Raw genomic sequence first — 57,671 nt, forward strand, 5'->3', positions numbered from 1 at the left:
GGCTGGTGCGAGGAAACCGGCGAACCGATCGGCATTCCGCGCCTGCTCGCGCGCCCGACGGCCACGCTGTCGCTCGAGGCGCAAGAGCGCCGCGAGCTGCGCCAGAAGCTGTTCGGCGACTGATCGAGCGGCGTTCCGCTCTGACACGCTGCTTCCCGGAAGCGCGCGGCCTGCCGCGCGCTTTTTGTTTTTCCGGCGCCGGTTCCCGGCCGGCCGATTTGCCCCTCCTCCTCTTGATATCCCGGCGCCCGCCCTAAAATGAATCGGACGCGCGCCGGGCCGCTCCCCGGCGCACTGCGATTCACGCGGCGGCGCCTCGCGCCGCCCGACTCTTCCCCGTTTTTCTCAAGGAACGCAGATGGAGCAATTTCACGGCACGACCATCGTTTCGGTCCGGCGCGGCGACAAGGTCGCGCTCGGCGGCGACGGCCAGGTAACCCTCGGCAACATCGTCATGAAGGGTGGCGCGCGGAAAGTGCGGCGGATCTACAACAACCAGGTTCTGGTCGGATTCGCGGGCGGCACCGCCGATGCGTTCTCGCTGCTCGATCGCTTCGAGGCGAAGCTCGAGAAGCACCAGGGCAACCTGACCCGCGCGGCGGTCGAGCTCGCGAAGGACTGGCGCACCGACCGGATGCTGCGCCGCCTCGAGGCGATGCTGATCACGGCCGATGCAACCACCACGCTCGTGATCACCGGCAACGGCGACGTGCTCGACCCCGAAGGCGGGATCTGCGCGATCGGCTCGGGCGGTGCCTATGCGCAGGCCGCGGCTCGCGCGCTCGTCGAGAACACCGAGCTGTCGCCGCGCGAGATCGTCGAGAAATCGCTCGGGATCGCCGGCGATATGTGCATCTACACGAACCACAACCGCATCATCGAAACGATCGAGTAAGGACCGCACCATGAGCACCATGACCCCTGCCGAGATCGTCTCGGAACTCGACAAGCACATCATCGGTCAGGCCAAGGCGAAGAAGGCCGTCGCGGTCGCATTGCGCAACCGCTGGCGCCGCCAGCAGGTCGGCGAGCCGCTGCGCCAGGAAATCACGCCGAAGAACATCCTGATGATCGGGCCGACGGGCGTCGGCAAGACCGAAATCGCGCGCCGCCTCGCGAAGCTCGCCGATGCGCCGTTCGTCAAGATCGAAGCAACCAAGTTCACCGAAGTCGGCTACGTCGGCCGTGACGTCGACAGCATCGTGCGCGACCTGATCGAGATCTCGATCAAGCAGACGCGTGAATCCGAGATGCGCAAGGTGCGCAGCAAGGCGACCGACCAGGCGGAAGACCGCATCCTCGACGTCCTGCTGCCGCAACCGCGCGCGGTCGGCTTCGGCGGCAACGCCGATCATGCGAACGACGACAACAACGCGACGCGCCAGACCTTCCGCAAGCGCCTGCGCGAAGGCCAGCTCGACGACAAGGAAGTCGAGCTCGACCTCGAGCAGCCGTCGGCCGGCATGGACATCATGGCGCCGCCGGGGATGGAAGAGATGACCGAGCAGATCCGCTCGATGTTCTCGAACCTCGGCAGCGGCAAGAAGCAGCGTCGCAAGGTAAAGATCAAGGAAGCGCTGAAGCTGCTGACCGACGAGGAAGCAGCGAAGATGCTCAACGACGAGGAAGTGAAGACGAAGGCCGTGCAGAACGTCGAGCAGAACGGCATCGTGTTCCTCGACGAGATCGACAAGATCACGTCGCGCAACAACGAAGGCAGCGGCGGCGAAGTGTCGCGCCAGGGCGTGCAGCGCGACCTGCTGCCGCTCGTCGAGGGCACGACCGTCAACACGAAGTACGGGATGGTGAAGACCGATCACATCCTGTTCATCGCGAGCGGCGCGTTCCACCTCGCGAAGCCGAGCGACCTGATTCCCGAACTGCAGGGGCGCTTTCCGATCCGCGTCGAGCTCGACTCGCTGTCGGTGGAGGATTTCGAGGCAATCCTCGACGCGACCGACGCGAGCCTCGTCAAGCAGTACCAGGCGCTGCTCGCCACGGAAGACGTGCACCTCGAGTTCGCCGCGGACGGCATCCGCCGCCTCGCCGAGATCGCATATGCGGTCAACGAGAAGACCGAGAACATCGGTGCGCGCCGGCTGTACACGGTGATCGAGAAGCTGCTCGAGGAAGTGTCGTTCTCGGCCGGCAACCACGCCGGCGAGCGCGTGACGATCGACGCGAAATATGTCGAGCGTGCGCTCGGCGAAGTGTCGCAGGACGAAGACCTGTCGCGCTACGTGCTGTAACGCGCGCGGCGTCGAATGCGAAACGGGCGGCCCGGCGGGCCGCCCGTTTTCGTTGGTGCCGTTGGTGCCGTTGGTGCCGTTGGTGCCGTTGGTGCCGTTGGTGCCGTTGGTGCCGTTGGTGCCGTTGGTGCCGTTGGTGCCGTGTTGCGACAGGCCGACGGCGCGGCGCCGCTTACTGGCGCACCGGCTTCTTCGCGAGCTTGCGCTGCAGCGTGCGGCGGTGCATGTTCAGCGCGCGCGCGGTGGCCGAGATGTTGTTGTTGTTCTCCGCGAGCACGCGCTGGATGTGCTCCCATTCGAGCCGGTCGACCGACAGCACGACCGGATTCTCGAGCGCCTCGTCGGCCTGCACTTCGCTGGCGTTGGTCTGCAGCGCGGCCAGGATCGACTCGATGTTCGCCGGCTTCGCGAGATAGTTGTCGGCGCCTTCCTTCACGGCCTGCACGGCGGTCGCGATGCTCGCATAGCCGGTCAGCACGAGGATCCGCGCGTCGGGCTGCAGGTCGCACAGCGGCGCGATCAGGCTCAGGCCCGAATCCTCGCCGAGATGCAGGTCGACGGTGATGAACTGGAACTTGCCGCCGGCCGCGAGCCGCAGCGCCGCCTCCTTGTCGTGCGCCTGCTGGACCGCATAGCCGCGGCGCTCGAGGCCGCGCGCGAGCGTGCCCGCGAACACCTCGTTGTCGTCGATCACCAGGAAATTGTTCTCGCTCATGTGGTTTCTCCGTCTACGTGTTGGTTGAGGCGGCCGGCGCCGCGATGCGCGCCACCGGCAGGCGCAGCACCGCGCGCGTGCCGCGGCCCGGCGAGCCGGCCGGGCGGCTGTCCGGCGTGGCTGCCGCTCGTTCGGTCGTGCGCTGGCCCGACGCAGCAGCGGCGTGACCATTCGCGCCCCCAGCGGCGCGCCCGTTACCGCCCGCCGCGCGCGGCATGACATCGGACAGCTCGATCTCGCCGCCCAGGCGCACGGCTGCGCTGAACGCGAGGTACAGGCCGACTCCGTGTCCGCCCTGCGTGCTGTCGACCGGCATCGCGCCGAGCGATTCGCGCAACGCGGCCGGAATGCCCGGGCCGTCGTCGCATACTTCGAATTCGATCTGGTCGGCCGCCCGCTCGTTGTGCGAGAGCTTCGCGGCCAGTGTCACGCGATGCGGACTCGCCCGCGCGGCATTGTCGAGCAGGATCGTCAGGATCTGGCCGGCCGCGACCGTGTCGTCGAGCGCGACGCCCGACGGGCGCGCGCCGAGCAATTCGAACTGCACATGCGGATGCCGCAGGCGCCAGTGCTCGACGAAGGTATCGAGCCAGTCGTCCACCGGCTGGCGGCTCGCCGGCGCGCTCGCGCGGCTGCGCAGGCGCGCGAGCGCCGACGTGCAGAGCGTCATCTGCTCTTCCAGCACCTTCAGGTCGGCCTCGTAGCGCGCCAGCCCCGGATCGGCGCGCGCCGCGTCGCGCAGCTCCTCCGCGAGCATCGCGATCGTCGACAGCGGCGTGCCCATCTCGTGTGCGACGGTGGCGGCCTGCACGCCGAGCGCGACCGCCCGCTCGTCGCGCAGCAGGTGCGCCTGCGCTTCGCCGAGCGCCGAATCGCGCTGGCGCAGCGCGTTCGACATGCGCGCGACGAACCACGCGATCAGCCCGACGCTGACCATGAAGTTCACCCACATCCCGGTGCGGTAGTAGTCGAACAGGTTCGCCGGGTTATCCATGTTGAGGGGCACCGAATCGAAGCCGAGCGCCGCGTAGCACGCGACCGCAAACGCCGCGAGCCAGATCATCAGGTGCCACGGCAGCACGGCCGCCGCGATCGCGAGCGACGGCAGGTACAGCGACACGAACGGGTTGGTCGTGCCGCCCGACAGGAACAGCAGCGCCGACAGCGCACCGAGGTCGACCCACAGCTGGCCGAGCAGCTCGAAATCGGTCTCGGGCCGCGCGCGCAGCACGCGCACCCAGGTCAGCGCGTTGAAAACGATTTCGAGCGCGATGACCATCAGCATTGCCGGCAACGGCAGGTGCACGCCGAAATAGGTCTGCACGACGCCGATCGTCACGAGCTGGCCGATGATCGCGAGATTGCGCAGCCAGAACAGGTGACTGAGGTTGACGCGCCCGGTGGTGGTGATTCGTTGCATCCGAGCAGTTTACCCGTTTAGCGCACGGCGCCTCTACCGGGGGCCGGATCGTGGCGGACGAACGCATGCACGAACGCACGAAGGGACGGCCGGACAAGCCGGCGTCCCGGCCGGTTGCACGAGCCTGCGCCGTCAGCCGGCCGCACCGGCCATGCGCTGGGCGATCTCGTCGGCGAGGCACTCGGGGCACCGGCAGCGCGTGCCGGCCGCCGGCGGCGCGCCGCCGGGCACGACCGGCATCGACGCGCACCAGCAGTCGAACGGCTGGGTACGGGCGCCGCAATCGAAGCCGCGCCCGCAGTGCGGGCAGCGGGCGCGGCGCGGGGTCGAGCGGGCGTCGACGGCGGAATCGGTCATGGCGAAGGCGCGGTAACGGGCATGAACGTCACCCTACGCGACAAGCATAGCGCGGCGGACGGATTTTGCACGTCGGCCGGTCGGCCGATGCGTCCCGCAAACACGTCCGGGCACACGCGCCGCCCGCCCGAACCGCGTCGCCGTCGCGTGGCCCCGCGCCATGGCCGGCGGGCCGCCGCGTATGGCCCACGGCCCGCACCACCCACCGTCCGGCCAGCCCAAAAACCCGATGCTGCGCTGCGCCACTCCTGTACAATTCGCCCTGTTTCAACGTTCCCAGCCAGAGCTGCCGCCATGTCCGAGCCCATCGACCTCTCGCAGATCGCCCCCACGCTGAAAGCAGGAATCCTCGCGGAAGCGCTGCCGTACATCCGCCGCTACCACGGCAAGACCGTAGTCATCAAATACGGCGGCAATGCGATGACGGAAGAGCGGCTCAAGCAAGGCTTCGCCCGCGACGTGATCCTGCTGAAACTGGTCGGCATCAATCCGGTGATCGTCCACGGCGGCGGTCCGCAGATCGATCAGGCACTGAAGAAGATCGGCAAGGCCGGCACCTTCATCCAGGGCATGCGCGTCACCGACGAAGAGACGATGGAAGTCGTCGAATGGGTGCTGGGCGGCGAAGTGCAGCAGGACATCGTGACGCTGATCAACCACTTCGGCGGCCATGCGGTGGGCCTGACGGGCAAGGACGGCGGCCTGATCCACGCGCGCAAGCTGCTGATGCCGGACCGCGACAACCCGGGCCAGTACATCGACATCGGCCAGGTCGGCGAAGTCGAGGCGATCAATCCGGCCGTCGTGAAGGCGCTGCAGGACGACGCGTTCATCCCGGTGATCTCGCCGATCGGCTTCGGTGAGGACGGTCTCTCGTACAACATCAATGCCGACCTCGTCGCCGGCAAGCTCGCGACCGTGCTGAACGCCGAGAAGCTGCTGATGATGACCAACATCCCCGGCGTGATGGACAAGGACGGCAACCTGCTGACCGACCTGTCGGCACGCGAGATCGACGCGCTGTTCGAGGACGGCACGATCTCGGGCGGCATGCTGCCGAAGATCTCGTCGGCGCTCGACGCCGCGAAGAGCGGCGTGAAGTCGGTGCACATCGTCGACGGACGGATCGAGCACTCGGTGCTGCTGGAAATCCTGACCGAGCAGCCGTTCGGCACGATGATCCGCTCGCATTGAGCACACGCCGCCTGCCCAAGCGTCCCGACCTGCCGGCGTCGCTGCGACGCCGGCGCATCTCCCGCAGCCGGCCGCGGGCCGGCGCGCCCGTCTGGCTGTTCGATCTCGACAACACGCTGCACCACGCATCGCACGCGATCTTTCCGGAGATCAACCGCGCGATGACGCAGTACATCATCGACACGCTCCACGTCGGGCGTGCCGAGGCCGACCGGCTGCGCACCGGCTACACGCAGCGCTACGGCGCCGCGCTCCTCGGCCTCACGCGCCATCATCCGATCGATCCGAACGACTTCCTGCGGGTCGTCCACACGTTTGCCGACCTGCCCGCGATGCTGCGCGCCGAGCGCGGCCTCGCGCGCATCATCGCCGCGCTGCCGGGCCGCAAGTTCGTGCTGACCAACGCGCCGGAGAACTACGCGCGTGCGGTACTGCGCGAGCTGCGCATCGAGCGGCTGTTCGAGCGCGTGATCGCGATCGAGCACATGCGCGACCGGCGCACCTGGCGCGCGAAGCCCGACCACACGATGCTGCGCCGGACCTTGCGTGCCGCGCATGCGCGGCTGGCCGACGCGATCCTCGTCGAAGATACCCGCAGCCATCTGAAACGCTACAAGCGGCTCGGCATCGGTACCGTATGGATCACCGGCCACCTGCCGGGCCATCTGCCGAGCATCGGCCGTCCACATTATGTCGACCAGCGCATTCGTTCGTTAAAATCGCTCCGACTGGGCACACGATCGGGGCGACAGAAATGCAGCCGACTTACCCGCAGGACCAAGCCGTAAAGGAAGACCAGGCCACGCCGTCCCGCCCGCGCCCGAAGCCGGGCGAGCGGCGCGTGATGATCCTGCAGACGCTCGCCGCGATGCTCGAGGCACCCAAGGCCGAAAAAATCACGACCGCCGCGCTCGCGGCCCGGCTCGACGTGTCGGAAGCGGCGCTCTACCGGCATTTCGCCAGCAAGGCGAAGATGTACGAAGGGTTGATCGAATTCATCGAGCAGACGCTGTTCGGCCTCGTCAACCAGATCGTCGCGAAGGAGCCGAACGGCGTGCTGCAAGCACGCACGATCGCGCTGACGATGCTCAATTTCGCCGCGAAGAATCCGGGCATGACGCGCGTGCTGACCGGTGAGGCACTCGTCGGAGAGGACGAGCGCCTCACCGAACGCGTGAACCAGCTGCTCGACCGGATCGAGGCGACCGTCAAGCAATGCCTGCGCGTTGCGCGCACGGAGGCGGATGCGCCCGACGGTGCGACGCCGTTCGAACTGCCGGCCGACTACGATCCCGCCGCGCGCGCGAGCCTGCTCGTCAGCTACGTGATCGGCCGGTGGCACCGCTTCGCGAAGGGCGGGTTCCAGAAGCCGCCCGCCGAGCAGGCCGATGCGCATTTGCGACTAATTCTGCGATAAAGCGCGAGGCGACGACGGAAGCGCCGCGGGGCGCTTTCATCCAGCGGAATCGCGTGATGACATCACCGACGTGCTAGCGCCCATTCCATGGTCATCGGGACGCCCAGTGCAACCTTGCCTGCCCCGCAGCCAGCTATATTGACAGCCTGACTCGGGACCCGGTGTCGTATCCGACGCGCGGCCCATATTAATTCGACATCCTGAATATACCGTCGCCTGAATGCAATCGCGATGGTCGAGTCGACTCGGGAAATTGGCGATGCGGTTGCCACCGAGCGACGCTATTACGTCTCCAGCTTGCCGCCAGACGCTGCACGTATCGCACATGCCGTGCGTTCGCACTGGGCCATGACAATTCTTAAAAGAAATTTAGTACCTGACGCCGCTTATAAGTTATCGACTTAGAACTCGTCCCATTCTTTCGATCGCCTTACTTTGGAAAAATAGCGCCTGTTTCCTGCCACTGCTGCTGCCCCGTGGCAGCGACGCGCGACAGCGCGATGGAAACGTCCGTGCGTCGTCTTTCGACGCGAGGCCCTTACTAACAGGTACTTAAATGTCCAAAAAAGCACTTCCCATTCTGATGGCGACAGCAGGTCTCCTCGCCGCGGCCTCGTCGGCTCAGGCAGCCGACGGCACGATCACGATCACCGGCGAAATCACCGCCCAGACCTGCAACATCTCGGGTGACGGCGGCGGCAAGGATTTCACCGTCACGCTGCCCAATGTGTCGACGTCGGCACTCTCCGTGGCGGGTTCGACCGCCGGCCGCAAGCCGTTCCGCATCAACCTGTCGAACTGCTCGCCGAATTCCGGCAACGCATCGGTGTACTTCGAGCCGGGCACGACGGTCAACGCGCAGACGGGCCAGTTGTTCAACGCGACGGGTGACGCGAAGAACGTCGAGGTCGGCCTGCTGAACAAGGACGGTTCGAACATCAAGCTCGGCGCAGCGCAAGCGCAGCAGAACTCGCAGACCGTGGCGATCGCTGGCGGCTCGGCAGAGCTCAACTACTACGCGCAATACGTTGCAACCGGCGGTGCGGCCACGGCAGGCAAGGTCGGTACGTCGGTCATGTACTCGGTCTCGTACCAATAACCCGGTTTTCCGACCGGCGGCCCGCGCGCGCAAAGCAGAAGCGGCGCGCGGGCCGACCGACAGCGAGTTGATCATCTACAGGGAGAAATCGGCGATGAGGATGCCAATGAACTGGCGCTCGAGCGTGGGCGCCGCAGCGCTGGTCGCCTCGCTTTCCGGCATGGGTACCGCGGACGCAAGCGTCGTGATCGGCGGAACGCGTGTGGTCTATCCGGAAAAGGAACGCGAGGTAACGGTCAAGCTGACCAACGAGGGCGACAGGCCGTCGCTGGTGCAGGCGTGGATCGACGACGGTCATGCAAACGCGCTACCCGACGAGTCGAAGGTACCGTTCATGCTGACGCCGCCGCTGTTCCGCCTCGATCCGAAGAAAGGCCAGAGCCTGCGCCTGATCTATACGCAGGAACCGCTCGCCCAGGACAAGGAAACGCTGTACTGGCTCAACGTGCTCGACGTCCCGCCTCAAGCAGCCGACGATTCAAACGCGCCGAACCTGCTGCAGCTCGCGTTCCGCACGCGCATCAAGCTGTTCTTCCGGCCAGCCGCGCTACAGGGTGACGCCGACGAATCCGCGGAAAAAGTCACCTGGAACTTCGCACCGAAGGCCGGCGGCGGTTATGCGCTGCAAGCGAAAAACCCGACGCCCTATCACGTGACGTTCACCAAGCTGACCGTCAAGTCAGGCGACGCCACATGGACCAACGACAAGGGCGGCATGGTCAAGCCGGGGGCCACCGAACAATTCGACGTCGGCAACGTGCAGTCGGCGCCCGGCGCGCCCATCGAGGTCGATTACACATTCCTCAACGACTACGGGGCGGGCATCGAAGGCCGCTACGCACCGAAGAAATCGCACTGACGCCGCGATCGTTCCCGACTTAACCCGTCGCTGATCGACGGTACGGCAATCGTACCGGCGCTGGCAGACCGTCGCTCGCAATATGACGATGCGGCATCAATACATTGAATTCATGCGAGCGAATCATTTTATTCTCACCCCAGAGGCCCCCGCGCGTTTCGCGCTTAAACCGGGCTATCTGTTCGTCATGGCAGCGCTGGGCAGTTGGGCTGCCGGCGCGTGCGCCGACGAAACGCCGGCTGCATCGGCGGAAGGCTTCCAGGTCGCGCAGGTTCAGTTCAACGATACGCTGATGATGAAGCCGCGCGGCCAGCGGCTCGACCTCGATCGCTTCGCGAAAGGCAATCCGGTCCCGGCGGGCGATTATCTCGTCGACCTCTACGTGAACGAAACCTGGACCGGCCGCTCGACGGTGCGCTTCAACGCAGTGGCAGGCGCGGTCAACGCGACGCCGTGCTTCGATCGCGCGCTCGTGAGCCGGCTCGGCCTCGACGACCAGACGCTGACCGACTCGGCGCGCGCCGAGCTGATCCGCGTGCAGGCCGGCGAGTGCACGGACATCGACAAACTGGTGGCCGACGCGACGGTCGAATTCGACATGTCGGATCTGCGTTTGAACGTGAGCATTCCGCAGGCATCGCTGCTGCGCAATCCGCGGGGTTACGTGAGCCCGGAACTGTGGGACAGCGGCGTGCCGAGTGCAACGCTCAAGTACAACGCCAACGTGTTCCGCAACACGTCGTCGGGATACGAAAGCACGCAGGGCTACCTCGGGCTGAATGCCGGCGTCAACGTCGGGAACTGGCATTTGCGGCACAACGGCACGTATAGCGCGCAAACACGTGGGGACAGCCGTTATCAAAGTCTCAACACGTACGTTCAGCGCGACCTGCCGGCGTGGCGCAGCCAGTTGAAGATCGGCGAAACGTATACTGACGGCACGCTGTTCGACAGCGTGGGCATGCGCGGCGCCACCCTCGAGACGGACGACCGGATGCTGCCCGATTCGATGCGCGGCTATGCCCCCGTGATTCGCGGCGTCGCGACGAGCAACGCGCACGTCTCCGTATCGCAGAACGGCGCCGTGCTGTACGAAACCAACGTGGCGCCGGGGCCGTTCGAGATCGACGACCTGTACGCGACCGGCTACGGCGGCAACCTGCTCGTCACGGTCACCGAAGCCGACGGCAGGAAACACAGCTTCACGGTACCGTATGCGGCGGTGGTGCAATCGCTGCGCCCCGGCATCTCGCGGTTCGGCATCGCGCTCGGGCAGTTGCGCGAGCCGCAACTCAACCGTCATCCGAATTTCGCTCAGGCGACCTACCAGCGCGGCATCAGCAACCTGTTGACAGGTTATGTCGGCGCAATCGTCGCCGAAAACTATCTGGCCGGGCTGGTCGGCGCCGCGTTCAACACATCGCTCGGCGCGCTCGCCGTCGACGTCACGCACGCCAGTGCTCGCATCCCGGGCGTGTCGGCAACGAACGGGCAAAGTGTGCGCGTGAGCTACAGCAAGTCTGTCGACGCGACGGGCACGAACATCGCGGTCGCCGCGTATCGCTACTCGTCGCGCGGCTACTGGGCCATGCGCGACGCGATGTATGCGCGCGATCTGTCAGCCGCCGGCATGGATCCGAACAACGTTTACCGGCAGCGGAACCAGGTCCAGCTGACGCTGAACCAGTCGCTCGGCGAAAAACGCGGCAGTCTGTTCGCGGTGGGTTCGTCGGTCAACTACTGGAACCGCCAGGGGACGACGACGCAGTTCCAGCTCGGCTACAACAACAGCCTGCGGCTCCTCGGCGTCAACCTGAGCTACAACCTGTCGGTCTCGCGGCAGCGGGACGGCTATTCGGGCCGCCTGAACAACCAGGTGTACGCGAACCTGACGGTTCCGCTCGGCCGACGGTCATACGCGCCGACGCTGAGCACGGGCATCGCGCACGACAGCCAGGGCGGCACGACCGAGCAGATGGCGCTGACCGGTACCGTCGGCAAGTCCGGCGCACTCTCGTATGGCGTGAACGTCAATTCACGCAGCAGTGCGACTTCCGGCGGCGGCAATGTGCAATATCGGAGCCCCTGGGCAACGTTCTCCGGCAGCGCGAGCGGTGGCAGTGGCTACTCGAGCGTATCCGGCGGCGTATCGGGCGCGCTCGTCGGTCACGCGGGCGGCGTCACGCTCGCCAACGAGCTCGGCGACACGGTCGCGATCGTCGAAGCGAAGGATGCCGTCGGAGCAAGCCTCACCAACGGCACGGACGTCCGGATCGATCGTCGCGGCTTCGCGGTGATCCCGTATCTGACGCCGTATCAGATGAACACGATCGAACTCGATCCGAAAGGCATTCCAATCGACGTCGAAATGCAGTCGACCAGCCAGCAGGTCGCGCCGCGAGCGAATTCGGTCGTCAAGGTCAAGTTCGGGACGACAACGGGCCGCGCCGTGCTGCTCACGATTCGCCAGCCGGACGGCACGCCCGTACCGTTCGGCAGCACCGTGGCCGATGCCGACGGCAACGCGGTCGGTTGGTCCGGACAGGGCGGCACGCTGTTCACCCGTGACTTGAAGGACTCGGGCGTGTTGACAGCGAAGTGGGGTAACCGCACTGCCGACGCCTGTACGTTCTCCTACAGTTTGCCGATCGAGCGAAGCAAGCATGCGGTATACGAGCGCATCGAATCGAAATGCGACTATTCGCCGAACAAGGGCCGCCCATAGGCCGCCCGACGCAGGACATCGCCCTTCGGATATTCAATTCACCGGTGAGACATCATGAAATTCCCCTCTCGAAGATTCGCGCTTTACTTTTTTGGACTATTAATCACCTGGCTATCGCCATTATTACTGGGCGGAGGAATGGCTCACGCACAGACGTGCGCGCATGTTCCCGACCGCGGAGCGAACTATCAGTTCTATTGGGCATTCAGCACTCAGAACATCATCGTTCCTCCCCGGGCGCCCAATGGAACCGTACTCGCCACCGGGATATTCGAGTATGAATACAAATGCCAGGCCAACACCATCGGCATCGGCGGGTGGAGAATGGAATTTTCGACAAATTATTGGCCGACGGATATCCCGGGAGTGTTCAGACCCAGACCAGCTATTTCCAATATATGGGGAACCATTGGATTCAGGGTCACCAATGCAGACACCGGCCAGGTAATGATGGGAAATGGCCAGGAGTGGAGCCCTCCGATCACCGAGACCTTTCCCGTTCAAGGCGTATTGAGGGTCAAGATTGAATTGATCAAGGTAAGCGATGCAATTTACAACTTCCCCAATGCACCTCTCGGTGTAAACGAGCATAACTTTCTCATTTACATATTCAACCGATCTAACGGAGCAAAGTCTCTGACATGGGCATTTGCGTGGATCCAGAACGGCAAATATCTGCCGATGGTGCAGAGTTGCACCGTGTTGACGCCGTCGGTCAACGTCCCCTTGCAACCGATCAGCGCGAACAAATTGAGCGCGATCGGCGCAACCGCCAGCGACAGGGACTTCAATATCGCGCTGTCTTGCAAGGCCGGCTCGAATGTATACGTGACGCTAACTGACTTAACCGACAACGGAAACCTGACCAACCAATTGACACTCACCCAAGATTCATCTGCGAAAGGCGTGAAGCTGCGAATTCTGCGGAACGGCAATCCCGTCAACTACGGACCGGATTCGGCTGCAACAACCACTCCGAATCAGTGGTATGTCGGCCCGTCGGCCACGACCACCAGTATTCCGCTCAGCGCCCAATACATCGCAACCGGCCAGGTTTCCCCCGGGACGGTCAAAGGCGTCGCGACGTTCACGATGAGCTATCAGTAGGAACGGCGCGTTAGCCGGCACAGCAATTCGGTAGTACCGGTCGCCGGATCACACAGAGCGACCGGTACGCACTGACGGCCATCTTCCGATCGATGGCTGAATGGCCTTTCACTTTGCAGTCCTATCAGACTGTCTTGAAAGGTCGATTTTCGGACGAAGTCGAATGTTGCCCGGACGACCTGTCATGACAGCCGGGCGACCTGACGCTGAAGTCCTTTTTTTCCCAACCAGTACCAGAGGAATTGATATGAAGTTCGCACTCTCCAGCATCGCAGCACTCACCGTCGTTGCCGCAGCAACCCTGCCGGCCGTGTCGCACGCCGCCGACGGCACGATCACCATCAACGGCAATATCGGTACGCAAACCTGCACGATCGACGGCAACGGCACGGGCGGCAAGGACTTCACGGTCGCGCTGCCGAAGGTGTCGACGTCGTCGCTCGCCACCGGCGGTTCGACGGCCGGCCGCACGCCGTTCAAGATCGGCCTGAAGAACTGCTCGCCGGCAAGCGGGAACGTCTACACGCACTTCGAACCGGGCACCACGGTCAACGCAACGACCGGCCAGTTGCTCAACGCATCGGGCACCGCGAAGAACGTCGAAGTCGGCCTGCTCAACAGCGATATGAGCAACATCGGCGTCGGCAAGGCCGATGAAAATTCGAAGGCGGTCGCACTGTCGAACGGTGCTGCGGACCTGCCGTACTACGCCCAATATGTCGCAACGGGCGGCGCCGCAGGCCAAGGTACGGTGAATACGTCCGTCATGTACTCGATCATGTATCAGTAAAAGACGGCGAACCGGCGCGCGCTCCGCGTGCGTCGGTTGGTTGCCCGGGCGCACGGAGGGACGCGTGCCCCGGCTTTCCCGACGGGCGCCGTACCCGCTCCGCCCCACCCCCAACACCTATCCGTATCGGACCGACCGGGCGCCCGCTCGATCGTCATCGCCCGCCAGTCGGCTTGAAACAGACCCGCTCGACCGCGCGCCTCCGCCCACTGCGCCATTCGGTCTCGTCGCACATTCCGCGAGCAGTCCCGACCGGGCAAATCACGCGCGTCCAATGATCTCCACGTTTCGCACGTGCGCCATGCCGGTCGCCAGACACCGCAAAAAATTCGAACTCGTCCAATTTCAAAATCGCTTGAACAGGCTCATCTTCGTGTACTCAGAATAAATCAAGGTGATCAAGTGAACCGCGGTCATTTTCCCTTTTCCCAGACGCGCATCGGCCGGCGAGTCTTGCGTTCCGCGCTGCTCGCCGGTGCGGCCATTCCGTGGACGTCAATGGCACAAGTCAGCGGCGGCCCGCAACTCGCGGACGGTATCACGCTCGAAGTCGCCCCCGGAGACTATTCGACGACCGTCTCCGGCAAGGCCGTGCTTTCCGCGGTCAACGGCGGCGTGCTGACGACCGTCGGCAAGACCCGCGTCTTCTCGACCGGCAACGTGTCGGCGGGCGCTGCCGCGTGGGGCACCGGCTCGCGTGTCGCACTGCGCGATACGGAAATCCGGACGCGCGGCGGCTCGAGCGCAGGCATCGATCTTCGCCACGGCGGCAGCGCATCCGCAGAAAGCATCTCCATCGATACCGACGGCGACTACGCGCACGGCGTATCCATCGACGGCACCAACGGCCATCTGTCGCTCTCCGGCAGCGTGATCGTGACGCGCGGCAAGGAAGCGTCCGGCATCGCGACGGTTCTGGTCCCGGGCGGCACCATCGACGTGGCCGATACGCTGATCCGGACCAGCGGCCTGTTCGGCACCGGCCTGTCCATCAGCTACGGCGGCGTCCGGGCCACGTTGAAGCGCACCGACATCCGCACCGACGGCGACTATGCATCGGTCCTGTACATGCCGAGCGCGTCCACGGTTGCATTCAGCGACTCGCATCTCGAAACCAGCGGATACGCGGCGCTCGGCGTGGACACTCGCGAGGGCAGCGTCGAACTCGCCCGCACGCGCGTCGTCACGCATGGCGTCAGTTCACACGGGCTATATGCATCGAAGGAGTACACCGACACACCCGTCGTCGATGCAACCGATACCTACGTGACCACCACCGGCAAGGGCGCGATCGGCGTGGTCGCGCGGCTTGGCGGCAAGGTCGCGATGACGCGCGGCGGCATCCTGACGAGCGGCGAGCGCGCGCGCGGGGTGCTGTCGGCCGGCGCGGAATCCATTGCCGCCCTCACCGATACGACCGTCGAAACCCACGGCGCCGAAGCCACCGCACTTTATGCGAGCGCCGGCGGCGCCGTCGACCTGCTGCGCAGCGACGCACGCACGACCGGCACCGGCGCCTATGCCGCAGCCGTCTATGGCGGCACGCTGACGATCGACGACGGTTCGCTGGTCAGCGAACGCCACGGCGCGATCGACGCGTCCGACGCGAACATCGCGCTGAAGAACGGCACGCGCGCCATCGGCGGCAACGGCAAGCTGCTGACCGTGCATGCCGAGTCGGGCGCGCCGGTACGCCTGACGCTCGACTCCCGCTCTCATGCCGACGGCGACATCGTCAACCACCCGACCGACGACGGCAGCCCGACGCATGCGGTGACGGACGTCTCGCTCGCCAACGCGTCTACGTGGACCGGCGCGACCGACGCGGTCCGCGCGCTGTCGCTGGACACGAACAGCCTCTGGACCGTCACCGCCGATTCGACGGTCGGTTCCGTCGCGCTGAACGATTCGACGATCGCATTCGACGCGCCCGCAGCCGGCGTGCCGCCGACGCCGCGCACGCTCGTCGTGACCGGCGACTATGCGGCGCGCCACGGCAAGCTCATCCTCCATACGACGCTGCAGGACGACGCATCGCCCACCGATCGCCTCGTGATCGACGGCGGCCACGCGTCGGGCGACACCGGCATCGTCATCAAGCGTTCGGGCGGCGACGGCGCGCCAACGACCATCGGCATCCCGATCGTCGAAACCCGCAATGGCGGCACGACCGACGCGTCGGCCTTCACGCTCGATGTGGCATCGGACGGCTACCGGCAAGGCTTCGGCACGTTGTCTGCCGGCGGCTACGACTACATGCTCAAGCGCAGCGGCCAGGGCGGCCGGGAGGACGACTGGTATCTCGTCTCCGCGGCAAAACCCGTACCGCCGCAGCCGCCGCAGCCCCCCGGCCCCGTCGATCCCGATCCGTCGATCCGCCCGGAAATCGATCCGCCCCCCCGCACTGCCGCCCCGGAGCCGGATGCGTATCTGGCGAACGCCGATGCAGCGGCGACGATGGCAATCCACACGCTTCATCAGCGCGACGATCGCTCGCTGCGCACCGAAGCAGCTGGCGCGCTCGACGGTGCGGTCTGGCTGCGTGCCGAAGGCCAGATGACGTCGATGTCGGGCGGCCGCAGCGTGTCGGGCAACGGCCGCCTGATCCACGCGGGCGCCGACCTGCTCCGCTTCGACGACGGTCACGGCGGCAGCTTGCGGGTCGGCGCGATGGGCATGTACGGCAGCCAGACGAACTGGTCGACGCGCCCCCTGTGGAACGCGATCGAGCACCGCGTGATGAACGCCACCGCGCGCGGCAGCGTCTCCGGCTACAACGTCGGGCTGTATGGCACGTGGTACGGCAACCGCGACATCCTGACCGGCCCCTATGTCGACGCATGGTTCATGTACGGTGCGTATGCGAACAGCGTCGGCGGCAGCCTCGCGGCCGATTCGTACCGGTCACGCACCGTCACGGGCTCGCTCGAAACCGGCTATTCGTTCGGCTTCTATGAACGCGGCGACACACGATTCTTCGTCGAGCCCGAAGCGCAGCTCGTCGTATCCGACTATCGCGCGGATGCACACGGCACGGCCGGCGGCCGCATCGACGGCCAGGGCTCCACCGACGTGCTCACCCGCCTGGGTGTGCGCGTGCATGGCATAACCGCAATGCCACATGGACGCGAACTTCGGCCGTTCATCGAGGCAAACTGGTGGCACGGCCCCGGCTCGCGCTCGCTGACGCTCGATCGCAATGCGTTCTCGTTCAGCGTGCCGCGCGACCGCGCTGCCGTCCGGATCGGCGCGACCGGGCAGTTGAGCCGGCAATTCTCGATTTCGGCCAGCGTCGGCGTGGAAGGCAATCTGTCCGACTACTCGGTCGTCCGGGGGCAACTCTCGGCAAAATATCGCTGGTAAGCCGCGCAGACCGCCGGCGGGGCGTGAAATCCGCGCCCCACGGAATTCCGCTATACTCCTTCGACTGCCGCCTCCTTGGCGGCAGGTCGGAAGCGCGCCGATTTGCTGACTCGATTGCGGGCGCGCGAACCGGCTGGGGCCTTGATGCGTCTTTGTCCCCGGCAGGTTCACTACAAATGCGGCTAAAGAGGTCGTCAGCCGCGCATCTCCGACTCCGCGCATCGCCGACACCATTTAGCTGCCCAGTCATAAGGCGGAACGAATGGAATCGATCGGCATCGTCGCTCCACAGACCATGCACTTCGCCGAACCACTGCGCTTGCAAAGCGGCAGCGTGATCGGCAACTATCAGCTCGTCGTCGAGACGTACGGCGAGCTCAACGCCGCGCGTTCGAACGCGGTGCTCGTCTGCCACGCGCTCAACGCGTCGCATCACGTCGCCGGCGTCTACGCGGACGATCCGCGCAGCACCGGCTGGTGGGACAACATGGTCGGCCCGGGCAAGCCGCTCGACACCAACCGCTTCTTTGTGATCGGCGTGAACAATCTCGGCTCGTGCTTCGGCTCGACCGGCCCGATGAGCATCGACCCGTCGAGCGGCAAGCCGTATGGCGCGCGCTTTCCGGTCGTCACCGTCGAGGACTGGGTGCACGCGCAGGCGCGTGTCGCGGATGCCTTCGGCATCGAGCGCTTCGCCGCGGTAATGGGCGGCAGCCTCGGCGGGATGCAGGCGCTCGCGTGGAGCCTGATGTATCCGGAGCGCGTCGCACACTGCATCGACATCGCGTCGACGCCGAAGCTGTCCGCGCAGAACATCGCGTTCAACGAGGTCGCGCGCTCGGCGATCCTGTCCGATCCCGACTTCCACGGCGGCGACTACTACGCGCACGGCGTGAAGCCCAAGCGCGGCCTGCGCGTCGCGCGGATGATCGGCCACATCACGTACCTGTCCGACGACGACATGGCCGAGAAATTCGGCCGCGCGCTGCGCCGCGCCGACGGCGCGCTCGACGCGTACAACTTCAGCTTCGACGTCGAATTCGAGGTCGAGTCGTACCTGCGCTACCAGGGCGACAAGTTCGCCGACTACTTCGACGCGAACACCTACCTGCTGATCACGCGCGCGCTCGACTACTTCGACCCGGCGAAGGCGTTCGATGGCAACCTGACGGCCGCACTCGCGCATACGCAGGCGAAATACCTGATCGCGAGCTTCTCGACCGACTGGCGTTTCGCGCCGGCCCGCTCGCGCGAGATCGTGAAGGCGCTGCTCGACAACAAGCGCACGGTCAGCTACGCGGAAATCGATGCGCCGCACGGCCACGACGCGTTCCTGCTCGACGACGCGCGCTATCACAACCTGATCCGCGCGTATTACGAACGAATCGCCAACGAGGTGGGCGCATGAACCAGCAAGCGCTGAATTCCCTGTCCGCGCGCGCGGACTTCCGCACGATCGCGCGCTGGGTCGAACCGCGCTCGACGGTGCTCGACCTCGGCTGCGGCGACGGCTCGCTGCTCGCGCTGCTGATGGAAGAACTAGACGTGACCGGCTACGGGATCGAGCTGAACGACGCGGGCGTGCTCGCGAGCGCGAAGAATCGCATCAACGTGATCCAGCAGAACCTCGAGGACGGCCTGCGCCTGTTCGAGGATCACAGCTTCGACATCGCGATCCTGTCGCAGACGCTGCAGACGATTCACCAGACGGCCGCGATCCTGCGCGAAACCGCGCGGGTCGGACGCGAATGCATCGTGTCGTTCCCGAACTTCGGCTACTGGGCGCACCGGCTGTCGGTGCTGAACGGCCGGATGCCGGTGTCGAAGTCACTGCCTTACCAGTGGCACAACACACCGAACGTCCGGGTGCTGACGATCGAGGATTTCGAGGCGCTCGCGCCCGAAGTCGGCGTCACGATCCTCGACCGCGTCGTGCTGCACGAAGGCCAGCCGATTCGATGGGGAGCGAACTGGCGTGGTAGTCTTGCTGTCTATCGCGTCAAGCGCAGCTGAGCCGGGGAGCCGTTGACGGACGCCGACGGCCCGCACGCACGTGCGGCCGCGCCGCTGCGCTACCCGCGCCGCCGCCTGCGCTGCCGCCGCAATCAGTCAACGCTACCCAGTTCCATTCCATGTCCAAAACGCCACACGAGGCGCCCGCGCTCACCGCTCACGAGGATCACCCCGGCTGGCGTGCCTATCTGAACACGCACATGCTGATCTGCGTGTTCCTCGGATTCACGTCCGGTCTGCCCCTGTTCACGCTCGTCTACCTCGTGCAGGCATGGCTGCGCTCCGAAGGCGTGAACCTGAAGGAAATCGGCCTGTTCGCGCTGATCCAGTTCCCGTATACGTGGAAGTTCCTGTGGGCGCCGCTGATGGACCGCTACATCCCGCGCCTGCCCGGCTGGCGGCCGGGCCGCCGGCGCGGCTGGCTGCTCCTCACGCAGCTGCTGGTCGCGGGCGCGATCGCCACGCTCGGCTTCGTGTCGCCGCGCGACTCGATCTGGACGGTCGCCGCGCTCACCACGCTCGTCGCGTTCTTCGGCGCGAGCGCCGACATCGTGATCGACGCGTACCGCCGCGAACTGCTGCGCGACACCGAGCAGGGCCTCGGCAACGCGGTGCACGTGAACGCCTACAAGCTCGCCGCGCTGATTCCCGGCTCGCTGGCGCTGATCCTGTCCGACCACATGCCGTGGGACGCCGTGTTCGCGATCACCGGCGCATTCATGCTGCCGGGCATCCTGATGACGCTCGTCGTGCGCGAACCCGAAGTGGTCGGCACGCCGCCGCGCAACCTGCGCGACGCGATCGTGCTGCCGTTCCGCGAATTCATCCAGCGCGACGGCTGGACCGGCGCGCTGCTGGTCATCGCGTTCATCTTCCTGTTCAAGATCGGCGACACGATGGCGACCACGCTGTCGACGTCGTTCTTCCTCGACATCGGCTTCACGCGCACCGAGATCGGCATCGTCGCCAAAACCACCGCGCTCGTCGCGAGCGTCGCCGGCGGCATCATCGGCGGCGTGTGGCTCGTGAAGATCGGGATCGGCCGCGGGCTGTGGATCTTCGGCGCGCTGCAGATGGTGTCGACCCTCGGCTTCGCGTGGCTCGCGCAGCTCGGCCCCGGCTCGCCCGTGCTGGCCATGCTGTACGACTTCACGGTATCGACGAGCCATGCGATCGCGTCGGCGCTGTCGGTGTTCGGCATCGTCGTCACGCCGCAGTTCAGCCCGATGACGGTCGCGCTCGCGATCGTCTACGGCGTCGAAACTTTCACCACCGGCCTGACGATGGCCGCGTTCGTCGCGTACATCGCAAGCACGACCGACCCGCGCTACACGGCCACGCAGTTCGCGCTGTTCACGAGCCTCGCGTCCGTGCCGCGCACGCTCGCCTCGGCCGCGAGCGGCTTCATCGTCGCGAAGATCGGCTGGTTCGACTACTTCATCGTGTGCACCGCGCTCGCGATCCCCGGCATGCTGCTGCTGTTCAAGATCGCGCCGTGGAACGGTGTCGCGCGCAACGGCGAGGCGAGCCGTGCGCAATGATCGCCTGCTTCGCGCCGCACGCGTCGCCGCCGCACTGAGCGCCGGCGTCGCGGCGCTCGGTGCGGCGGCAAGCGTGCATGCGACCGACGCCGGTGCAGCCGCGGCCGGCTCCGCGCCCGCCACCGCGGCGGCTGCGCCGTCCACGCCGGCGGCCATTGGTGCGCCGTCTGCCGCCGAAGCCGCGCAGCCGAGCGGCGCGGCCGTGCCGACGAAAGCCTATACGCCGACGTCGCAGCAGGTCCGCTACGGCAATGCGATCGCGTTCCGCACGCTGATCCCGTCGCCGCTGCTCGAACAGGTGACCGCGAGCGAATACGCGCAGATCGTGCAAGCGGCCGCCGACAGCGACCGCCTGCTGCCCGCGAACCAGCCGCGCGTGAAACGCCTGCGCGCGATCGTACTGAAGCTGGCGCCGTATTCGGTGAAGTGGAACGATCGCGTGAAGAACTGGGCGTGGGACGTCAACGTGATCCGCTCGCGTGACATCCGCATCGCGTGCCTGCCGGGCGGCAAGGTGCTCGTGTACGGCGGGATGCTCGATCGCGTCCGCCTGAACGACGACGAACTCGGCGTGCTGATCGCGCACGGCATCGCCCATGCGCTGCGCGAACACGCGCGCAGCAATCTCAGCACGGCGTCGCAAACGTCACTGCGCGCGGCCTCGCTGCCGCCACTGTTCGGCGTCGGCGATCCACTGCCGCAGGCGCTGAACCTCGGCGCACGTCTGCAGACGCTGCGCTACGACCCGACCGACGAGACCGAAGCCGACGTGATCGGCGGCGACATCGCCGCCCGCGCGGGCTTCGATCCGCGCGCGGCGATCACGCTGTGGGACAAGCTCGCGGCGGCGACGCGCGCGAACAAGACGTCGGGTTTCATCTACATGCACCCGTACGGCGCGACGCGGCGGCAGGATCTGCTGAACCGCCTGCAGGACCTGATGCCGCTGTATGCGAAGGCGACGGGCAAGCGCGTCGACACGCTGCCCGACTATGCGGGCATCAGCGCGCAGCGGCGCAAGATCGTGCGGCGCTGAGCGTCGCAGGCCGCGGCTTTCCCTCGGGCATTGCCGGCGCGTGACGCGACGCTACGCGCCGACGTCCGATTCGACCGGCCGGCTGCCGCTCTCGCGCATCCAGCGCACTTCGTCACCGGGGCTGCGGCCGAACAGCCGCTTGAACTCGCGGCTGAACTGCGACGCGCTCGCATAGCCGACCCGCGCGGCGGCGGCACCCGCGCCGACGCCGTCCTGCACCATCATCAAGCGCGCCTGGTGCAGGCGCGCGGCCTTCACATACTGCATCGGCGACGTCGCCGTCACGTGCTTGAACTGCGCGTGGAACACCGCGAGGCTCATCCCGGCCTCGCGCGCGAGCGTTTCGACATCGAGATCGGCCTTCAGGTCCGCATGGATGCGCCGCAGCGCCTTCGCGACGCGGCCGAAATGATGCTGCTGGGCGAGCGCCGCGCGAATCGCGTCGCCCTGTGCACCGGTCAGCACGCGGTACGCGATCTCGCGCATGATCGCCGGCCCGAGCACGCACGTGTCGTGCGGCGACGCGAGCGCTTCGAGGAGCCGCACCACCGCGTCGGCGAGCGGCGCATCGAGCGGCGTCGAATAGACGCCGTGCGGCTCGCTGACCGCCGCACCGAGCGTCTCGTCGAGCAGGATCGCGAGTTCGGCGATCACCGCGAGATCGACGCGGATCGAGATCGCGAGAAACGGCTCGTCCATGCTCGCGAAGGTTTCGCATTCGAACGGCAGCGGCACCGACAGCACGAGATACTGCTGCGCGTCGTAGACGAACGAGCGGTCGCCGAGATAGCCGAGCTTGCGGCCCTGGCACACGACGATGATGCTCGGCTCGTACAGCACCGGCATGCGCGGCACGGGACGGCTCACGCGGATGAAGCGCACGCCGTCGAGCGCCGCCAGCGTATCGCCCTCGTTCGGCGCCAGGCTCGAATGCAGCTCGATCATGCGGCGCCGCACACGGTCGCCCATATCGTCGAAAAGGGGCTGGAAGCTCATCGGCGTCGTCCTGTCCGGCAAGAGAATCTGGCTTGCAATGTAGCACTTTGAAAGCATTTTGACGGCCGTTCGCGCGAAATTCGAGAGGAATGGGCAAATCTTCGAGACCTTCGTGTATTTCGCCGCGGCGGCTCGCTCCGTACGATGGGCACCTGTCTCGCCGCGTCGCCACATGGTGCGGCGGCAGTCTGTTTCGCCGGATGTTTTCCCGGACAAGGAGCCCCCTGCATGAGCACAACCTACGCTTACGCGGCGACCGATGCGCAATCGCCGCTCGCCCCGTTCGAATTCCAGCGCCGCGCGCTGCGCGACCTCGACGTCCAGATCGAGGTGCTGTACTGCGGCGTCTGCCACTCGGACCTGCACCAGGCCCGCAACGAATGGCGCAACACGATCTACCCGGTCGTGCCGGGCCATGAAATCGTCGGCCGCGTGACCGCGACCGGCCCGCAGGTGTCGCGCTTCAAGGTCGGCGAGCTGGTCGGCGTCGGCTGTCTCGTCGATTCGTGCCGCACCTGCCCGAGCTGCGCGGAAGGCCTCGAACAGTATTGCGAGAACGGTTTCGTCGGCACCTACAACGGCCAGGACCGCGTGACGGGCGACATCACGTACGGCGGCTATTCGACCCAGCTCGTCGTCGACGAGGCGTTCGTGCTGCGCGTGCCCGAGACGCTGGACCCGGCCGGCGCCGCGCCGCTGCTGTGCGCGGGGATCACGACCTACTCGCCGCTGCGCCAGTGGAATGTCGGGCCCGGCAAGAAAGTCGGGATCGTCGGCCTCGGCGGGCTCGGCCACATGGGCGTGAAGCTCGCGCGCGCGATGGGTGCGCATGTCGTGCTGTTCACGACCTCGCCGTCGAAGATCGAGGACGGCAAGCGGCTCGGCGCGCACGAAGTGGTGATCTCGAAGGACGAAGCGCAGATGAACGCGCACCTGAACAGCTTCGACTTCATCCTGAACACGGTGGCCGCGCAGCACGACCTGAACCCGTTCCTGCACCTGCTGAAGCGCGACGGCACGATGACGCTCGTCGGCGCGCCGGAGCACGACCACCCGTCGCCGCAGGTGTTCAACCTGATCTTCAAGCGCCGCCGCCTCGCGGGCTCGCTGATCGGCGGGATCGCGGAAACGCAGGAAATGCTCGACTTCTGCGCGGAGCACGGCATCACGTCGGACATCGAAACGATTCCGATGCAGCAGATCAATGCCGCTTACGAGCGGATGCTCAAGAGCGACGTGAAGTATCGGTTCGTGGTGGACATGGCGTCGCTCAAGCAGTAAGGCAGTAAGCGACGCCCCCAAGCGAAACGGGCCGCATGTTCGACATGCGGCCCGTTTTGCATCCTGCAACCGGTTGGCCGGGCCGCTACGCGCATCGCGTAGCGCCGACGATCACTTCTTGTAGTCGTAATCGACCGTCAGCGGCGCGTGATCGCTGAACTTGATGTCCTTGAAGATCGACGTGCGCTTCGCGGTGCCGGCCACGCCCGGCGTCGCGATCTGGTAATCGATCCGCCACCCGACGTTCTTCGCGTACGCCTGGCCGCGGTTGCTCCACCACGTGTACTGCTCGGGGCGCGGGTCGAGCGTGCGGAATACGTCGACATAGCCGACATCGTCGAACAGCTGCGTGAGCCACGCGCGCTCTTCCGGCAGGCAGCCCGAGTTCTTCTGGTTGCTCTTCCAGTTCTTGATGTCGATTTCCTTGTGGACGATGTTCACGTCGCCGCACAGGATCACCTCGCGCTTGCTCTTCAGCTCGGCGAGATGCGGCATGAACTCGTCCATGAAGCGGTACTTCGCCTGCTGACGCTCTTCGCCGCTCGAGCCGGACGGCACGTACACCGACACGACCGACAGCTTGCCGTAGCGCGCCTCGACATAGCGCCCCTCGGCATCGAATTCGCTGCTGCCGAAGCCGATGATCACGTCATCGGGCTCGTGGCGGCTGTACACGCCCGCGCCGCTGTAGCCCTTCTTCTCGGCGTGGTGGAAATAGCTCCTGAAGCCATGCGGCTCGACGAAGTCGGCCGGCAGGTCGTCGGCCGATACCTTGATTTCCTGCACGCACACGCAGTCGGCGTTCTGTTCGCCGAGCCATTCGAAAAAGCCCTTCTTCGCGGCGGAGCGGATGCCGTTCAGGTTGGCGGTAATCACTCGCATCATGTCGGGTTCCGTTGTTCAGTTCAGTTCGATGTGTTTGACAGGATCGCAGCCTAGCGGATCTTCACGCCTTCGAGCTCCGGCTTCGGCGGCGGGAATTCGAGCTTCATGTCGGTCATCGCGCGCAGCAGCAGCTCGGCGATCATCACGTTGCGATGGGTTTTCGAGTTCGCCGGGATCACGTACCACGGCGCATGCTCGGCCGACGTCGCGGCGAGCGCGTCGCGGTACGCCGACTGGTATGCATCCCAGTGCTTGCGCGCGTCGAGATCGGAGATGTCGAATTTCCAGTGCTTGGTCGGATCGTCGATGCGCGCCTGCAGCCGCTCGCGCTGCTCGTCCTTCGAGATGTGCAGGAAGCACTTGACGATCGTCGTGCCGTTCTCCGCGAGCATCATCTCGAAATCGCGGATCTGCCGGTAGCGGCGCTCGCATTCCTTGTCGCTGATGAGCTCGAGCACGCGCGGCACGAGTACGTCCTCGTAGTGGCTGCGGTTGAAGATCGCGAGTTCGCCCGCGGCCGGCACCTGCGCGTGCACGCGCCACAGGAAATCGTGCGCGGCCTCGATCGGCGTCGGCGCCTTGAACGGCACGATGCGCAGGCCGAGCGGATCGACGTCGCGAAACACCGCGCGCACGGTACCGTCCTTGCCGCTGGTGTCCATCCCCTGCAGCACGAGCAGCACGCGCTTCTTCTGCTGCGTGTGCAGGCGCTCCTGCTGCACGTCGAGCTCCGTCGACACGGCGGTGAGCCGTTCGCGGTCGGCATCCTTCGACCCCGCCGAGAACGGCTTCGCAGCCGGATCGAACGCATCGAGCTTGAATGCGGCAGCTTCCTTGTCACGCGTGCTGTACGGCACGCGGAAATCGTCGAGCGACGGTTGTTTCGCCATTCGTTCCTCCGTTGGACGGTGCGATGCACACGCGCACACGATAACGCATGCACCAAAGCGACGGGCCGCCCCGAACAGGTTCGGCGGCGGCCCGTCGTCAGGCGCGGTTCAGACGCGCGACCATGTTCAGCCGAGCTTCTTCTTCAGCAGTTCGTTGACCTGCTGCGGATTGGCCTTGCCCTTGGTCGCCTTCATCGCCTGGCCGATCAGCGCGTTGAACGCCTTTTCCTTGCCCGCGCGGAATTCCTCGACCGACTTCGCGTTCGCCGCGAGCACCTCGTCGATGATCGCTTCCAGCGCGCCGGTGTCGGAGATCTGCTTCAGGCCCTTCGCGTCGATGATGCGGTCGGCCGCGGCTTCGTCGGTCGCCTTCTCGTCCCAGATCGCCGAGAAGATTTCCTTCGCGATCTTGTTCGAGATCGTGCCGTCGGCGATGCGTTGCAGCACCAGCGCGAGCTGCGCTGCCGAGACCGGAATCGCGTCGATCTCGATGCCGTCGCGGTTCAACTGCGACGACACGTCGCCCATCAGCCAGTTCGCGGCGATCTTCGCGTTCGCCGCGCCGGCCTTCGCGACCACGGCCTCGAAGTACGCGGCCATCGCCTTGCTCGACGTCAGCACGCCGGCGTCGTACGCGGACACGCCATATTGCTCGACGAAGCGCTGCTGCATCGCGGCCGGCAGTTCGGGCATCCCGGCCTGCACGCGCTCGATCCAGTCCTGGCCGATCACGAGCGGCATCAGGTCGGGGTCGGGGAAGTAGCGGTAGTCGTGCGCGTCCTCCTTGCTGCGCATCGAACGCGTCTCGCGCTTGTCCGGATCGTAGAGGCGCGTTTCCTGCACGACTTCGCCGCCGTCCTCGATCAGCTCGATCTGGCGACGCACTTCGTAGTTGATCGCTTCTTCAAGGAACCGGAACGAGTTCAGGTTCTTGATTTCCGCGCGCGTGCCGAACTTTTCCTGGCCGACCGGTCGCACCGACACGTTCGCGTCGCAGCGGAACGAGCCTTCCTGCATGTTGCCGTCGCAGATGCCGAGCCACACGACGAGCGCGTGCAGCGACTTCGCATACGCGACCGCCTCGGCCGCGCTGCGCATTTCCGGCTCGGTGACGATCTCGAGCAGCGGCGTGCCCGCGCGGTTCAGGTCGATCCCGGTCATGCCGGCGAAGTCTTCATGCAGCGACTTGCCCGCATCTTCCTCGAGGTGCGCGCGGGTCAGGTTGACCGTCTTCTCGTACGCTTGCTTGCCGGCCTTTTCGTTGGCCGGCACCTGGATCGTGATCTGGCCGCCCTGCACGACCGGAATCTCGTACTGGCTGATCTGATAGCCCTTCGGCAGATCGGGGTAGAAATAATTCTTGCGCGCGAAGATGCTGCGCGGCGCGATGGTCGAGCCGATCGCGAGGCCGAAGCGGATCGCGCGCTCGACCGCGCCGCGGTTCAGCACCGGCAGCACGCCCGGCAGCGCCAGATCGACCGGGCACGCCTGCGTGTTCGGCTCGGCGCCGAATTGCGTCGGCGCGCCGGAGAAAATCTTCGAGACGGTCGACAGTTGCGCGTGCGTCTCGAGACCGATGACGACTTCCCATTGAGTCATATGCTTACACCCCCGCCGGAACTTGCTTGTGCCAGTCGGTCGCGCGCTGGAACGCGTCGGCGACCTGCAGCATCCGGGCTTCGTTGAAATAGTTGCCGATGATCTGCAGACCGACCGGGCGCTTCGCGTTCGCGCCCGCGCCGAAGCCGCACGGCACGCTCATGCCGGGCAGGCCGGCGAGGCTCACCGACAGCGTGTAGATATCCGCGAGATACATCTGCACCGGATCGTCGCCCTTCGAGCCGAGATCCCATGCGACCGTCGGCGAGGCCGGGCCCATGATCACGTCACAGGACTTGAACGCTTCCTGGAAATCCTGCGCGATGATGCGGCGGATCTTCTGCGCCTGCAGGTAGTACGCGTCGTAGTAGCCGTGCGACAGCACGTAAGCGCCGACGAGAATCCGGCGCTTCACCTCGGGGCCGAAGCCTTCGGCGCGCGACTTCTTGTACATGTCGAGCAGGTCGCCATACTGCGCGGCGCGGTGGCCGAAGCGCACGCCGTCGAAACGCGACAGGTTCGACGACGCCTCGGCCGGCGCGATCACGTAGTACACGGGGATCGACAATTCGGTTTTCGGCAGCGACACGGGCACGAGCGTCGCGCCGAGCGCCTCGTACTGCTTGAGCGCCGCGTCGATCGACGCACGCACGTCGTCGGCGAGGCCGTCGCCGAAATACTCGTTCGGCAGACCGATGCGCAGCCCGGCAAGCGGCTTACCCGCATCGTTGCCGGCCGCCCACGGCTGGCCGAGGTGGCGCGTGAAATCCTCGTCTTCACGCTCGAGGCTCGTCGAGTCGCGCTCGTCGAAGCCGGACATCGCGTTCAGCAGCAGCGCGCAGTCGGACGCGCTCTGCGCCATCGGGCCGCCCTGGTCGAGCGACGACGCGAACGCGATCATCCCGTAGCGCGACACGCGGCCGTAGGTCGGCTTGATGCCCGTCACGCCCGCGAACGACGCGGGCTGGCGGATCGAGCCGCCGGTGTCGGTGCCGGTCGCGGCCGGCGCGAGGCGCGCGGCGACGGCGGCCGAGCTGCCGCCCGAGCTGCCGCCCGGCACCGCGTTGGTATCCCACGGGTTCTTCACCGCGCCGAACGCGGAGTTCTCGTTCGACGAGCCCATCGCGAACTCGTCCATGTTGGTCTTGCCGAGCGTGACCATGCCGGCCGCCTGCAGGCGGGCGACGACGGTCGCGTCGAACGGGCTCTCGTAGTTCGCGAGCATCTTCGAGCCGGCGGTCGAGCGCCAGCCGCGCGTGACGAACACGTCCTTGTGCGCGATCGGCAGGCCGGTCAGCGCGCCGCCCGCGCCGCGCGCGAGTTCGGCGTCGGCGGCCTTCGCCTGCGCAAGGGTGAGGTCGGCGTCGACGTGGACAAACGCGTTCAGGTCGCGTGCCGCGTCGATCCGTTTCAGGTAGAGCTGCGCGAGCTCGACGGCCGAGCATTCCTTGGCGGCGAGCGCGGCGCGCAGTTCGGTCAGGCTTTTTGCGTGCATTGAGTGGTTTTCCTGGGAATTCTGGGTGGCGCGCGGCGCGGCGCCGGCGCGCTTGTCATCGAATGCTTACTCGATCACCTTCGGCACCAGATAGAGGCCGTCCTGGACGGCCGGCGCCGGACGCTGGTTGTCGTCGCGATTGACGACTTCCGTCACGGCGTCGTCGCGCAGGCGCTGCGCGACTTCCTGGATCTGTTCGATCGGGTGGGCGAGCGGCGCGATGCCGGCGGTGTCGACCGCCTGCATCTGTTCGACGAGGCCGAAGAATTCATTGAGCTGGCCGAGCATGTGCTCGGCGTCGGCGTCGGCCATTTCGAGTCGCGCCAGGTGCGCGATGCGTTTCACATCGGTCAGGGTCAGGGCCATGCGATCACCGGAAAAACAAGGCTGCGCGGCGCATCAAAAGCAGCGCCGCGGCGGGGGGTTGGAGGGTGCGATCCCACCCTCAAAAATCGGGGCCGAAGCGGCAAAAATACCGCCCGTTTCGATTCAAATACCGTGAAATTATAAGGTATCATTACGCGTTCGACCCAAACCCGGCAGCCTTTTCCCGCACCGTTTCGCCTCGTTTCGGCAAGCCGTGCGTGCTTCGTGCGATCCCCGGTAGACATCACTCGCAGCTTCGTGCGCCGCGGCGGCCGCTTCCGCCACGCTTCCCGAGGCTGTTATTTTTTCCGCTGCCGCCCTCAGCGCTCGCTATGCAGGGCCGGCCCAGAGCGAAACAGGATTCTGAATGTTCGGTTTTTTGCGCAGCTACTTCTCCAACGATCTCGCGATCGACCTCGGCACCGCAAACACCCTGATCTACATGCGCGGCAAGGGCATCGTGCTCGATGAGCCCTCCGTCGTGTCGATTCGCCAGGAAGGCGGCCCCAACGGCAAGAAAACGATCCAGGCGGTCGGCAAGGAAGCCAAGCAGATGCTCGGCAAGGTGCCGGGCAACATCGAGGCGATCCGCCCGATGAAGGACGGCGTGATCGCCGACTTCACCGTCACCGAGCAGATGATCAAGCAGTTCATCAAGACGGCGCACGAGTCGCGCATGTTCTCGCCTTCGCCGCGCATCATCATCTGCGTGCCGTGCGGCTCGACCCAGGTCGAGCGCCGCGCGATCAAGGAAGCGGCGCACGGCGCCGGCGCATCGCAGGTCTACCTGATCGAGGAGCCGATGGCGGCCGCGATCGGCGCGGGCCTGCCGGTGTCGGAAGCCACCGGCTCGATGGTCGTCGACATCGGCGGCGGCACGACCGAAGTCGGCGTGATCTCGCTCGGCGGCATCGTGTACAAGGGCTCGGTGCGCGTCGGCGGCGACAAGTTCGACGAAGCGATCGTCAACTACATCCGCCGCAATTACGGGATGCTGATCGGCGAGCAAACCGCCGAGGCGATCAAGAAGGAAATCGGCTCCGCGTTCCCGGGCTCCGAAGTCAAGGAAATGGAAGTGAAGGGCCGCAACCTGTCGGAAGGCATTCCGCGCAGCTTCACGATCTCGAGCAACGAAATCCTCGAAGCACTGACCGATCCGCTGAACCAGATCGTGTCGTCGGTGAAGATCGCCCTCGAGCAGACGCCGCCGGAACTCGGCGCCGACATCGCCGAGCGCGGGATGATGCTGACGGGCGGCGGCGCGCTGCTGCGCGATCTCGATCGCCTGCTCGCGGAAGAAACCGGCCTGCCGGTGCTCGTCGCCGAAGACCCGCTCACCTGCGTCGTGCGCGGCTCGGGCATGGCGCTCGAGCGCATGGACAAGCTGGGCAGCATCTTCTCGTACGAGTGATCGCCGAGTGATCGCCTAAGCAGTCCCGTTTGATATGACGCACTCGCGGCGTGGCCGGATCGCTCGTTCAGAACGAACCGCCACGCCGTTTGCGCGTCTGAGCATTATTTAACCGATCACCACGCGCCCGGCGCCGACCATGGAATACAGTCCGCCGCCCCTCTTCAAGCAAGGTCCGCCCGCGCTCGCGCGGCTCATCTTCTTCGTCGCCCTCGCCATCGCGCTCCTCGTGTCGGACGCGCGCTTCAGCACGCTCGAAATCGTCCGCGGCGTGCTCGGCACCGTGCTGTACCCGCTGCAGCGCGCGGCGCTCGTGCCGCGCGACCTCTTCATGGGCGCGGCCGACATCGCCGTCACGGGCGCGTCGCTGCGCCACGACAACGACGCGCTGCGCAAGCGCAACCTGCAACTGTCCACGCAAGCCAATCAAGCCGCCGTGCTCGCGCAGGAAAACATGCATCTGCGCGCGGTGCTCGAGCTGCGCCAGCACATCGCGACGCAGTCGACCCCGGTCGAGATCCAGTACGACACGAGCGACCCGTTCACGCAGAAGATCGTGATCGGCCAGGGTTCGCAGCAAGGCATCCAGAACGGCTCGCCGGTCGTCAGCGAGGACGGCGTGGTCGGTCAGGTCACGCGCGTGTTCCCGCTGCAGGCCGAAGTCACGCTGATCACCGACCGCGATCTCGCGATTCCCGTGCAGGTGCTGCGCACCGGCCTGCGCAGCGTGATCTATGGCACGCCGAAGGGCGATTCGCTCGATCTGCGCTTCGTGCCGACGAGTTCGGACCTCGTCGCGGGCGACGAGCTCGTCACGAGCGGCCTCGACGGCGTCTATCCGCCGGGCCTGCCGGTCGCGAAGGTCGTGCGCGTCGACAAGCTCGCCGATACCGCGTTCGCCCGCGTGACCTGCGCACCGGTCGCTGCCGTGCGCGGCGCGCGCCAGATGCTCGTGCTGCATTACCAGAACGACGTCCCGCCGCGTCCGGCCGAGCTCGAGCCGGCCGCCGACAAGAACGCGAAGGGCAAGAAGGGCGCGAAGGCCGCCGCGAAGGGCGAGAAAGCCGAGAAAGCCGAGAAAGCCGAGAAGGCCGACGCGAACGCGAAGCCGGCCGCCGCGGCCGCACCCGGCGCGAAACCCGCGCCGGCGGCCCCCGCCGCTCCGGCCCAGCCCGCTGCTGCGCCCGCGAAGCCCGCGGCCGGGCAACCAGGAGCCCAGCGATGAACCGTCCGCAATACATCCTGCAGCCGGTCAACCCGTACTTCATCGTCTTCAGCCTCGCCGCCGCGTTCCTGCTGAACCTGATGCCGTGGGGCCGCCTGCCCGGCGTGCCCGATTTCGTCGCGCTCGTGCTGCTGTTCTGGAACATCCACCAGCCGCGCAAGGTCGGGATGGGCGTCGCGTTCGTGCTCGGCATCCTGATGGACGTGCACGACGCAGGGCTGCTCGGCGAGCACGCGCTCGCCTATACGCTGCTGTCGTACGGCGCGATCACGATCCACCGCCGCGTGCTGTGGATGCCGATCGGCGTGCAGGTACTGTATGTCACGCCGCTGCTCGTCGTCGCGCAGCTGGTGCCGTTTGTGATCCGCCTCGTGATGGGCGCCGCGTTTCCCGGCTGGCGCTATCTGGTGGACGGCTTCGTCGAGGCCGCGCTGTGGCCGATCGCGAGCCACCTGCTGCTGATGCCGCAACGCCGCCCGGTCGACCCGGACGATACGCGCCCCATCTGAGCCGCACCGGGACCGACCTTGAACACCCACCGCCCCCACACCCGCCGCGCACCGCGCTCCGGGGCGGCCCCTCGCCCGCGCGCGCTCGCCGCGCGTGGGCCGGATCAAACGTAACCGCATGACCGAATTCAACGACACCCAACAGCAGCTCTCGAAGTTCCGCCTGCGCGTCGCGGCGGCGGGCGTGTTCGTGTTCGTCTGCTTCGGGCTGCTCGCGAGCCGCTTCTTCTACCTGCAGCTGATGCAGCATGGCAAATACGCGCTGCAGGCCGAGGAAAACCGCATCTCGGTCGCGCCGATCGTGCCGAACCGCGGGATCATCACCGATCGCAACGGCGTGGTCCTCGCGAAGAACTATTCGGCGTACACGCTCGAGATCACGCCGTCGAAGCTCGACGACACGCTCGACAACACGATCGACAAGCTGTCCGAGATCATCCCGATCGACGCACGCGACCGCCGCCGCTTCAAGAAGCTGCAGGAAGACTCGAAGAACTTCGAGAGCCTGCCGATCCGCACGCGCCTCACCGACGCGGAAGTCGCGCGCTTCACCGCGCAGCGCTTCCGCTTCCCCGGCGTCGACGTGCGCGCGCGACTGTTCCGCCAGTACCCGCTCGGCATGACGGCCGCGCACGTGATCGGCTACATCGGCCGGATCTCGAAGCGCGACCAGGATCGCATCGATGCGATGAGCGACGACAACGACAGCGATCAGGAACATTACGATCCGCGTCGCGACGCGAACAACTACAAGGGCACCGACTACATCGGCAAGATCGGCGTCGAGCAGAGCTACGAAGCCGAGCTGCATGGCCTCACGGGCTTCGAGGAAGTCGAGGTGACGGCCGGCGGCCGGCCCGTGCGCACGCTGTCGCGCACGCAGGCGACGCCCGGCAACAACCTGGTGCTGTCGCTCGACATCGGGCTGCAGCAGGTCGCCGAGCAGGCGTTCGCCGGCAAGCGCGGCGCGCTCGTCGCGATCGAGCCGAAGACGGGCGACGTGCTCGCGTTCGTGTCGTCGCCGAGCTTCGACCCGAACTCGTTCGTCGACGGCATCGACCAGCAGACCTGGGACGAGCTGAACAACTCGTCCGACAAACCGCTGCTGAACCGGCCGCTGCACGGCACCTACCCGCCCGGCTCGACGTACAAGCCGTTCATGGCGCTGGCCGGCCTGACGCTCGGCAAGCGCACGCCGGGCTGGGGCTTCCAGGATCCCGGCTACTTCACGTTCGGCGGCCACACGTTCCGCAACGACGTGCGCTCGGGCCAGGGCTGGGTCGACATGAACAAGGCGATCATGGTGTCGAACGACACCTACTTCTACATGCTCGCGCGCGACCTTGGCGTGAACGCGATCGCGAACTTCATGAAGCCGTTCGGTTTCGGCCAGATCACCGGCATCGACATCCAGGGCGAGGCGCGCGGGATCCTGCCGTCGACCGACTGGAAGAAGAAGGCGTTCAAGAAGGCCGCGCAGCAGAAGTGGTTCGACGGCGAGACGATCAGTCTCGGGATCGGCCAGGGCTACAACTCGTACACGATCCTGCAGCTCGCGCATGCCACCGCGACGCTCGCGAACAACGGCGTCGTGATGAAGCCCCACCTCGTGAAGGAAGTCGAGGATCCGATCTCGCGGGCACGCCACCTGACCGTGCCGAAGGAAAGCGAAGTGATCCCGCTGAAGCAGGGCGACATCGACGTCGTGAAGCGCGGGATGGAAAACGTGATCGAGAATCCGTCCGGCACCGCGTACAAGGTGTTCCGCGGCGCCTCGTACCTCGCGGCCGGCAAGACCGGTACCGCGCAGGTGTTCTCGCTGCAGGGCTCGAACTACAAGGGCCACCTGCTCGCCGAGCACCTGCGCGACCACGCGCTGTTCATCGCGTACGCGCCGGTCGACCATCCGCAGATCGCCGTCGCGCTGGTCGTCGAGAACGGCGGCTGGGGCGCGCAAGCCGCGGGCCCGATCGCGCGCCGTGTGCTCGACTACTACCTCGTCGAACGTCAGAACCCGAAGAACGAGGCCGCGGCCGTGGCCGCCGCCGCGTCGGCGACCGAACCGGTGAGCGCGCCCGTGGTCGGCGACGCATCGAAGCCCGCCGCCGTCGCGGCCGGCTTCACCGCGCTGCCGCAGCCGGTCGTGCCGACCGCGGCGAGTGCGGCGAGTGCGGCGAGTGCGGCGGACGCCGCGTCGGCGCCCGATGCATCGAGCGCGGCGCAGCCGTCCGACGCGAGCGCCGCGGCGCCGATGGCCGCCAGCCTGCCGCCGATCCGGCGCCCGCACCGGCCGCACCGGCCCGCGAGCGGCGCACAGCCGGTCGCCACCGCGCCGCGCGACGACAACTTCCGTGCCTCGGCCACCGCGAAAGCGGTGAACGCCGGCACCGCTCATTAACGGAGAAAGGCATGCAATTCGACAAGCGCGCCTGGCTCGACAAGATCAAGCAGATGTTCGCGGGTTTCGACCGCCCGCTCGCCCTCATCGTGTTCCTGCTGCTGTGCGTCGGCATCGTCACGCTGTACAGCGCGGCGATCGACATGCCGGGCCGCGTCGAGGACCAGCTACGCAACATCCTGCTGACGTTCGTGCTGATGTGGGTGATCGCCAACATCCCGCCGACGACGCTGATGCGCTTCGCGGTCCCGCTCTATACGTTCGGGGTCGCGCTGCTGGTCGCGGTCGCGCTGTTCGGGATGACCAAGAAGGGCGCGAAGCGCTGGCTGAACGTCGGCGTCGTGATCCAGCCGTCCGAAATCCTCAAGATCGCGACACCGCTGATGCTCGCGTGGTACTACCAGCGCCGCGAAGGCGGGCTGCGCTGGTACGACTTCGTCGTCGCGTTCGGGATCCTGCTCGTGCCGGTCGGCCTGATCGCGAAGCAGCCCGACCTCGGCACCGGCCTGCTCGTGTTCGCTGCCGGCCTCTTCGTGATCTACCTCGCCGGCCTGTCGTTCAAGCTGATCGTGCCGGTGCTCGTCGCGGGCGTGATCGCGGTCGGCTCGATCGCCGTGTTCGAGGAGCGCATCTGCCAGCCCGAAGTGCAGTGGCCGCTGATGCACGACTACCAGAAGCACCGCGTGTGCACGCTGCTCGACCCGACCTCCGACCCGCTCGGCAAGGGCTTCCACACGATCCAGGCCGTGATCGCGATCGGCTCGGGTGGCGTGCTCGGCAAGGGCTACCTGAAGGGCACGCAGGCCCACCTCGAATTCATTCCGGAGAAGCACACCGACTTCATCTTCGCGGTGTTCTCCGAAGAATGGGGGCTCGTCGGCGGCCTCGTGCTGCTGACGCTGTACATGGCGCTGATCGCGCGCGGGCTCTACATCGCCGCGCAGGGCGCGACGCTGTTCGGCCGGCTGCTCGCGGGCTCGCTCACGCTCGCGTTCTTCGTCTACGCGTTCGTCAACATCGGGATGGTGAGCGGCGTGCTGCCCGTCGTCGGCGTACCGTTGCCGTTCATGAGCTATGGCGGCACCGCGCTCACGACGCTCGGCATCGCGATCGGGATGATCATGAGCGTCGGGCGACAGCGGCGGCTGATGAAGAGCTGACGCTGCGGCATGGCACGCAGCTGCAAGCAGTCGTAGCAAAGGAAAACGGCGCCGTGAGCGCCGTTTTTCGTTGGGCAGGCCGAATGCGGCGGATACCGCCGTCACTGCGGCGTCGCGCGTGGGCTCACGTGGTCCGCACCGGCGCCCGATGCCGGCTCCGGCGTCTTCAATCGCGCGCTCAGCTCCTTGAATTTCAGCTCGGCCGTCTCGTCGCCCTGCGCGGCCGCGGCCGCATAGTACGCGCGCGCGATGTTCAGGTTCTGCGTGACGCCGTCGCCGCCGCGCTCGTAGAACGACGCGGTCACGTACTGCGCGGTCGGCTCGCCCGCGTCGGCCGCCTGCTTGTACCACGCGAACGCCTGCCGGTTGTCGCGCGGTGTGCCGCGCCCGTCGAGGAACTGGTTCGCCAGCGACAGCGCGGCCTGCACGTGCCCCTGCTTCGCCGCGCGCAGGAACCAGCGGTGCGCTTCGGCCGGATTGCGCGCGACGAATTCGCCGTCGTCGAACATCCGTCCGTACACGTACTGCGCATGCGACATGTTCGCGTCGGCCGCCCGCTTCAGCCAGCGCAGCCCTTCGTCGACGTTCGCGGTCACGCCGACGCCGGTGAGCAGCATCATCGCGTAGTTGAACTGCGCGAGCCGATCGCCGCGTTCGGCTGCGTCGTGGAACTGCACCAGCGCCGCGCGATAGTCGCCGGCGTTGTAGGCGGCCACCGCCGCTTGCGTCTCGTGTGCCGGGTCCGGTTTCGCGTGCGGCGCATTCTGCGCCGACGCCGCGACGCACACGACCCACAGCCCGAGCATCGCACCGAGCCGCCCACATACACCGGTCGTGCGCCGCGCGCGTCCCGTCCCCGCGCCGTCGCCGCCGTTCATGACCGCACCTCCTGCAGCGCCTGCCGCGTCGCGCGCAGCAGCCAGGTCACGTCGGCCGACAGCGTGATCATCCGGTAGCCGGCCTCGCGATACTGGCGTGCGATCGCTGTATCGCTCGCGAAGATGCCGACCGCGACGCCAGCCTGCTTGCCGGCCGCGAGCACGCGCGCCATCGCGGTCTCGACATCCGGGTGGCGGCTGTCGCCGAGATGCCCGAGGCTCGCCGCCAGATCGGCCGGGCCGACAAACAGGCAGTCGACACCCGGCGTCGCGGCGATCCGCTCGACTTCGTCGATGCCGCGCGCCGATTCGATCTGCACGATCACCGCAATCTGGGCGTTCGCCGTCTGCAGGTAATCGCGGCGCATGCCGAACGCCGCCGCGCGCACCATGCCGGCCACGCCGCGCAGCCCGTCCGGGGAATCCGGCGACGGGAAGCGCGTGAGCCGCACCGCGTGCGCGGCCTCGTCGGCCGTCTCGATGCACGGGAACATCAGCGTGCGCGCGCCGGCGTCGAGCGCGCGCTTCACGAGCCACGGCTCGCGCCCCGGCACCCGCACGACGGGCTCGCTCGGCAGGTGCGCGGCGGCCAGCGCGCGCAGTTGCGACGCGACGTCCCGACTGTCGTTCGGCGCGTGCTCCATGTCGATGCAGAGCCAGTCGTAGCCGGCGTGCGCGAGCGCTTCCGCGGCCGAATCGCAGCCGAGCGACAGCCACAGGCCGTATAGCGGCTCGTCGCCGTCATGCAGACGTTGTTTGAGGGAATTGGTGAGCGTGCTCATCGATACGGCCTCCTGGCGGACAGGCAATCGAACGGAACAGGCAATGGGGGACGGCCGGACGGCAGCAGCCCGATCGCGGGCGCGCAGGCTGCGCCACGCAACGATCATAGCGCGCCGTCAGGCGAAATGTGGGGAGACAGGCGAAGCGGGCCCGATCGGGCACCGCATGGCGGGTGACCGGCGGCGGGCGACCGGCGGCGGGCGACCGGCAGCGGGCGACCGGCGGCCGGCCGCCGAGCGCATGCTCGGGCCGGCAATGCCGCGTCAGCGGGCGGGATCGCGCTCGACGTCGGCCCAGCAGTTCGGCGTTTCGTACAGGCGCACGCGCTCCAGCCGCAGGTTCACGCCGTAGTGCGCGTCGTACACGTTCGCGAGGATGTCGAACGCGATCGCCGCGAGGTTCTCGACCGTCGGGATCCGGTCGAGCACGACTGTCTTGTGGTCGGCCATCTGCTCGAGGAACGAGCGCACGACTTCGTCGCGCGCGTAGACCAGGAACGCGTGGTCCCACTTGTTGACGAGGTGCTCGACCGCGAGCGCCTTCACGTCGGCGAAATCCATCACCATGCCGCGGTCCGGCGCCCCCTCGGTATCGACGAGATCGCCGCGCAGCGTGACTTCGAGCACGTAGCGATGGCCGTGCAGGTTCCGGCACTGGCTGCGGTGATCGGGAATGCGGTGGCCCGCGTCGAATTCGAGTTTTCGGGTAATCAGCACGATGTCAAAGGCCGTGGCTCAGGGAATGTTCAGGTATTTATGGGTTTGCATCGACAGCCGCCACTGCGGATGCCGCTTGCACCAGTCGATCGCGAGCTTCGTGTTGAGATCGCGCGACGGGCCGTCCATCGGCTGCACGAGAAAATACTCGAAATCGAGCTTCGCGTAGTCGGCAAGCCGCTGGTTGTCCTGCGGGATCACGACCTTCAGTTCGTTGCCCTTCGTGACGACGAGCGGCGCGTCGGCCTTCGGGCTTACGCAGATCCAGTCGATCGTCTCGAGCACCGGCAGCGAGCCGTTGGTCTCGATCGCGATTTCGAAGCCCGCCGCGTGCAGCGCGTCGACGAGCGGCTGGTCGAGCTGCAGCATCGGCTCGCCGCCCGTGCAGACGACGAAGCGATGCGCTTCGCCGTCCGGCCACAGGCCGGCGATCGTCGCGACGAGCGCTTCGGCGTCCTTGAACTTGCCGCCGTTCTCGCCGTCGGTGCCGACGAAGTCCGTATCGCAGAAGCGGCACACGGCCTCCGCACGATCCTCTTCGCGGCCCGACCACAGATTGCAGCCGGCGAACCGGCAGAACACGGCCGGACGGCCCGCGTTCGCGCCCTCGCCCTGCAACGTGTAGAAAATTTCCTTGACCGCGTAAGTCATCGTGCTTCGTCCGGCTCGCGCCGCTCGTTGTCGATCAGAATCCGTTATTCATCAAGCGCTGCCGGCGCACCCGCGTCACAGCGGCGCTTCGGTCACCCGCTCGCCCTTCAGGTAGGCCTCGTAGCCGCGCTTGCGCAGCTTGCAGGCCGGGCATTCGCCGCAGCCGAAGCCCCAGTCGTGCAGTTCCGCGCGCTCGCCCACGTAGCACGTGTGCGTCTCGACGCGGATCAGCTCGACGAGCGCGTCGCCGCCGAGTTGTTCGGCGAGCTGCCAGGTCTGCGCCTTGTCGAGCCACATCAGCGGCGTCTCGAGCACGATGCGCGTGTCCATCCCGAGGTTCAGCGCGACCTGCAGCGCCTTCATCGTGTCGTCGCGGCAGTCGGGGTAGCCCGAGAAATCGGTCTCGCACATCCCGCCGACCAGCACGCGCAGCCCGCGGCGATAGGCGATCGCGGCCGCGATCGTCATGAACAGCAGGTTGCGGCCCGGCACGAACGTGTTCGGCAAGCCATTCGCCGTGGTCTCGATCTCGATCGTGCGCGTCATCGCGGTATCGCTGATCGCGCCGAGCACCGACAGGTCGATCATGTGATCGTCGCCGAGGCGGCCGGCCCAGGCGGGAAACTGATGCTTCAGCGCGTCGCGCACGCCTTCGCGACATTCGAGTTCGACGCGGTGGCGCTGGCCGTAATCGAAGCCGAGCGTCTCGACCGTCTGGTAGCGTTCCAGGGCCCAGGCCACGCACGTGGCCGAGTCCTGCCCGCCGGAAAACAGCACGAGCGCGCCGTCTTTAGCGTCTGTCCGAATCACCGTGATACTCCGTGAATGTATAGGCTCGCGTCGCGCTGCGCCCCGGGGCCGGCTGCCGCCGGGCGGCCCGACACGTGCCGGCCTGCGCCGGCTCGACCAGTATAGGCAGCGCGGTCGTCCGCGAACGCGGCGGAGCGCTTATACCGCCCATCGCGCGGCATCGGTGCCGCGCGTCACGGCGGCGCCTGCGGGCAGCCCTGCCGTGCGCATGAAGCGATGCGCTAAGTCATTGAGCGGGCACGGATTTTATCACGCTCCGGCGAATGCTGCCGGCCGCACGCCGATGCCGCGCAAACCCACCACAAACGAAAAACCCCAAGAACCTTCCGATTCTTGGGGTTGGAACTGCTGGTGGCCTGGGACGGAATCGAACCATCGACACGCGGATTTTCAATCCGCTGCTCTACCAACTGAGCTACCGGGCCAACGAAGAAGAGAAAGTATATCCAGCCCTCTTACTTTGCGCAAGTAGTTTTCGCAAAATATTTTACGCAGCGCCTTCCGACGGCTTCTTGCCGAGCTCGACGCCCAGCTGCTTGAGCTTGCGATACAGGTGCGTGCGCTCGAGGCCCGTCTTCTCCGCGACGCGCGTCATGCTGCCGTTCTCGCGCGCGAGGTGATATTCGAAGTACGCGCGCTCGAACGCATCGCGCGCTTCGCGCAACGGGATGTCGAACGGAATCGCGGCCGTCTGGCCCGCGAGGCCGAGCGCCGCGGCCATGTCGTCGCCGAGCGTCGGCAACGCGGCCGCGGACGCGACCGCCGCCGGGCCCGAAGCCTGGCCGGCGCCGGCCTTCGCCGCCGAGTTGACGGACACCGGTGCCGCGCCGCGCACGAGACCGTGCTCGACCGACTTCAGCAGCTTCTGCAGCGCGATCGGCTTCTCGAGGAAATCGAGTGCGCCGATCTTCGTTGCCTCGACGGCCGTGTCGATCGTCGCGTGCCCGGACATCATGATCACGGGCATCGTCAACAGGCCCTGCGCCGCCCATTCCTTGAGCAGCGTGACGCCGTCGGTATCGGGCATCCAGATATCGAGCAGCACGAGATCGGGCGCCTGATTCAGACGGTATTCCCGCGCGGCCTGCGCGTTCTCCGCCGCCTCGACGACATGTCCTTCATCGCTGAGGATTTCCGAGAGCAATTCCCGGATGCCCATTTCATCATCTACCACCAGGATGGTTGCCATTTACGCTGCCTTTGTCTGCACACTTGCTTTTGTCTTAGCGGGGGCCGTCCCGACCTGCGCGCCGGGTTCGGCGCCTGGCGTATCGCTCGCCATCTGCAGGAACAGGATCGACACCTGCGCACCCTCGACGGTCTCGCCGTGCATGCGATTGCGCAGATCGATCCGCGCGCCGTGCTCATCGACGATTTTCTTGACCATGGCCAATCCGAGCCCCGTGCCCTTCGCCTTTGTCGTCACGTAAGGCTCGAACGCACGGGTCAGGATGCGTGCCGGAAAACCGGGCCCGTTGTCGGACACGGTAAGACGTACCGCGACGCGCGTTTTGCCCTCGGCGTCGGGATCGCCATATTCTACTGTCTTGGTTTCGATCAACACACGCGGATGCGCGACTTCCGCAACCGAATCCTGCGCATTCTGCAGCAGGTTGTGGATCACCTGGCGCAGTTGCGTCGCGTCGCCGCGAATCACCGGCAGCGACGGCGCGAGTTCGGCGACGATCGCGCTCTTGCCCTCACCGACACCATACAGCCCGAGCACCTCGCTCGCCAGTTCGTTCAACTGCAGGTTGCCAAGCACCGCCGGCGGCGTGCGCGCATATTCGCGGAAGTCGTCGACCATCCGCTTCATCGCGGCCACCTGGTTGACGATCATCGTCGCGCCGCGCTTGAGCACGTCCGCATCGGGCGGCGCGAGCTTGTCGGACAGCTTCATCTGCAGCCGCTCGGCCGACAGCTGGATCGGCGTCAGCGGGTTCTTGATCTCGTGCGCGAGCCGCCGCGCGACCTCGCCCCATGCGACCGAACGCTGCGCGGAAATCACGTCGGAGATGTCGTCGAACACGACGACATAGCCGGACGTCTGCGGATCGTCGGCCTCTCCCTCGACCGTCGACACGAGGCGCGTGCCGCGCACGAGCAAGGTCAGCGGATCGGCTTCGCCCGGCACTTCGACCGCGAACTGCTGCTGCCAGTGGCCGCGATCGCCGCTGGCGCCGTCGGAAGCCGCCTCGCGATCGGCGAATGCCTTGCGCACCATCGCGCCGAATTCCGCCACGACGTCGATCCGGTCGAGCGCCGTGCCGATCATCGCGCTGAACGGCTGCCGGAAGATCCGCTCGGCGCCGCGGTTGGCCGTCGTCAGCCGGAACTGGCGGTCGAGCACGAACACGCCGGCGGTCAGGTTCGCGAGGATGCTCTCGAGATACGTCTTCGAATGCTCGAGCGCGATCCGGTTCTTCTCGACCGCGAGCCGCGCCTCGGACAGTTGGCGCGTCATCGCGTTGAACGACTGCGTGAGGAAGCCGAGCTCATCGCGTGACTTGATCTCGCGCTTCGGCGTGTAGTCGCCTTCGGTGATCTCCTTCGTGCCCTGCGCGAGCAGGAACAGCGGCCGCGCGAGCTGCTGGCCGAGCGCGAGCGCGAGCATCATCGCGATGAAGGTCGCGAGGAACAGCGCGAGCGTCAGCGTGCCGATGTACATCTTGCGCAGCCCGGTGCGGCCGAGCGCTTTTTCCTGGTACTCGCGATATGCGCGCTGCACCGCGTCGGCGTTGTGCGCGAGCGTGGGCGGCACCGGCTGCGTGAGCTGCAGGAACCGCTCCGCCGGCTGCAGCAGCGACGTCGTCGCGTCGGGAATCGGCCGCACGACGCGCAGCCGCAACGCACCCTTCGCGCCATGCGCGCGCGGGTCGCCGTCGACTTCGCCCTCGATCGCCGCGTATGCGCCATGTTCACGCGCCTGGCTCAGCATCAGCGGCGTCGGCAGGTCGTCCGGAATCAGCACGGCGAAATTGCCCGATGCCTGCGCAACGATGTGCAGGTCGGGCGCCGCACCCGAGCCGCCGCGGCTCGGCTCGACGATCGTCGCGTCCTGCACGCCGAACTGGTCGCGCAGGCGCAAGAGCGTGAGCGTCGTGCCGTTCGTGTTCGCATCGACGCTCGCGAGCTGGTCGGACATCAGGCGCGCCTTCGTCTGCAGGTCGGACAGCGACGCGTCGAGCATCCCGCGGCCGAGGTTCAGGCCGGCCGTCAGCGCAGTTTCGACGTTCACGTCGAACCACGACTCGATGCTGCGCGACACGAACTGGTACGACACGATGTAGATGATCCCGCCCGGCACCACGCCGACGAGCGCGAAGAACACCGCGAGCTTCGCGAGCAGCCGCGTGCCGAACTTGCCCTTCCTCAGGCGCACGACGATCATCCCGATCAGCCCGAGCACCACCAGCAGGAACACGAGCGCGACGATGATGTTCATCGCGTACAGCCACGAGTAGTAGCGGTCGAAGAACTCGGTGTTCGCGCTCGCGGCCGCGAGCAGCACGAGCAGCAGCAGCGCGGTGAGCGCGACGGTCGATACGATGACGCGAACGAGGAGGCTCTTCCCGCTGGCCGCGCGGCGCACTTTATTTAGCACGTTCGGTCACCGTGAAGTTGAAGCGCTTCCAGTCCGAGCCGAGCGTCCAGTCGCGGTTGTTCACCGCGTCGACCTGGAACGGCTTCGGCATCAGCGCCGTATCGAGCTGCATGCGCACCGAGGCCATGTAGGTTTCGCCGGCCCGCACCTGGTTGCGATCGATCACGTGCCACGACGTGATGTGCCGGACGACCGCGAGCGCGTCCCTCAGCGACGGGAAGCCGAGTTGCAGCCCGCCCGTCGACACGCGGTACTCGCGCGTGAGCGGCTGGAACGACAGGCGGATCGTCTGCGACACCGACACCGGCTGCTCGTCGAACCAGTACCAGCGTGCGCGGCTCAGTTCGAAGTCGGTCGTGAAGTAGAGCGGGATGCCCTTGTTGACGGCGTCCTCGAGGTTCGGGTTCAGCTCGAAATCGAAGCGGGCATCGAGGCTCCAGCCGCTTCCGTCAGCCTGCAGCGAGGCGCGCTGCACGGCGATCGACTCGGCGCGCGCCGGCCGAACGACAGTCAGGCACAGCGCCAATGCGACCAGCAGGACGGCCGCGAGCCGAAGTGGAAAAAGGTGTTTGATCGTCACCGTTTCTGAAACCGCGCGTAGAAAAATCCGTCGTGATCGGTGTTCTGGTCGAGTGCGCCGGCCGCTCCGGCATGCACGCCGCCCGGCAGCAGTTGGCCGGGCGCGTCCAATCGTACCGCATCTTCACAGGCCGCTTCAAACCAGCGGGCCTGCAATTCGCCCTCCTCGGGAAAGATCGAACAGGTCACGTAGAGCAGTTCGCCGCCCGGCTTCACGAGCGGCCACAACGCCGTCAGGATGCGGCGTTGTTCCGCGACGAGTGCCGCGATGTCGGCTTCGCGGCGCAGCCAGCGGATGTCGGGATGACGGCGCACGATGCCCGACGCGGAGCACGGCACGTCGGCGAGGATGCGGTCGAACGGCCGGCCGTCGTACCACGCCTGCGGCGCGCCGGCATCGCCGACGCGCACGTCCGCCGCGAGCGACAGGCGCGCGAGGTTCTCGCCGATGCGCGCCGCACGGGTCGCGTCGCTTTCGAGCGCAACGACCTCCGCGCCAGCCAGCTCGAGGATATGGCCGGTCTTGCCGCCCGGTGCCGCGCATGCGTCGAGCACGCGCATGCCGTCACGCGCGCCGAGCCATTCGGCGGCGAGCTGCGCGCCGGCATCCTGCACCGATACGACGCCGTCCGCGAAGCCCGGAATGCGATCGACCGGCAGCGCCGATGCGAGCCGCACCGCATGGCGGCCGATCGCGGTCGCGTCGATCCCGTTCGCGCGCAGCGTGTCGAGATACGCGTCGACGCTCGCGCGGCGCGCGTTCACGCGCAGCGTCAGCGGCCCCTGGCGCTCGCCGGCCGCGAGGATCGCCTGCCAGGTGTCCGGCCACGCGCGCTTCACCGCATCGATCCACCACGGACGGTAGTTCCAGCGGGCGACCGGATCGTCCTGCAGCGCCGCGACGAGCGCGTCGCGCTCACGCTGGAAACGGCGCAACACCGCGTTCACCAGCCCCTTCGCGAACGCGAATTCGCGCCGTGCGCCGATCACGGTCACGGCCTGGTCGACGATCGTGAACGCCGGATACGCGGCCGTCTCCTCCGGATCGAGCAGCAGCGCGAGCGCGCCGGCGAGTACTGCCTGCACGTGCGCGGGCGGCGCCTTGCCGACGAGCCGGCCGATCAGCCAGTCCGCACTGCCGAGGCGACGCATCGTCCTATATGCGACGTCCTGCGTCGCGCCGCGCGCCAGCGTCTGCGTGCCTGCCGGCATCTGCGCGAACACCGCGGCCAGTGCCGCCGGCAGCGCGGTGCCGCGCCGCACCGCATCGACTGCCTGCGCGGCCGCGTCGAGCGCGAAGCCCAGCGAATCGGGCGCGAGACGCAGCGCGGACAGGCGCGCAGGGCGGCCGGAGGAAGACGGAGCGGAGGAACGGGTTTGTGTCATCGGGGCAAAATCGGCAAACGGGCGCCGCGAGCGGCGGGAACCCTGCGGCCACGTGCGGCCGCCGCGATTCCAAACCGCGCATTGTAGCGTGAGGCCATGCGGCCCCTTTATGGGAGGCACAAATGAAACACCCCGCAGCGCGAGGCGTGCGGGGCGATGTGTCGAGCGCGACGCGACTTAGTCGAAGCGGCCGGTACGCGCCATCTCCATCAGGCGCGCGATGCGCTCCTCGGTCGCCGGGTGCGTGGAGAACAGGTTCTGCAGGCCGCCGCCGTGCAACGGGTTCATGATCATCATCTGCGCGGTGGCCGGATGCGCTTCGGCCGCCTGGAACGGGATGCCCGCCGCATAGCGATGGATCTTGTCGAGCGCGGTGGCGAGCGACTGCGGATCGCCGGAGATCTGCGCGCCGCCGCGATCGGCCTCGAATTCGCGCGCCCGCGAGATCGCCATCTGGATCAGCGCGCCGGCGATCGGCGCGAGCAGCGCGACCGCAATCCCCGCGATCGGATTGGCCGGGCGGCCGTTTTCGTCGCGGCCGCCGAAGAACATCGCGAAGTTGGCCAGCGCCGAGATCGCGCCCGCCATCGTCGCGGTGATCGTCGAGATCAGGATGTCGCGGTGCTTCACGTGCGCGAGCTCGTGCGCCATCACGCCGCGCATCTCACGCTCGGACAGCACGCGCAGGATGCCCGTCGTCGCGGCGACCGCCGCGTGTTCCGGGTTGCGGCCCGTGGCGAACGCGTTCGGCGCGTCCTCGTTGATCAGGTAGACGCGCGGCATCGGCAGATTCGCGCGCGTGGCAAGCTCGCGCACCATCCGGTAGAACTGCGGCGCCGTGTTCTCGTCGACTTCCTGCGCGTTGTACATGCGCAGCACCATCTTGTCGGAGAACCAGTACGAGAAGAAATTCATGCCGAGCGCGAACAGCAGCGCGATCGTCATGCCGCGGGTGCCGCCGATCATGCCGCCGATCACGATGAACAGGGCCGTGATCCCGGCCATCAGCATCGCCGTTTTGACCCAATTGAACATACCCACTCCTTATCCGTCAGGGGACCCATCGCGCATCACAGGGCGCGACGGAAAATTGTAAGCGATTTGTTAGATAAGGTCTTGTTCGAAAAATTCAATCTCAGCGTTGCGATGTTGCAAGCCGAAGGCCCAAGCCGACGAAAGCGCTGCCGACCGTACGGTCGAGCCACTTCTTGACGCCCGGCTTGCCGGAAAAGCGCTGCGTGACGCTACCCGCGACCCAGGCGACCAGACTGGTCCAGACCGTGCTCATCGCAACGAATACCGCACCGAGGGTCAGGAACGCCCAAGCCTTGTGCGGACTGTCGGCCGACACGAACTGCGGGAAGAACGACACGAAGAACAGCACGACCTTCGGATTCAGCACGTTGGTCCAGAAGCCCTGCATGAACAGCTGGCGCAGCGGCTTTGCGGCCGTGCCCTGCGCGGCTTCGGCGCCCGACGGCTCGGCGGCCTGCTTCGTAATGATCATCCGCGCGCCGAGGTAGATCAGGTAGGCGGCGCCGACCAGCTTGATCACCGTGAACGCGGTTGCCGATGCCGCCAGCAGTGCGGTCAGGCCGAATGCGCATGCGAGCGCGTGAACACAACAGCCGGCCGAAATGCCGAACGCCGACATCAGCCCCGCGCCGCGCCCCTGGGCGACGCTGCGGCCGACGATGTAGGCCGTATCGGGGCCGGGCGTGATGTTCAGCAGGAACACCGCGAACACGAAGAAGCCGAAATGGGTGATGCCAAGCATGAAGACCTCGAAACCGAACAGCGCAAGGAAATTCTACGCGCGCCTGCCGCGCCGTGCGACTCGGCCGTTCGGCCAATTGCGTGCGGCCGGCAGGTCGGGTCGAATGACGCTCAGGCCCCGTCGGGCAACGCGAAGCGCTGGCCTGCGGCGAGCGGCGAGCCGGCCAGGAATTCGCGCGCGGGCAACCGCTTGCCGCCCGGCTTCTGCAGTTGCGTGACGCGCAGCGCGCCGCTGCCGCACGCGACGATCACACCTTCCGGCGCAGCGTCGACGATCGTGCCGGGCGCCGCGTCGCCGCGCGCCGCCACGGGCTCGGCCGCCCAAAGCTTGATGGCCGCGCCGTCGAGCGTCGCGACGCCGCCCGGGAACGGGTCGAACGCGCGCACCTGGCGCGCGAGCACGTCGGCCGGCTTGCGCCAGTCGAGCGCGGCCTCGTGCTTGCCAATCTTTTCCGCATAGGTCACGCCGTCGGCCGGCTGCGGGGTGGCGGGCAGCGCGCCGTCGCGCTCGAGCCGCACCAGCGCGTCGACGATCAGTCGCGCGCCGTCGGCGGCCAGCCGGTCGTGCAGGGTGGCGGTCGTATCGTCGGGCGCGATCGCGACGCGCGCTTCCTCGATCATCGCGCCGGTGTCGAGGCCGACGTCCATCTGCATCAGCGTGACGCCCGTCTCGGCGTCACCGGCCTCGATCGCGCGGTGGATCGGCGCGGCGCCGCGCCAGCGCGGCAGCAGCGACGCGTGGATGTTGATGCAGCCGGCGCGCGGAATGTCGAGCACTTCCTGCGGTAGCAGCAAGCCGTACGCGGCGACCACCATCACGTCGTGCGGGGTCGTGCGCAGCAGTTCGATCGCGTCGGCCGCCTCCGCCGGGTACTTGCCCGCACGGCGCAGCGACGGCGGCTGCGCGACGGGCATCCCGTGCTCGACGGCATAGCGCTTCACGGCGCTCGCCTGCAGCTTCATCCCGCGCCCGGCAGGGCGATCGGGCTGGGTGAGCACGAGCGGCACCGGAAAACCGGCCTCGTGGATCGCGGCGAGTGCGGCCGCGGCGAATTCCGGCGTGCCGGCAAAAATCACGCGCAACGTATGGGTCATGAAAGCGTTCGGGAGCGGGCTGGGCGAACGCGCGTCACATCGCGCGTTCGAGTTTCTTCATCTTCGTCTTGATGCGCGTCTGCTTCAGCGGCGACAGGTACTCGACGAACACGCGCCCCATCAGGTGATCCATCTCGTGCTGCACGCACACGGCCAGCAGGCCCTCGCAGTCGAGCTCGAAGGTCTCGCCCTGCTCGTTGAGCGCCCGCACGCGCACGTGGTCCGGGCGCTCGACTTCGTCGTAGATCCCGGGCACCGACAGGCAGCCCTCCTCGTAGACCTGCTTCTCGTCGCTCGACCAGATGATCTCGGGATTGATGAACGCGCGCAGCTCGTTCTTCTCCTCGGAGATGTCGATCACGATCACGCGCTCGTGCACGTCGACCTGCGTCGCCGCGAGGCCGATGCCCGGCGCTGCGTACATGGTCTCGGCCATGTCGGCGATGAGCTTGCGAATCCGGTCGTCGACCTTGTCGACGGGCTTGGCGACCTTGTGCAGCCGCTTGTCGGGGTAATGAAGAATGTTCAGCAATGCCATGGTGTTCGGTATTCGGTGGAGCGGCGGGCCGCATCGGCCATCCGGCCGGCTGGCGCCACTGCCGGGATGCAATGAAGATGAGGCGGACGCGCGGCATATCAACGCCGCAGGTCATGCCTCCTGCAAATGGCCGGACGCCGGTGGCGCGCGGCCCTGTCGAGTATTTCGGATGATGAAAATTTTATCATGGCGCCACGCTGTCCGCTGGCCGTCGCATTCGAGGGGAACCTCATGTCGCCGCAAGCGCTGACCCCTTCCGCGCTGCGCGCGTGGCTGCAGCTCGCGCATGCACCGGGCCTCGCGCCTGCCGTGCTGCACGCGCTGCTCGATGCATTCGGCTCGCCGGCGGCGCTGTTGTGCGCGTCCGACCAGGCCATCAGCGCGGCAAGCAGCGCGGCCGCCGCGCGGGCGGTGCGCGCCAGCGAGCGGCACGATCTCGACGCGCGCACCGACGCCGCGCTCGCGTGGCTCGATGCACCGGGCAACGCGATCGTCACGCTCAACGATCCCGTCTATCCGCCTCGGCTGCGCGACCTGCACGATCCGCCGCCGCTGCTATATGTAAAGGGCCGGCTCGACCTGCTGCACGCACGCGGGCTGGCCGTCGTCGGCAGCCGCCACGCGACGCCGCAAGGGCTCGCCGACGCAACGCGCTTCGCGCATGCGCTGTCCGATGCGGGGCTCGCGATCGTCTCTGGCCTCGCGCTCGGCATCGACGGCGCCGCGCATCGCGGCGGGCTCGACGGCCGCGCCAGCACGATCGCGGTAATCGCGACGGGCGCCGATCTCGTCTATCCGGCGCGGCACCGCACGCTCGCGCACGAGATCGCCGCACGCGGCGCGATCCTGTCCGAATGGCCGCTCGGCACGCCCGCGCGGGCGTCGCATTTCCCGCAGCGCAACCGGCTGATCGCCGCACTCGCCCTCGGCGCGCTCGTTGTCGAAGCCGCGCCGCGCTCCGGCTCGCTGATCACCGCGCGGCTCGCGAACGAGCTGGGCCGCGACGTGTTCGCGATGCCGGGCTCGATCCACGCGCCGCTCGCACAGGGCTGCCACGCGCTGATCCGCGACGGCGCGAAGCTCACCGCTGCGCCGCTCGACGTGCTGGAGGAATACGGGCTGGGCGAACCGGCGGCTCACGCCATCCACGTCTCGGCGCATTCGCGATCGAGCCCTGATAACGTCGAAGCAGCGGGCACGGTGGGGCAACGCGCGGGCGAGCCTGCCGCGAAGGCCGGCTCCGCCGTTCCGGCCGCCGCATCCGCCGCAATCGGCGGCGCGCCACCCGATACCCCGGCCGAACGATCGGTGCTGGCCGCATTGGGATACGGCCCCGTTACCTACGAGTGGCTCGCCGAGCACAGCGGCCTGTCCGACGACGTGCTGCACCGCGCGCTACTCGCGCTCGAACTGGCCGGCCGCGTCGCGAGCGTGGCCGGCGGACGCTTCGCGCGGCTTGACGCGGCGCCCACCCCGCCCCCGTGCGGCATGCTACATTCCCCCGGATAGGGGCGGCCGTGCCGCCGACGTTACCCAAGGAATTCCATGCCCGCGCTGAATCTCGACACCGATGCCGATCGGATCGCCGAGCGCCTCGCCGATCCCGACACGCTGCTGGTCGCCTGCCTGTGCGCCGAGTGGTGCGGCACCTGCCGCGACTACCGGACGGCCTTCGACCAGCTCGCCGACGCCCATCCCGACGCCTGCTTCGCGTGGATCGACATCGAAACCCATGCCGATCGGCTCGACGATCTCGACGTCGAGAATTTCCCGACGATCCTGATCGAGGATGCGAACACGGCGCGCTTCTTCGGCACGGTGCTGCCGCACGCTGCGATCGTCGAACGGATGCTGTCCGACCTGAGCGCGGTACCCGGCGCGCCGCACGCACCGAAATTGCGCACTATCCTGAACGTCGAGGCGTAAATCGCGCACCGGCCGGGCGGCTTCTCGCGACGTTGCGCGTGCCGTCGGGCCGGGCGCTTGCCGCCATTGCGCCCCCCCTCTATGATGAGCCGCTTTTTACACGCCGCGCCGCCGTCGCCGCGGCGTGTGCTATAAAGCCGTCGTAAAAGGGACCCACGCCGGCGAACCCGGTCTACCAACACACACCTGTCATGTCCAAAGCTCTGATCATTGCGGAAAAGCCTTCTGTCGCGAACGACATCGCGCGCGCTTTGGGCGGCTTTACCAAGCATGACGAATACTTCGAAAGCGACGAATTCGTCCTTTCGTCCGCGGTCGGCCACCTGCTGGAAATCGCCGCCCCGGAAGAGTACGAGGTCAAGCGCGGCAAATGGAGCTTCGCTCATCTGCCCGTCATCCCCCCGCATTTCGACCTCAACCCGATCGCAAAAAGCGAATCGCGCCTGAAGGTCCTTACCAAGCTGATGAAGCGCAAGGACGTCGACCGCCTGATCAACGCATGTGACGCGGGGCGCGAGGGCGAACTGATTTTCCGCCTGATCGTGCAGCATGCGAAGGCGAAGCAGCCGGTCCAGCGCCTGTGGCTGCAGTCGATGACGCCGCAGGCGATTCGCGACGGTTTCGCGCACCTGCGCAGCGACACCGACATGCAGCCGCTCGCCGACGCCGCACGCTGCCGCTCGGAAGCCGACTGGCTCGTCGGGATCAACGGCACGCGCGCGATGACCGCATTCAACAGCAAGGGTGGCGGCTTCTTCCTGACGACCGTCGGCCGCGTTCAGACGCCAACGCTGTCGATCGTCGTCGAACGTGAAGAGAAAATCCGCCGCTTCGTCCCGCGCGACTACTGGGAAGTGAAGGCCGCGTTCGCCTGCGCGGGCGGCTTCTATGAAGGCAAATGGTACGACCCGAAATTCAAGCGGGACGAGTTCGATCCGGAACGGCGCGACTCCCGCCTGTGGAGCCTGCCGGCCGCCGAAACCATCGTCGCCGCATGCCGCGACCAGATCGGCACGGTGTCCGAGGAATCGAAGCCGTCGACCCAGCTGTCGCCGCTGCTGTTCGACCTGACGAGCCTGCAGCGCGAGGCGAACAGCCGCTTCGGCTTCTCCGCGAAGAACACGCTCGGTCTCGCGCAGGCGCTGTATGAAAAGCACAAGGTGCTGACGTACCCGCGTACCGACGCGCGCGCGCTCCCGGAAGACTACATTTCGACGGTGCAGTCCACGCTCGAGATGCTCAAGGAGAGCCACAACTACCTGCCGCATGCGAAGCGGGTGCTCGACCAGGGCTGGGTGAAGCCGAACAAGCGGATCTTCGACAACTCGAAGATCACCGACCACTTCGCCATCATCCCGACGCTGCAGGCGCCGAAGTCGCTGTCCGAGCCGGAGCAGAAGCTGTACGACATGGTCGTGAAGCGCTTCCTCGCGGTGTTCTTCCCGGCGGCCGAATTCCGTGTCACGACGCGGATCACCGAAGTCGCCGGCCATCACTTCAAGACCGAAGGCAAGGTGCTCGTCGAGCCGGGCTGGCTGCAGGTGTATGGCCGCGACGCCGAAGGCGCGGACGCGAACCTCGTGCCGGTGCAGAAGAACGAGAAGGTGAAGACTGACGAGATTGCCGCGGTGGCGCTCGTGACCAAGCCGCCCGCACGCTACTCCGAAGCGACGCTGCTGTCCGCGATGGAAGGCGCGGGCAAGCTCGTCGAGGACGACGAGCTGCGCGAGGCGATGGCTGCGAAGGGCCTCGGCACGCCGGCAACGCGCGCGGCGATCATCGAAGGCCTGCTGGGCGAAAAGTATCTCGTCCGTGAAGGCCGCGAGTTGATCCCGACCGCGAAGGCATTCCAGCTGATGACGCTGCTGCGCGGGCTCGGCGTGAAGGAACTGACCGCGCCCGAACTCACCGGCGAATGGGAATACAAGCTGTCGCAGATGGAGCGCGGCAACCTCGGGCGCGACGCGTTCATGCAGGAAATCGCCCGCATGACGCAGCAGATCGTCAAGCGCGCGAAGGAATACGATTCCGACACGATCCCCGGCGATTACGCGACGCTCGAGACGCCGTGCCCGAACTGCGGCGGCCAGGTGAAGGAAAACTACCGCCGCTTCGCGTGCACGAAGTGCGAGTTCTCGATCTCGAAGATTCCGGGCAGCCGGCAGTTCGAGATCGCGGAAGTCGAGGAATTGCTGCAGCAGAAGACCATCGGTCCGCTGTCCGGTTTCCGCAGCAAGATGGGCCGTCCGTTCTCGGCGATCCTGAAGCTCTCGTTCGACGACGAAACGAAGAACTACAAGCTCGAGTTCGACTTCGGCCAGGACCAGGGCGGCGAAGAAGGCGAGGCACCCGACTTCTCCGAGCAGGAACCGGTCGGCGCGTGCCCGAAATGCAACGGCCGCGTGTTCGAGCACGGGATGAGCTATGTGTGCGAGCACTCGGTCGCGAATCCGAAGACCTGCGACTTCCGTTCGGGCAAGGTGATCCTGCAGCAGGAAATCACACGCGAGCAGATGGCCAAGCTCCTCGCCGACGGCCGCACGGATCTGATGCCGAACTTCAAGTCGTCGCGCACGGGCCGCAACTTCAAGGCGTTCCTCGTGAAGCAGCCGGACGGCAAGATCGGTTTCGAGTTCGAAAAGAAGGAGCCAAAGGCTGCTGCCGCGAAGAAGACGGCAAAATCGGCGACGAAGGATGCCGAAACCGTGACGGAAGGCGCCGACGAGAAACCGGCACCGGCCCGCAAGACCACCGCCCGCAAGACGACGGCGCGCAAGACGGGCTCGTAAGGACCCAGCCGCCGGGGGGCTCCCCCGGCGCATTGCACGCCGGTCAGCCGGTCAAACGGCGATAAAAAAACGCGGATCGATCGCTCGATCCGCGTTTTTTCTTTTGGCGCCGGCCGCGTCAGTGCGCGGCCGCCGCGCCGTTACAGCGGCGACGGCACCGCGACGCGCGGGCGCGCCGAGCGCGCGAGGCGCGGCTGCAGGTTCGGGTCGGTCGATTCGGGCTGCTCGGCACGCATCTCGACGCCGATCGGCGCAGGCATCGCACTCTGGGCGGCCCACTGTTCGCCAATCACCGCGTCGGTCGCGTGGCTGAAATATTCGACGAGGTGGTCGATGAACGTACGCACCTTCGCGGGCAGATGGCGCCGGCTCGGGTAGGCAATGTTGATCTCGACCTGCGGCAGCCGGAAATCCGGCAGCAACCGCACCAGCGCGCCGCGCGCGATGTCGCCGCCGATCAGGTAGCTCGGCAGGATCGCGACGCCCATCCCGAGCAACGCGAACTGGCGCAGCATCGCGGTGTTGTTCGCGACGATCACGTTGGTCGGGCGCACGCGCACCTCGCCATCGGGGCCCGTGAACACACGCTCGTCGCCCCAGTATTCGGTCGGCAGGCTCAGCGCCGGGTGCTCGGCGAGTTGTTCCGGATGAGTCGGCACGCCATGCTTTTCCAGGTAGCTCGGCGTCGCGCACACGGTCATGCAGCCCGTGGTCAGCCGCCGCGTGACGATGCTCGCGCTGCGCATCTGGCGCGTGACGACGATGCCGACGTCGAAACCTTCCTCGACGAGATCGACCTGGCGGTCGACCAGCGTCAGATCCGGCACCACTTTCGGGAAATTCTCCGTGTACGACTGCAGGACGGGGGCGAGGTTATGCAGGCCGAACACGACCGGCGCGACGATGCGCAACGTGCCGACCGGCTCGTGATTGCGCGCGACGACCATCTGTTCGACATCCTCGAGCTCATCGAGAATCTGGCGCGCCCGCTCCAGATAGACCTGGCCCGACTCCGTCAGCGAAAGGCTGCGCGTGGTGCGGTTCAGCAACCGCGTGCCAAGCCGGCCCTCCAGATCGGCGACGTGACGCGTCGCGACTGCGTTGGAGATATCCATTGCACTCGCGGCCCGCGCAAAACTGCCGAGATCTGCAACCTTGACGAACACGCGCATCGACTGCAAATGATCCATAAACGACTCCTGCCGCTGTTACAACTTCAAAAAGTTGAAGCCTATGCGTAATTCTCCTACGACAACGGAAATGATGCAGAGTTGCTCAACAAGGCCCGGGTTGACGATAAAAATAGTCAAAAATCCTCACTCATCGCGAACGGATGATCCAATTATTCTGATCGAAGCAACAATTGGGTGAACCTCGTCGCGTAAACGTTCGAATCAGAAAGGACGTATTTGATGCGACACAACAGCGCACCCCGCCTCCCGCGCGAAAGCGGCGCCGGGTCAGGCCGCCGCGATTGCGGCGGAGCGTAACAACCTGTTAAAAAGACACCACGACGGACACCGACGTAGCATCATGTCGGCCCCGGCCGGGCGGACGGGTGCGCGACGTGCGCCGCCGCCACCGCCGCCGCTTCCAACGCGCGACTCCCGCTGATCATGAAAATTGCCATCCTCGACGACTACCAGGACGCCGTCCGCAAGCTGAACTGCTTCGAGATGCTCGCCGAGCACGACGTGAAGGTCTTCAACAACACGGTGCGCGGCCTGGGGCAGCTCGCGAGCCGTCTCGCGGAAGTCGAGGCGCTCGTGCTAATTCGCGAGCGCACGCCGATTTCGTCGCAACTGCTCGCCAAGCTGCCGAACCTGCGCATGATCAGCCAGACCGGCCGGATCTCGAGCCACATCGACCTCGAAGCGTGTACCGACCGCGGCATCGCGGTGCTCGAGGGCACGGGTTCGCCGGTCGCGCCGGCCGAACTGACCTGGGCACTCGTGATGGCCGCCCAGCGCCGCATTCCGCAATACGTCGCGAACCTGAAGCAGGGTGCGTGGCAGCAGTCGGGCCTGAAGACGTCGGCCATGCCGCCAAACTTCGGCCTGGGCCAGGTGCTGCGCGGCCAGACGCTCGGCATCTGGGGCTACGGCAAGATCGGCCGGCTGGTCGCCGGCTATGGCAAGGCGTTCGGGATGAACGTGCTGATCTGGGGCCGCGAGCACTCACTGGAGGCCGCGCGCGCCGACGGCTACACGGCCGCCGAGAGTCGCGAAGCGCTGTTCGAGCAGAGCGACGTGCTGTCGTTGCACTTGCGCATGCACGACGACACGCGCGGGATCGTCAAGCAGGAAGACCTGATGCGGATGAAGCCGACGTCGCTGCTCGTCAACACGAGCCGCGCGGAGCTGCTCGAGGAAAACGCGCTCGTGAACGCGCTGTCGCACAACCGTCCGGGGATGGTCGCGATCGACGTGTTCGAAAGCGAGCCGATCCTGCAGGGCTACAGCCTGCTGCGGATGGAAAACGTGATCTGCACGCCGCACATCGGCTACGTCGAACGCGAAAGCTACGAACTCTATTTCAGCGCGGCGTTCCGGAACATCCTCGCGTTCGATCAGGGCGACATGTCGAGCGTGGTCAACCCGGAAGCGCTGACGCCGCGCCGCGTGCGCTGACCGGCGCGGGCCGCGCTCGCCGCGCGGCCCCGTTTCTCCTTCCCCGCCTTCAGGCGGCCACGCGGCCGCCTGTCATCGCGTCGACGCGCGTGAGGAAATGCTCGCCGTCGCGCCGCCCGAGGTCGTACGCATGCCGCATCTGCGACGGACTCGTGTAATCCCAGCTCGAAATCGGCACCTTGCTCGACGGTTGTACATAGAGCCGCCGCTGCTCGCCGTGCGCGACCGTGAACATCTGCGGGCGCGGATACAGCCGCGTGACGAGCACCAGCACGTCGCCCGGCGAGGGGTCGAGCGCGCCGACCGGCACGTTGTCGACCATTCCGCCGTCGAGCACCGGCCGGCCGCCGCGACGCAGCACCGGCGTGAACGGCGGCGTGCACGACGACTGCAGGATCAGGTCGGCGAGTTCGTCGACGCTCGTGCAGGCCTGCGCGCGCACGAACTCGGGCCGGAAGCCGAGCGTGCGCCCGAGCGTCGGGTGCAGCGTCTTGCGCACGTACTTTTCGATGTTGTACGCGACGAGGCCCGCGGCGACCGCGCTGCGCGCGCCGAGCCAGCGCGGCACGTGCGACACGCCGATGCGGATCTCCGGCGCGTCGGCGAGTTGCGCGAACGGCTCGCCGTAGATGTCGAGCAGCGCCTGGCGGTAGATCCGGTAATGCGGAAACACGGGCTCGCGCCCGAACAGGTTGCCCCAGTACGCGTTCTTGCGGTTGTGGCGCAGCGCTTCCTCGTAATAGCGCATCACCCACGCGGCGTCGCGCGTATACAGCATGCAGGCGGTCGCCGCGCCGGCCGAGATGCCGGCGATCACGCGCGGGCGCAAGCCGAGCGCCGGCTGCGCGACATCCCAGAAGCCGGCCTGCCACCAGCAGCGATTGCCGCCTCCCGCGAAGACGATCTGGTCGAACATCGTGCCGCTCAGCTGACGAGCGCGTAGGTCGACGTCGCGTGAACGGCCATCTTGCCGTCCTCGTCGAAGAGTTCGACTTCGCCGAATACCAGGTTGCGGCCCATCCGCAGCACGCGCGCGGTGACGAGCACGTCGCCCTTGCGCACCGGACGCATGAAGTTCGTGTTCAGCGATACGGTCGTCATCGGCCGGAATTCGCCGAGCGCGACCGAGATCGCGACCACCATCGCGGTGTCGGCGGCGGCCGTGAACACCTGGCCGCAGATGATGCCGCCCGAATGACGGAATTCACCGGAAAACGGCAGGCGCATCGTCACGCTGTCGTCGCCGATCGATACGGGGACCAGACCGAGCGAGCGGACCCACGGGGCCAGCAGGCGATCCAGCAATTCGCGGACTGCGTTTTCGTCCATCTTCGAATGTCCAGAAAACGTTGCGCGACCGCCGCGCAACAGGTGTGGACGTCATCATACCGGGAGCGCGCCAACTGCGAT

Annotated in this window: 51 protein-coding genes, 1 tRNA gene and 1 pseudogene (1 of these 53 cut by a window edge); 27 read left to right on the top strand and 26 right to left on the bottom strand. The window is 66.7% G+C overall.

Annotated elements, in window-relative coordinates; genetic code table 11:
- From dksA to hslU, 3 genes are all read left to right on the top strand, one after another.
- Positions 1–123 carry the final stretch of an RNA polymerase-binding protein DksA gene (gene dksA, locus ACVK00_RS13830; protein ID WP_006477498.1) on the top strand. It extends 294 nt beyond the left edge of the window, so the window shows 123 of its 417 coding nt (coding positions 295–417); its start codon lies beyond the left edge, outside the window; it ends in the stop codon at positions 121–123.
- Positions 124–358: 235 nt separating this feature from the next.
- Positions 359–895, top strand: coding sequence for an ATP-dependent protease subunit HslV (gene hslV, locus ACVK00_RS13835; RefSeq protein ID WP_006477497.1), 537 nt, complete (start codon positions 359–361; stop codon positions 893–895).
- Positions 896–905: 10 nt separating this feature from the next.
- On the top strand, positions 906–2,249 hold the full coding sequence (gene hslU, locus ACVK00_RS13840; RefSeq protein WP_175699635.1) for an ATP-dependent protease ATPase subunit HslU: 1,344 nt from the start codon (positions 906–908) through the stop codon (positions 2,247–2,249).
- Positions 2,250–2,421: 172 nt separating this feature from the next.
- Here hslU and ACVK00_RS13845 read toward each other — a convergent pair whose 3' ends face one another.
- The 3 genes from ACVK00_RS13845 to ACVK00_RS13855 form a co-directional block, all read right to left on the bottom strand.
- On the bottom strand, positions 2,422–2,964 hold the full coding sequence (locus ACVK00_RS13845; RefSeq protein WP_011658200.1) for a response regulator transcription factor: 543 nt from the start codon (positions 2,962–2,964) through the stop codon (positions 2,422–2,424).
- A 13-nt stretch (positions 2,965–2,977) separates the two neighbouring features.
- A complete protein-coding gene (locus tag ACVK00_RS13850) occupies positions 2,978–4,384 on the bottom strand; it encodes an ATP-binding protein (protein WP_284900037.1) in 1,407 nt (468 codons plus the stop codon).
- Between the two features lie 132 nt (positions 4,385–4,516).
- Entirely contained in the window at positions 4,517–4,741 is a 225-nt protein-coding gene (locus ACVK00_RS13855) for a cysteine-rich CWC family protein (RefSeq protein ID WP_043176536.1), read from the bottom strand.
- Positions 4,742–5,035: 294 nt separating this feature from the next.
- Here ACVK00_RS13855 and argB point away from each other — a divergent pair, with 294 nt between their 5' ends.
- From argB to ACVK00_RS13925, 14 genes and pseudogenes are all read left to right on the top strand, one after another.
- Entirely contained in the window at positions 5,036–5,935 is a 900-nt protein-coding gene (gene argB / locus ACVK00_RS13860; RefSeq protein ID WP_228906190.1) for an acetylglutamate kinase, read from the top strand.
- Complete coding sequence (locus ACVK00_RS13865) at positions 5,932–6,723, top strand: pyrimidine 5'-nucleotidase (protein WP_166724785.1); 792 nt, start codon at positions 5,932–5,934, stop codon at positions 6,721–6,723. Before argB ends, ACVK00_RS13865 begins: the two co-directional genes overlap by 4 nt.
- Positions 6,690–7,352 (top strand): nucleoid occlusion factor SlmA, encoded by a 663-nt coding sequence (gene slmA, locus ACVK00_RS13870; RefSeq protein WP_228906192.1) that lies wholly within the window; start codon positions 6,690–6,692, stop codon positions 7,350–7,352. The genes ACVK00_RS13865 and slmA overlap by 34 nt, the downstream gene beginning before the upstream one ends.
- A gap of 216 nt (positions 7,353–7,568) precedes the next feature.
- Positions 7,569–7,697 (top strand): annotated as a pseudogene (locus tag ACVK00_RS13875) (ISAs1 family transposase); the annotation flags it as partial.
- A 211-nt stretch (positions 7,698–7,908) separates the two neighbouring features.
- The gene (locus ACVK00_RS13880; protein ID WP_284900031.1) at positions 7,909–8,451 is read left to right on the top strand and encodes a fimbrial protein; all 543 of its coding nucleotides are present in this window, start codon (positions 7,909–7,911) and stop codon (positions 8,449–8,451) included.
- Positions 8,452–8,545: 94 nt separating this feature from the next.
- Positions 8,546–9,310: a fimbrial biogenesis chaperone gene (locus ACVK00_RS13885; RefSeq protein ID WP_284900029.1), complete on the top strand. Its 765-nt coding sequence runs from the start codon at positions 8,546–8,548 to the stop codon at positions 9,308–9,310.
- 187 nt (positions 9,311–9,497) lie between these two features.
- The gene (locus tag ACVK00_RS13890) at positions 9,498–12,035 is read left to right on the top strand and encodes a fimbria/pilus outer membrane usher protein (protein ID WP_284900027.1); all 2,538 of its coding nucleotides are present in this window, start codon (positions 9,498–9,500) and stop codon (positions 12,033–12,035) included.
- Positions 12,036–12,089: 54 nt separating this feature from the next.
- Entirely contained in the window at positions 12,090–13,142 is a 1,053-nt protein-coding gene (locus tag ACVK00_RS13895; protein ID WP_284900025.1) for a fimbrial protein, read from the top strand.
- A 247-nt stretch (positions 13,143–13,389) separates the two neighbouring features.
- On the top strand, positions 13,390–13,932 hold the full coding sequence (locus ACVK00_RS13900; RefSeq protein WP_284900024.1) for a fimbrial protein: 543 nt from the start codon (positions 13,390–13,392) through the stop codon (positions 13,930–13,932).
- A gap of 294 nt (positions 13,933–14,226) precedes the next feature.
- The gene (locus ACVK00_RS13905; protein WP_354122882.1) at positions 14,227–17,295 is read left to right on the top strand and encodes an autotransporter family protein; all 3,069 of its coding nucleotides are present in this window, start codon (positions 14,227–14,229) and stop codon (positions 17,293–17,295) included.
- A 262-nt stretch (positions 17,296–17,557) separates the two neighbouring features.
- Entirely contained in the window at positions 17,558–18,703 is a 1,146-nt protein-coding gene (metX, locus tag ACVK00_RS13910) for a homoserine O-succinyltransferase MetX (protein WP_228906205.1), read from the top strand.
- Positions 18,700–19,308 (top strand): methionine biosynthesis protein MetW, encoded by a 609-nt coding sequence (gene metW / locus ACVK00_RS13915; protein WP_166724776.1) that lies wholly within the window; start codon positions 18,700–18,702, stop codon positions 19,306–19,308. The genes metX and metW overlap by 4 nt, the downstream gene beginning before the upstream one ends.
- Positions 19,309–19,427: 119 nt before the next feature.
- On the top strand, positions 19,428–20,849 hold the full coding sequence (locus tag ACVK00_RS13920) for an AmpG family muropeptide MFS transporter (protein ID WP_228906206.1): 1,422 nt from the start codon (positions 19,428–19,430) through the stop codon (positions 20,847–20,849).
- On the top strand, positions 20,839–21,885 hold the full coding sequence (locus tag ACVK00_RS13925) for a M48 family metallopeptidase (RefSeq protein WP_228906208.1): 1,047 nt from the start codon (positions 20,839–20,841) through the stop codon (positions 21,883–21,885). The genes ACVK00_RS13920 and ACVK00_RS13925 overlap by 11 nt, the downstream gene beginning before the upstream one ends.
- Before the next feature lie 51 nt (positions 21,886–21,936).
- Here the strand turns inward: ACVK00_RS13925 and ACVK00_RS13930 are convergent, their stop codons facing one another.
- Positions 21,937–22,881, bottom strand: a complete 945-nt coding sequence (locus ACVK00_RS13930; RefSeq protein ID WP_284900019.1) for an AraC family transcriptional regulator — start codon at positions 22,879–22,881, stop codon at positions 21,937–21,939.
- A 228-nt stretch (positions 22,882–23,109) separates the two neighbouring features.
- Here ACVK00_RS13930 and ACVK00_RS13935 point away from each other — a divergent pair, with 228 nt between their 5' ends.
- Positions 23,110–24,162 carry an NAD(P)-dependent alcohol dehydrogenase gene (locus tag ACVK00_RS13935; RefSeq protein ID WP_006755229.1) on the top strand — a complete coding sequence of 351 codons (1,053 nt, stop codon included), beginning with the start codon at positions 23,110–23,112 and terminating at the stop codon, positions 24,160–24,162.
- Between the two features lie 111 nt (positions 24,163–24,273).
- Here the strand turns inward: ACVK00_RS13935 and ACVK00_RS13940 are convergent, their stop codons facing one another.
- The 5 genes from ACVK00_RS13940 to gatC form a co-directional block, all read right to left on the bottom strand.
- Positions 24,274–25,047, bottom strand: a complete 774-nt coding sequence (locus ACVK00_RS13940) for an exodeoxyribonuclease III (protein WP_228906213.1) — start codon at positions 25,045–25,047, stop codon at positions 24,274–24,276.
- A 50-nt stretch (positions 25,048–25,097) separates the two neighbouring features.
- Positions 25,098–25,937: a polyphosphate kinase 2 family protein gene (locus ACVK00_RS13945; RefSeq protein ID WP_284900016.1), complete on the bottom strand. Its 840-nt coding sequence runs from the start codon at positions 25,935–25,937 to the stop codon at positions 25,098–25,100.
- 126 nt (positions 25,938–26,063) lie between these two features.
- A complete protein-coding gene (gene gatB / locus ACVK00_RS13950; protein ID WP_175730627.1) occupies positions 26,064–27,536 on the bottom strand; it encodes an Asp-tRNA(Asn)/Glu-tRNA(Gln) amidotransferase subunit GatB in 1,473 nt (490 codons plus the stop codon).
- Positions 27,537–27,540: 4 nt separating this feature from the next.
- Positions 27,541–29,031, bottom strand: a complete 1,491-nt coding sequence (gatA, locus tag ACVK00_RS13955) for an Asp-tRNA(Asn)/Glu-tRNA(Gln) amidotransferase subunit GatA (RefSeq protein ID WP_175665899.1) — start codon at positions 29,029–29,031, stop codon at positions 27,541–27,543.
- A 66-nt stretch (positions 29,032–29,097) separates the two neighbouring features.
- Complete coding sequence (gatC, locus tag ACVK00_RS13960; RefSeq protein WP_006477478.1) at positions 29,098–29,397, bottom strand: Asp-tRNA(Asn)/Glu-tRNA(Gln) amidotransferase subunit GatC; 300 nt, start codon at positions 29,395–29,397, stop codon at positions 29,098–29,100.
- 367 nt (positions 29,398–29,764) lie between these two features.
- Between gatC and ACVK00_RS13965 the strand changes: the two genes are divergently transcribed.
- The 5 genes from ACVK00_RS13965 to rodA all read left to right on the top strand — a co-directional run bounded on the left by ACVK00_RS13965 (position 29,765) and on the right by rodA (position 36,100).
- A complete protein-coding gene (locus ACVK00_RS13965; RefSeq protein ID WP_004189550.1) occupies positions 29,765–30,808 on the top strand; it encodes a rod shape-determining protein in 1,044 nt (347 codons plus the stop codon).
- A 139-nt stretch (positions 30,809–30,947) separates the two neighbouring features.
- Positions 30,948–32,033: a rod shape-determining protein MreC gene (mreC, locus tag ACVK00_RS13970; RefSeq protein ID WP_354122883.1), complete on the top strand. Its 1,086-nt coding sequence runs from the start codon at positions 30,948–30,950 to the stop codon at positions 32,031–32,033.
- Positions 32,030–32,542 (top strand): rod shape-determining protein MreD, encoded by a 513-nt coding sequence (gene mreD / locus ACVK00_RS13975; RefSeq protein ID WP_006755847.1) that lies wholly within the window; start codon positions 32,030–32,032, stop codon positions 32,540–32,542. The genes mreC and mreD overlap by 4 nt, the downstream gene beginning before the upstream one ends.
- 118 nt (positions 32,543–32,660) lie before the next feature.
- Complete coding sequence (gene mrdA / locus ACVK00_RS13980; RefSeq protein ID WP_284899663.1) at positions 32,661–34,940, top strand: penicillin-binding protein 2; 2,280 nt, start codon at positions 32,661–32,663, stop codon at positions 34,938–34,940.
- 11 nt (positions 34,941–34,951) lie between these two features.
- Positions 34,952–36,100 (top strand): rod shape-determining protein RodA, encoded by a 1,149-nt coding sequence (gene rodA / locus ACVK00_RS13985; RefSeq protein WP_284899661.1) that lies wholly within the window; start codon positions 34,952–34,954, stop codon positions 36,098–36,100.
- 101 nt (positions 36,101–36,201) lie between these two features.
- Here the strand turns inward: rodA and ACVK00_RS13990 are convergent, their stop codons facing one another.
- The 14 genes from ACVK00_RS13990 to def all read right to left on the bottom strand — a co-directional run bounded on the left by ACVK00_RS13990 (position 36,202) and on the right by def (position 48,916).
- Entirely contained in the window at positions 36,202–36,978 is a 777-nt protein-coding gene (locus tag ACVK00_RS13990) for a tetratricopeptide repeat protein (protein ID WP_284899659.1), read from the bottom strand.
- On the bottom strand, positions 36,975–37,760 hold the full coding sequence (locus ACVK00_RS13995; protein WP_126228736.1) for an HpcH/HpaI aldolase family protein: 786 nt from the start codon (positions 37,758–37,760) through the stop codon (positions 36,975–36,977). The genes ACVK00_RS13990 and ACVK00_RS13995 overlap by 4 nt, the downstream gene beginning before the upstream one ends.
- 264 nt (positions 37,761–38,024) lie before the next feature.
- Positions 38,025–38,477 (bottom strand): 6-carboxytetrahydropterin synthase QueD, encoded by a 453-nt coding sequence (gene queD / locus ACVK00_RS14000; RefSeq protein WP_006755431.1) that lies wholly within the window; start codon positions 38,475–38,477, stop codon positions 38,025–38,027.
- Positions 38,478–38,495: 18 nt separating this feature from the next.
- The gene (gene queE, locus ACVK00_RS14005; protein ID WP_006755430.1) at positions 38,496–39,128 is read right to left on the bottom strand and encodes a 7-carboxy-7-deazaguanine synthase; all 633 of its coding nucleotides are present in this window, start codon (positions 39,126–39,128) and stop codon (positions 38,496–38,498) included.
- A gap of 75 nt (positions 39,129–39,203) precedes the next feature.
- On the bottom strand, positions 39,204–39,938 hold the full coding sequence (gene queC, locus ACVK00_RS14010) for a 7-cyano-7-deazaguanine synthase QueC (protein ID WP_105834806.1): 735 nt from the start codon (positions 39,936–39,938) through the stop codon (positions 39,204–39,206).
- Between the two features lie 349 nt (positions 39,939–40,287).
- A tRNA-Phe gene (locus tag ACVK00_RS14015) sits at positions 40,288–40,363 on the bottom strand.
- Positions 40,364–40,425: 62 nt separating this feature from the next.
- On the bottom strand, positions 40,426–41,127 hold the full coding sequence (gene esaR, locus ACVK00_RS14020; RefSeq protein ID WP_006759755.1) for a response regulator transcription factor EsaR: 702 nt from the start codon (positions 41,125–41,127) through the stop codon (positions 40,426–40,428).
- A complete protein-coding gene (esaS, locus tag ACVK00_RS14025) occupies positions 41,128–43,542 on the bottom strand; it encodes a sensor histidine kinase EsaS (RefSeq protein ID WP_228906228.1) in 2,415 nt (804 codons plus the stop codon).
- Positions 43,532–44,122, bottom strand: coding sequence for a DUF4390 domain-containing protein (locus ACVK00_RS14030; RefSeq protein WP_166725952.1), 591 nt, complete (start codon positions 44,120–44,122; stop codon positions 43,532–43,534). The genes esaS and ACVK00_RS14030 overlap by 11 nt, the downstream gene beginning before the upstream one ends.
- On the bottom strand, positions 44,119–45,507 hold the full coding sequence (gene rsmB, locus ACVK00_RS14035) for a 16S rRNA (cytosine(967)-C(5))-methyltransferase RsmB (protein ID WP_284899655.1): 1,389 nt from the start codon (positions 45,505–45,507) through the stop codon (positions 44,119–44,121). Before rsmB ends, ACVK00_RS14030 begins: the two co-directional genes overlap by 4 nt.
- A gap of 177 nt (positions 45,508–45,684) precedes the next feature.
- Positions 45,685–46,542: a zinc metalloprotease HtpX gene (htpX, locus tag ACVK00_RS14040; RefSeq protein ID WP_006759751.1), complete on the bottom strand. Its 858-nt coding sequence runs from the start codon at positions 46,540–46,542 to the stop codon at positions 45,685–45,687.
- A gap of 100 nt (positions 46,543–46,642) precedes the next feature.
- Positions 46,643–47,284 (bottom strand): LysE family translocator, encoded by a 642-nt coding sequence (locus ACVK00_RS14045; protein ID WP_228906232.1) that lies wholly within the window; start codon positions 47,282–47,284, stop codon positions 46,643–46,645.
- A gap of 110 nt (positions 47,285–47,394) precedes the next feature.
- The gene (gene fmt, locus ACVK00_RS14050) at positions 47,395–48,378 is read right to left on the bottom strand and encodes a methionyl-tRNA formyltransferase (protein WP_175715563.1); all 984 of its coding nucleotides are present in this window, start codon (positions 48,376–48,378) and stop codon (positions 47,395–47,397) included.
- 34 nt (positions 48,379–48,412) lie between these two features.
- Positions 48,413–48,916 carry a peptide deformylase gene (def, locus tag ACVK00_RS14055; RefSeq protein WP_228906234.1) on the bottom strand — a complete coding sequence of 168 codons (504 nt, stop codon included), beginning with the start codon at positions 48,914–48,916 and terminating at the stop codon, positions 48,413–48,415.
- A gap of 186 nt (positions 48,917–49,102) precedes the next feature.
- On the opposite strand from def, the gene dprA reads away from it, so the two are divergent.
- The 3 genes from dprA (at position 49,103) to ACVK00_RS14070 (ending at position 53,631) form a co-directional block, all read left to right on the top strand.
- On the top strand, positions 49,103–50,425 hold the full coding sequence (gene dprA, locus ACVK00_RS14060; protein WP_284899651.1) for a DNA-processing protein DprA: 1,323 nt from the start codon (positions 49,103–49,105) through the stop codon (positions 50,423–50,425).
- 36 nt (positions 50,426–50,461) lie between these two features.
- Positions 50,462–50,842: a thioredoxin family protein gene (locus ACVK00_RS14065; protein WP_166724475.1), complete on the top strand. Its 381-nt coding sequence runs from the start codon at positions 50,462–50,464 to the stop codon at positions 50,840–50,842.
- A 191-nt stretch (positions 50,843–51,033) separates the two neighbouring features.
- Complete coding sequence (locus ACVK00_RS14070) at positions 51,034–53,631, top strand: DNA topoisomerase III (RefSeq protein ID WP_284899649.1); 2,598 nt, start codon at positions 51,034–51,036, stop codon at positions 53,629–53,631.
- A gap of 140 nt (positions 53,632–53,771) precedes the next feature.
- Here ACVK00_RS14070 and ACVK00_RS14075 read toward each other — a convergent pair whose 3' ends face one another.
- Positions 53,772–54,821 carry a LysR family transcriptional regulator gene (locus ACVK00_RS14075; RefSeq protein ID WP_166724473.1) on the bottom strand — a complete coding sequence of 350 codons (1,050 nt, stop codon included), beginning with the start codon at positions 54,819–54,821 and terminating at the stop codon, positions 53,772–53,774.
- Between the two features lie 426 nt (positions 54,822–55,247).
- Between ACVK00_RS14075 and ACVK00_RS14080 the strand changes: the two genes are divergently transcribed.
- Positions 55,248–56,261: a D-2-hydroxyacid dehydrogenase family protein gene (locus ACVK00_RS14080; protein WP_006750081.1), complete on the top strand. Its 1,014-nt coding sequence runs from the start codon at positions 55,248–55,250 to the stop codon at positions 56,259–56,261.
- Between the two features lie 49 nt (positions 56,262–56,310).
- On the opposite strand, the gene ACVK00_RS14085 is transcribed toward ACVK00_RS14080, so the two are convergent.
- Both ACVK00_RS14085 and ACVK00_RS14090 read right to left on the bottom strand, forming a co-directional pair.
- The gene (locus ACVK00_RS14085) at positions 56,311–57,177 is read right to left on the bottom strand and encodes a patatin-like phospholipase family protein (RefSeq protein WP_175704167.1); all 867 of its coding nucleotides are present in this window, start codon (positions 57,175–57,177) and stop codon (positions 56,311–56,313) included.
- Positions 57,178–57,185: 8 nt separating this feature from the next.
- A complete protein-coding gene (locus ACVK00_RS14090; RefSeq protein ID WP_040142566.1) occupies positions 57,186–57,590 on the bottom strand; it encodes a PaaI family thioesterase in 405 nt (134 codons plus the stop codon).
- Between the last annotated feature and the right edge of the window lie 81 nt (positions 57,591–57,671).

It is taken from the genome of Burkholderia sp. PvR073, assembly GCF_054055695.1.

Coding starts and splice junctions, on each gene's coding strand:
- ACVK00_RS13990 (WP_284899659.1), bottom strand. CDS start 36,978: ATGAACGGCGGCGACGGCGCGGGGACGGGACGCGCGCGGCGCACGACC.
- queE (WP_006755430.1), bottom strand. CDS start 39,128: ATGACTTACGCGGTCAAGGAAATTTTCTACACGTTGCAGGGCGAGGGC.
- argB (WP_228906190.1), top strand. CDS start 5,036: ATGTCCGAGCCCATCGACCTCTCGCAGATCGCCCCCACGCTGAAAGCA.
- mreC (WP_354122883.1), top strand. CDS start 30,948: ATGGAATACAGTCCGCCGCCCCTCTTCAAGCAAGGTCCGCCCGCGCTC.
- mreD (WP_006755847.1), top strand. CDS start 32,030: ATGAACCGTCCGCAATACATCCTGCAGCCGGTCAACCCGTACTTCATC.
- rodA (WP_284899661.1), top strand. CDS start 34,952: ATGCAATTCGACAAGCGCGCCTGGCTCGACAAGATCAAGCAGATGTTC.
- htpX (WP_006759751.1), bottom strand. CDS start 46,542: ATGTTCAATTGGGTCAAAACGGCGATGCTGATGGCCGGGATCACGGCC.
- slmA (WP_228906192.1), top strand. CDS start 6,690: ATGCAGCCGACTTACCCGCAGGACCAAGCCGTAAAGGAAGACCAGGCC.
- ACVK00_RS14090 (WP_040142566.1), bottom strand. CDS start 57,590: ATGGACGAAAACGCAGTCCGCGAATTGCTGGATCGCCTGCTGGCCCCG.
- ACVK00_RS13855 (WP_043176536.1), bottom strand. CDS start 4,741: ATGACCGATTCCGCCGTCGACGCCCGCTCGACCCCGCGCCGCGCCCGC.
- esaR (WP_006759755.1), bottom strand. CDS start 41,127: ATGGCAACCATCCTGGTGGTAGATGATGAAATGGGCATCCGGGAATTG.
- def (WP_228906234.1), bottom strand. CDS start 48,916: ATGGCATTGCTGAACATTCTTCATTACCCCGACAAGCGGCTGCACAAG.
- ACVK00_RS13900 (WP_284900024.1), top strand. CDS start 13,390: ATGAAGTTCGCACTCTCCAGCATCGCAGCACTCACCGTCGTTGCCGCA.
- ACVK00_RS13965 (WP_004189550.1), top strand. CDS start 29,765: ATGTTCGGTTTTTTGCGCAGCTACTTCTCCAACGATCTCGCGATCGAC.
- hslV (WP_006477497.1), top strand. CDS start 359: ATGGAGCAATTTCACGGCACGACCATCGTTTCGGTCCGGCGCGGCGAC.
- ACVK00_RS13945 (WP_284900016.1), bottom strand. CDS start 25,937: ATGGCGAAACAACCGTCGCTCGACGATTTCCGCGTGCCGTACAGCACG.
- ACVK00_RS13880 (WP_284900031.1), top strand. CDS start 7,909: ATGTCCAAAAAAGCACTTCCCATTCTGATGGCGACAGCAGGTCTCCTC.
- ACVK00_RS14065 (WP_166724475.1), top strand. CDS start 50,462: ATGCCCGCGCTGAATCTCGACACCGATGCCGATCGGATCGCCGAGCGC.
- ACVK00_RS13850 (WP_284900037.1), bottom strand. CDS start 4,384: ATGCAACGAATCACCACCACCGGGCGCGTCAACCTCAGTCACCTGTTC.
- ACVK00_RS14080 (WP_006750081.1), top strand. CDS start 55,248: ATGAAAATTGCCATCCTCGACGACTACCAGGACGCCGTCCGCAAGCTG.
- dprA (WP_284899651.1), top strand. CDS start 49,103: ATGGCGCCACGCTGTCCGCTGGCCGTCGCATTCGAGGGGAACCTCATG.
- ACVK00_RS13845 (WP_011658200.1), bottom strand. CDS start 2,964: ATGAGCGAGAACAATTTCCTGGTGATCGACGACAACGAGGTGTTCGCG.
- metX (WP_228906205.1), top strand. CDS start 17,558: ATGGAATCGATCGGCATCGTCGCTCCACAGACCATGCACTTCGCCGAA.
- ACVK00_RS13885 (WP_284900029.1), top strand. CDS start 8,546: ATGAGGATGCCAATGAACTGGCGCTCGAGCGTGGGCGCCGCAGCGCTG.
- gatB (WP_175730627.1), bottom strand. CDS start 27,536: ATGACTCAATGGGAAGTCGTCATCGGTCTCGAGACGCACGCGCAACTG.
- ACVK00_RS14070 (WP_284899649.1), top strand. CDS start 51,034: ATGTCCAAAGCTCTGATCATTGCGGAAAAGCCTTCTGTCGCGAACGAC.
- rsmB (WP_284899655.1), bottom strand. CDS start 45,507: ATGACACAAACCCGTTCCTCCGCTCCGTCTTCCTCCGGCCGCCCTGCG.
- ACVK00_RS13935 (WP_006755229.1), top strand. CDS start 23,110: ATGAGCACAACCTACGCTTACGCGGCGACCGATGCGCAATCGCCGCTC.
- mrdA (WP_284899663.1), top strand. CDS start 32,661: ATGACCGAATTCAACGACACCCAACAGCAGCTCTCGAAGTTCCGCCTG.
- fmt (WP_175715563.1), bottom strand. CDS start 48,378: ATGACCCATACGTTGCGCGTGATTTTTGCCGGCACGCCGGAATTCGCC.
- ACVK00_RS13940 (WP_228906213.1), bottom strand. CDS start 25,047: ATGATGCGAGTGATTACCGCCAACCTGAACGGCATCCGCTCCGCCGCG.
- ACVK00_RS13895 (WP_284900025.1), top strand. CDS start 12,090: ATGAAATTCCCCTCTCGAAGATTCGCGCTTTACTTTTTTGGACTATTA.
- ACVK00_RS14085 (WP_175704167.1), bottom strand. CDS start 57,177: ATGTTCGACCAGATCGTCTTCGCGGGAGGCGGCAATCGCTGCTGGTGG.
- hslU (WP_175699635.1), top strand. CDS start 906: ATGAGCACCATGACCCCTGCCGAGATCGTCTCGGAACTCGACAAGCAC.
- ACVK00_RS13920 (WP_228906206.1), top strand. CDS start 19,428: ATGTCCAAAACGCCACACGAGGCGCCCGCGCTCACCGCTCACGAGGAT.
- ACVK00_RS13890 (WP_284900027.1), top strand. CDS start 9,498: ATGGCAGCGCTGGGCAGTTGGGCTGCCGGCGCGTGCGCCGACGAAACG.
- ACVK00_RS14075 (WP_166724473.1), bottom strand. CDS start 54,821: ATGGATCATTTGCAGTCGATGCGCGTGTTCGTCAAGGTTGCAGATCTC.
- ACVK00_RS14045 (WP_228906232.1), bottom strand. CDS start 47,284: ATGCTTGGCATCACCCATTTCGGCTTCTTCGTGTTCGCGGTGTTCCTG.
- gatC (WP_006477478.1), bottom strand. CDS start 29,397: ATGGCCCTGACCCTGACCGATGTGAAACGCATCGCGCACCTGGCGCGA.
- ACVK00_RS13930 (WP_284900019.1), bottom strand. CDS start 22,881: ATGAGCTTCCAGCCCCTTTTCGACGATATGGGCGACCGTGTGCGGCGC.
- ACVK00_RS13995 (WP_126228736.1), bottom strand. CDS start 37,760: ATGAGCACGCTCACCAATTCCCTCAAACAACGTCTGCATGACGGCGAC.
- gatA (WP_175665899.1), bottom strand. CDS start 29,031: ATGCACGCAAAAAGCCTGACCGAACTGCGCGCCGCGCTCGCCGCCAAG.
- metW (WP_166724776.1), top strand. CDS start 18,700: ATGAACCAGCAAGCGCTGAATTCCCTGTCCGCGCGCGCGGACTTCCGC.